Origin of the sequence: Occallatibacter sp. (genome assembly GCF_035317045.1) — a bacterium.
In the GTDB taxonomy this organism is placed as follows: domain Bacteria; phylum Acidobacteriota; class Terriglobia; order Terriglobales; family Acidobacteriaceae; genus Telmatobacter.
Genome location: NZ_DATHHT010000011.1, coordinates 461,370 through 518,665, shown reverse-complemented (window position 1 = coordinate 518,665; position 57,296 = coordinate 461,370). Strand labels below are relative to the sequence as shown.

The window sequence follows — 57,296 nt, the reverse complement described above, 5'->3', positions numbered from 1 at the left end:
AAAAACCGGCGTGGTAGAGGCGGACAACCATTAAAATGGCCGACTCAAGAAAGAACGAAAGAATCCGGGTTCTAGTTGCCGACGATCAACCGCACATCCTCGAGGCTGTGGAACTGCTGCTGGAGCCGCAGGGCATTCATGTGGACTGTGTGCGCTCGCCGCAACTGCTCCTTGAGGCGCTCGGCCAGGCGGACTACGATGTCCTGCTCATTGACCTCAACTACACCCGCGACACCACCTCCGGCAAGGAAGGCCTCGATCTGCTCGCTCGTCTGCAGGAGGTCGATCCGCGCATGCCGGTTATCGTCATGACGGCCTGGGGCAACATCGACCTCGCCGTCGAAAGCATCAAGCGCGGGGCCCGAGACTTCATCCAGAAACCCTGGGAAAACGAGCGCCTCATCTCGCTGATTCGCGTTCACGCTGAATTGCACCAGGCCCTTCGCCGTGCACGCCAGCTCGAACTTGAAAACCGGCTCCTGCGTGCTGAAGGCATGCCCGACTTCGTGGCCGGCGCGCCCTCCATGCAGCCCGTGCTCGAACTCATAGGCCAGGTGGGTCCATCTGACGCCAATGTCCTCATTACCGGTGAACATGGCACCGGCAAGGAGATCGTCTCCAAGCTCCTGCACGCCGCATCACCGCGATCCCGCATGGCCCTCGTCGCCGTTAATGCCGGCGGATTGCCGGAAGGCACATTTGAAAGCGAGATCTTCGGCCACGTCAAAGGCGCTTTCACCGACGCGCGTTCTGACCGCGTAGGGCGTTTCGAATTGGCCAACGGCGGCACCCTCTTTCTCGACGAAATCGCCAACGTCCCGCTGCGCCAGCAGGCCAAGCTCCTGCGTGTTCTCGAAACGGGCGAGCTTGAGCGGGTCGGCTCCTCCCAAACGCGGCGGGTCGATGTGCGCGTGTTGTCCGCTACCAACGCCAACCTGCCTGAAGAAGCCAAGGCGGGAAATTTTCGCGAAGACCTGCTCTTCCGCATCAATACGGTGGAGATCCATATCCCGGCCCTCCGCGAACGTCGCGAAGACATCCCGCTGCTTGCCGTGCACTTCCTCAATCGCAACCGCTCACGTTATCGGAAGCAGGTCACCGGCTTCTCACCCGCCGCAATGCAACAGATGATGCAATATCAATGGCCCGGCAACGTGCGCGAACTCGAACACACTGTGGAACGCGCCGTGTTGTTGTGTCGCGGTGAAGAAATTGAGCCGGCTAATCTCGCCATTGCTTCCGCAAAATCATCGGCAACCAATTTTGAGAACATGAGTATCGATGAAGTTGAGGCTTTGCTGATTCGCAAGGTCCTCCGCCGCTGCGACGGCAACATATCGCAGGCCTCTGAGGCTCTCGGTCTCAGCCGGGCAGCGCTCTACCGCCGCATCGAAAAATATGGCTTATGAACGGCACAGGCGGAAGCGCAAGCCCTCGGCACTCCGCCGGGCGTGGCTATTCTGTTTTTTGCTTGCATTGCCAACCTTCCTCTTCGCCGGCATCCTGCTCTGGCAACAGCATGTAACCACCGCTCCTGCTCTGCTGCTTCTGCTTTGCATCTTCATCTATCTCTTGCTCATTGCGGCCGCACTCATCGAAGGCCTCATGCGCCCGTTGCAGACTCTCTCCAACGTTGTCTCGTCCCTGCGGGAAGGGGATTACTCGTTTCGCGCCCGTGGCGCAAATTCACGAGACGCCCTCGGAGAGCTGGCTGGGGAAATCAACGCCCTCGCCGACCTTCTGCAGAAGCAGCGCGTGCGCTCGCTCGAAGCCACCGCCCTTCTTGCTCGCATTCTCGAAGTCATGCACGCGCCGCTCTTCGCCTTCGATCGCGAGGACCTCCTCCAACTAGTGAACAACGCCGGTGCGCAGCTTCTTGGCCGCCCTCTGGCGCGATGCTTCGGCCACAGCGCGCGAGAACTTGCGCTCGACAATCTTCTCGCCTCCGCCGACCAGACCGTTCACTCCTTCGGCACCAAGCCCTCCCGCTGGCTTCTTCGCAAGGCGCTCTTCCGCCAGGATGGCGCACCGCACACTCTTCTGTTGCTTGCCGATGTCAGCCAGCCTTTGCAGGAAGAAGAACAGATCGCGTGGAAACGCCTGATTCGTGTTCTCGGCCACGAGCTATCCAACTCGCTCGCGCCCATCAAGTCCATCGCCGGAAGCCTCCTGGCGCGTGCCGAGAGTATCGGCGGAGATGACGCCACAATTCGCGACTTCCGCCGCGGCCTGAGTGTAGTTGAGAGCCGCGCTGACGCCCTGCATCGTTTCGTGCAGTCCTATCGCCTGCTTGCACAATTACCGCCGCCGCATTTCAAGCCGGTGCAGACAGGCCCGCTACTCGAACGGGTTGCGCTCCTCGAGCAGCGCGTGCCCGTCCGCCTCGATCCTGGCCCGCCCGTCATGCTCAATGCCGATCCCGATCAGCTCGAACAGATGTTCATCAATCTGCTCACCAACGCGGTCGACGCCTCATTGGCAAACGGCGCCAAGCCGGTTCGCATCGGATGGCGCATCGCAGAATCGGATATCGTTGTCGGCATTGAAGACAGCGGCCTCGGCATCGCCAATACTGAGAATCTTTTTGTCCCGTTCTATACCACCAAACCCAAAGGCAGCGGTGTCGGGCTCGCGCTCGCGCAGCAAATCGCCCGCGCTCATGGCGGCGAAATCCGACTTGTAAATCGTGAGGATGGACCCGGGGCCCGGGCCATTATTCATCTGCCCCTCGGCTGATTGATTGCTTTATCCCGCGGCTGAAATGGATACCACCGTCGACTTGATCTCCGTCGCCACTACGCAATTGCGTCCCGCATTCTTGGCGCGATAGAGAGCCGCATCGGCAATCTGGATCATCTCTTCGTAATTCGTCGGATATCCAGCCGCAACACCGAAACTTGCCGTCACCGAATATGGATTGTCGCTCTCGCCAAGTCGCGTTGCTTCCACCGTGGCGCGCATATGTTCCGCCCTGGCACGCGCCGCCTCAAAGTCCGATCCCGGCAGAATCAGCAGAAATTCCTCGCCGCCATAGCGGCCTACCCAGTCGTAACTCCGTACCGCGCGCTGGAAGATCGCGCCTGTTTCGCGCAGCGTGAGGTCGCCCACCACATGGCCCATTGCATCATTGATGCGCTTGAAATAATCCAGGTCCACCAGAATGATGCTCAGCGGCGATCCATCGCGTTGCGAGCGATCTACTTCGCCACGCAACCTTTCGACGATGATGCGGTGATTCCACAAGCCTGTCAGCCCGTCGTGCTCCGCAAAATGCCGCATCTGCTCGCGGGTCCGCACCAACTCTGTCTTCTCGCGCTCCAGGTCCTGCGTGCGCCCTTTCACCGCGTCTTCAAGCTGCCGCTTCTGCCGCATCAGTTGGCCCACGCGTCGGCGCCATGCCCACACCGCCAGCACCAGGACCATAGTGCCCAATTCCCACTTGATGTACTTGTCCTGCCACCACAGCGGAAGGATCGTAAACGAGAACGAAGCAACCGGCGAGACAGCGCTGCCGGCCGCATTTACTGCCTCGACCTCAAAGCGATAGTAGCCTGGCTCAAGATGGCGATAGTGCAGCGTCATCTCTCGCGTGTCCTCCCATACGGAGTCCTGTTCCCCGATGAGACGGTAACGAATACCGATGTCCTGCGTATCCTTGAACGACAACAGCGCCATCGAAATCGTCAGTTGGTTGGAACTCCACTTTACTGAACCGCCATCCCCGACCGGCACGGCGCCCAGCATCACTTGCGAAATGGCGGGTGGCGGCGGCGATCCTGCCAGTGCATCCTGCGGCGCGATCAGGTGGCTCAACCCGCCCGATGTGCCGATCCATATGCTTCCGTCCCGATCCTCGGTCATCGCGAAGCTGTCGGTGTCGTTCCAGATCAACCCATCGTCCTGCGTAAAGCTCCGCCAGCGATGTCCATCGAACACCGTGACGCCAGCGTCTTCGCCCACCCACAACCACCCGCGATGATCCACCACTAGCGAGACAATCTCTTCCGACATGAGCGGTGGACGTCCAATATGGTCCGCCTGCACCACTTTGTATCCGTTCACATGCAGCCGCATCAGGTCCTGCGAGGGACCTGCCGCCCAGATATCGCCGCTCCAGTCCACAGCAATGAGGTCAGGCCTGGCTCCCGACGTGCCCGGATCGATCGCGTGCCAGCCTTTATCATCGTGCTTGAAAAGGCCCTGGTCCGAAGTCACCCAGAGGTTTCCCGACTGATCCTTGCTCATGTCTGTGAAGCGAAGCGTAGCCTTCGGGAACGCCCGATCGATCACCGGATGAGGGGTGCGGTCAGCTCCACTCGGATCCAGCTGAAACATCCCGCTCGCCGTGGCAATCCACATGCAATGCGGTCCATCCGAAATTAGGCGATACACCGCCGGCAGTGTCACTTGCTTGCCCACCAGTGACTTCTGATCAATTCTGGTCAGGCTCCCCGCCATGCTGCCCATCCAGATCGCTCCATCCGCGGTTACCTCGAGCGATCCCGCGCGCGCCACTTGTACTCCCGGTGAATGCCAGATCTTGGGAGCATTTCCGCCTGCCGGAATCCAGTCCAGTCCCGACTCCGTGCCGATCCACAGTCTTCCCTGGTGATCGCGTTCAATCGCCCACACCAGGTTGTCGCTTAATCCGTCGGCTTGTGTATATCCCTCCCATCGGTCTTCGCCTACCCAGCGCAAAAGCCCGTGGCCCACGACACCCATCCAGATCGAACCTTCGCGATCCACAAACAGTTCCTGCACTTCAAACGGCGACAGGCCGTTGTGGTCTGTGACCAGCCGCCAGTGGTCCTTCTCCCATAGCGCCAACTCAGATCCCTGGGCGGTCAGAATGCGGCCCTGCCCATCTTCAGCAAGCGTCGGATATGCCTCAGATGTTTGCTCTCCCGGCAGATCGCGCACGTAAGCGCGGCTGCCGTCGGGCAGCATCTCCACAACATGCTGATTGCTGCGCAGCCAGATGTGCCCGTTGCGCGCCACCATCATCGTCAGCCACTGCTCGTCCGGCAGTTCCAGCGTTGCGCGCATTTGCGTCGTTTGCCCGCCATTCAACCGGCAAAGATCCTTCTCGCAGCCGTACCACAACGAACCGTCGGGTCCGTAGAGCACGCTCCACACAAATCCGCCCTTGAGGTCCAGGGGTACGGCAACCCAGTTGTCGGTGCCGCGTCGTTTCAACAACACTGCGTGGCTGCTCGACGCCGTTACAACTTCGTCCGGTCGGTTCGACGTAAACGTTGTACCCGTCGGGTGCGTGAATTCGTTCAGAGGATAGGGAAGCTGGACCGAAGAGAATTTTCCGTCCTTGCGCTCAAAATAAACGCCTGCCGACGTTCCCACCCAGAGGGTTCCATCAGGGCCGATATACACGTTGTCGATGATGCGATCGGGAATTCCCTCGGCGGCGCCGTAGCGCTGAAACTGGCTGCCGTCATAACGGTAGAGCCCGTTCTGCGTTCCCATCCAAAGGTAGCCAATCCGGTCCTGCTGGATTGAGGTGATGTTGGGATTTCCAAGACCCTGGATATATTCGCGAAAACTGTACCGCTGAGCCGACGAAGTCGCACAAATCGAGCCGAGCGCCACGACCGCGACGATCGCGCGCAACAGCAAACTGCTCGATTTGGATCTCCGATTCATCAAGGTCGGTCTTTCTCGGCGCTTGGAATGGTGAAATCGGGGGAATTGCTTCAGCGAAGACCTGCAAACAATCAACCAAAGCCAAACTTCGATCTCGAATTCCGATCTCTGGCTCGTCAGTAACCCAAATATAGCCGTGGGCTATCTCTGCGAACATGCCACTTTGGTCTAAGTTGTTGTAAGACAAAGGTGCTGAAGTAACTTCTGGAGGTTACCAGCGCGCTGAGTCAAGAACGGACATAGCCATCAGCCCTAACAGAATGATTCTGCCCGCGATGTCATCAATCGCACACCAGCTCGGACTCGGGGAAGGCTCCCGAACCCGTGCCTTCGGTAACGTCCGCAGCCACTGGCTGGGCGGTGAAGAAGGCGTTCACCTGCTCTAAGACTTCCAATCCGGTCTTCGCCTGGTAGATCGCCTTGCGGAGCCGGCCGCCGCCCATCACTCCGTGCGTGAACCAGGTGGCAAACTGCTTCATCTTGCCTGCCGTCTCCCCCAGACGCGCGTCGCGCGGCAGCTCCTTCGTTGCTTCCGCCTCGGCCAGCAGCATTTCAAAGTAGGCCCGAATCATGTGGTGCCTGTCGGCAAATGTCGGCTGATCGTAGCGGCCCGTTGCCGTATATTGCGCAATTTGCCTGAAGATCCAGGGATTCGCCGCCGCCGAGCGGCCGATCATCACCGCGTCGCACCCTGTCTGGGCCACCATCGCTGCCGCATCCTCAGGTGTGCGGATATCGCCATTGCCGACGACGGGAATTCCCACCGCCTGTTTGATGGCAGCAATCCACTCCCACCGCGCCTGCCCGCTATATCCCTGCTCCCGTGTTCGCGCATGCAGCGCCACGGCATTCAGCCCTTCGGCCTCGGCCATCCGCGCCAGCTCCACGCACACAATCGCCGCATCGTTCCACCCCATGCGGAACTTCACCGTGAAGGGAATCGTCACCGACTTCCGCACCGCTTGAAAGATCTCGCCAATCTTCGGCAGATCGCGCAGCAAACCCGATCCGCCGTTGCACCCGACTACCCGTTTCGCCGGGCAACCAAGATTCAGATCGACCGTGTCGAACCCCGTGTCCTCAACGATCCGTGCGGCTTCCGCCAGCGTCGCCGCATTCGAGCCGAATAACTGCGCCCCGATCGGATGCTCATCGTCATAAAAAGTCAGATATCTCCGGCGTTTCGACTCTCTCATCCGGGAAAGCCCGTCTGCCGAAGTAAACTCCGTCATCAGCAGCCCGCACCCCGACTGCGCATTCGTGACTTCCGCCTCGATCTCCGAAGAACTCGGTGCCCCAGAGCCCGCCCTGAGTTTGTCGAAGGGGCTGGTTTCTGAGCCCTGGGTGGGATTTTCAGAAGGGTTTACCGACTCCGCAGGAGCAGAAAACAAGCTGGCATGCCGGATAAACCGCCGAAAAACGGTATCCGTAACCCCAGCCATTGGTGCCAAAACCGTCGCTGGAGAAACCAGAACCGGCCCAATCCGCATCTCCGCCGGCACACGAACGCCTTCGGGCATCGCATGCTCCCTTGGATTGTCCCAGTCCTTCTTAACCGTGAATCCCTTGCCAGCCATGTGGTTATTTCCTGTTCAACTCGGCAATTCCGCCACTTGATAGAAAAAAGGTTTGCCGCGAGAGTCAGGCTTCCAGCCTGCCGCCATCGCTTCCCGAATATGGCCCTCTACCTTCGCCGCTACGATCGTCGGCCTGGGAGGCAGCGTCCGGATCAAACCGATCTTTTGGGCTAGAACGGCAGGATACTCCAGATAAAGTTCCCGACGTGCAGCCTCTACAACTCTCACATGAATCGAAATGCCCTTCCACCCGTCCGAAGTGAACTCCTGCTGTTCACGGTGCAGGCGCCAAATCAGCGGGAAACCGTCGATCGTTACCGCAGCTTGAACCGATCGTTTGGCGCGTGGCATAACTGATCACTTTCAAAACGTAAGACAAGTCATTGCTACAAATGCACCTGACGCAACAGGGCCTCCGCCGTGGCGGAGGCCCGATCTCACAGCCGTCGCTCCAGGCCTACTTTGCCGGAGACGTCTCGGCAGCCTTGGCGTACTTGCGCCGGAACCGCTCGACACGTCCTGCCGTGTCCACCAGACGCTGTTTGCCGGTGAAAAACGGGTGGCAGTTCGAGCAGATTTCCACGTGAATGTCGCCCTTGTGGGTCGAACGGGTCTCAAAGTTGTTTCCGCAGGCGCACATCACGCGCACCGCAGCATAGTTGGGATGAATCTTTTCCTTGGGCATCGCTAAAGACAGACCTTTCCTGCAATCTTCCCTATCTATTGTATTGAGATTCAGCAGGTAGCGCAAACGATTCAAGCAGTGGCAGATGGCCTTTCCGGGGCGGTATCGAGGCTCGGTGCGCTCTTTACAGGACTTAGCAACGGCCAGCCCTTGCGCAGCACGTAGTCCAGCCAGGCCCCCGCGATCTGTGAAGTCAGCACCGCCGCCACCACCAATGTCGTGTAGAACTGTGAGCTGATAATCCCCGCGTCGAATGCCACGCTAGCCAGCACGATCCCCGGGCCTCCGCGAGCGTTGGTCGTAATTGCCAGGTTGATCAGGTCAAGTCCGCGGAACCCAGCAAATCGCCCCGCCAGCGAAACCGAAAGAATCTTGATGGCGCACGTGCCAAGTATGAATACCGCCATCATGCCCCACGAAACACCCCGGATCAGGTCGAGCTTCAATCCGACAATCGCAAAGTAGACAGGCACGAAGACCGCGAAGGATACCTTACCGATCGAGTCCAGGGCCTCCGCAAACAGCCGGCGCTTCTTGTGGACTACAGCAAACCCCGCCAGGAATGCCGCAAACACGAGGCTTACACCCAGTGCCCCGGCAAGCGCGCAATATGCGAGCAGGACAGCTACCGCATATCCAATGGGGCTGGATTTGGCCAGAATGTTGAATTCAGCCTTGTTAATGCGCTTCACAATACGCGGCACCACCGTGAGTCCGAGCCCGAAAAATGCAACGGTGAGTGCGAGATGTGTAAACATCCGCTTCGGATCAAGAGCTTGCTTTCCCGCCGCAGCTGTTGCTATCGCTAATGCCAGCCACAGAACAATGTCCTCAAGAACCGCAACGCCGAGCACCAATCTTGCGAATCGCGTGTGAAGGATCCTCAAATCGCTGAAGATTTTCGAGACCACCGGCACTGACGTGACGGCAACGCCCACGGCAAGAATGATGATGAGCGAAACCTTGTTCCCGTTTGGACCTTCCAGCGACGGTCGAATCAGTGCGGGTCCGAAGACCAGTCCGATGACGAACGGCAGCCCCGTACCGACAATCGTCAGCCACCCAACTTCGCGCCGCTCCTCGCGGGTGAACAACTGCTGCGTCTCGGCGCCACTCAGGAACATGAGCAGCAACAAACCCAGCCAGTAGATGAAGTCGAGCACATCACTTTTGTGCATCGCACTTCCCACAACTCCGGCAAAAAAAGGCAGCCTCCCCAGCAGCGCCGGCCCTAGCACAACCCCCGCCAGGATCTCGCCAATCACCTTCGGCTGGCGCAGTTTCACAAACAATGCGCCAAGCAATTGCGCGAGCCCTACTAGCAGGAGCAAAACAAAAAGTACTGAGGTGAGAGAAGAATTGGACACGTATCTATGTGCTCATGGGTTGTGATGCTCATTCTGGCCCATGATTTGCATCAGGTTCTGGGGCAATTCACTCTTCTGGATGCCTGCTCTACTGGGTCGAATACTGCAATCAGAGAAAAAGCACGTCGAGTCGGAACCGGGCGCCGTCCGCGACACAGGCCTCATCGCAAGCCCGCAAAAGGTGGGAGCACTATCTGCGGACTGGGTGCCCTAGGTCTCGCGTCTGAGACCTGGGGTTCTCACTTGAGGCAGGCGATTCTCAGGTCAGACAACCGACAACCCGGAACCGAAGACTGACAACTGGCAACTGGTCTTACCGCCCCTTCAACGCTTTCGCAATCCCCGCCTCCACGAGGGGCGCCATGATGTCATATCCGGCCGGCAGGGGATGCACCCCGTCGTGACTCAGATTCGCCGGCAATCCATCCCGGTCATCCTTCATTGCCGAGTGATAGTCGACGTACACATACTTGTGCTCAGCCGCATATTTCTGGATCCAGCCATTGATCTCGTCGATCTTTGGCGCAGGCGTCAGCCCAGGCTGCCAGGGATAGTCAAACGCCGGCAGAATCGAACACAACACAACCCGAATATGATTCCCATCGGCCATCTCCGCCATCGCCGCGATATTCGCTTCGGTCTCTTGCAACGTCATCGGCCCCGTGTTCCCTGCAATATCATTCGTCCCAGCCAGAATCACCACGACCTTCGGCTGCAGCGCGATCACGTCCTGGTGGAAACGCAGTACCATCTGCGGCGTCGTCTGCCCGCTGATACCGCGATTGACATAGGGCTTCGCGGCAAACGCGCCGCCCGGTGCATCAAAATGCCAACCCTCGGTGATCGAGTCGCCCATGAACACGGCGCGCTTTTCCCCTGCCGCCGGCGGCCCCAATTTAAAATCAGCCTCCTTGAAGCGCTCCAGCCACGGAAAGTCGGTGAGCAATTGCTGGTCATGCTTGCGCCAGTAATCGTTGTCAGGATGCTTCGGCGCAACCTGCGTCGGTGCCGGCGCCTTCGTCTCCGGAACATTCCCAGGCTCCTGCCCTGCAACACCAACCGAACAAATTCCTGAACCAACAGCAAGAAATCCAACAGCGACGCCAAACGAAATCCGATTCAAAGCGACACACCCTTCCAGATGAACTCAATTCACGAGAAATCCCATCTTAACGCTGCAAAACGGTCTCGGATACGCTTCCGGGTCCAGAGCGCATTTTCCACCAGCCGCACGCCTTTCCCACCGCAACGCGCACGCCCCGATTGCGCTAGGCTTGATAGAGCACATGAGCGAATGTCCCATCTGTAACGGCGTAGGTTTGGTCCGCGTTATTTCCGAAGGCGGCCTGTGGGTATCCCGCGCCTGCGAGTGCCAGGAGGCCGATCGCGAAGAGCGTCGCCTCGCCGCCGCGCGCATCCCCGAGCGCTACCGCCAATACACGCTTGACGGCTACGAAACTGCCTTTCGCGGGGCCGATCAATCGCTGAGCCGAGCGCATCTCACCGCGCGCAAATTCGTCGACGCCTACCCCGTCGACACCGCCGGCAAGGGCCTGCTCTTCACCGGCTCCATCGGCGTCGGCAAGACGCATCTCGCCGTCGGCGTGCTTCGTCGTCTCATTCAGGAGAAGGGTTGCAAAGGCCTCTTCTGCGACTACCGCGAGTTGCTCAAGAACATCCAGAACAGCTACAACTCCCAGGTCAATACCACCGAACTCGAGCTGCTCAAGCCCGTCTTCGCTGCTGAAGTGCTCGTGCTCGACGACCTCGGCGCGCAAAAGCCCAACGAGTGGGTATGGGACACAGTCGCCCTCATTCTCAACACCCGCTACAACGACAAGCAGACCACGATCATCACCACCAACTATCCCGATTTGGCTGCGGGAAGCGGTGCCAAGTCCGACGTTGAGCGCGCCGCCCGCGAGCAAACCCTCGGCGACCGCATCGGCGACCGCATGCGATCGCGCCTCGCCGAGATGTGCGTCAAAGTCGAGGTCACCGGCGAAGACTTCCGGCAGACCGTCAAGCGCGCCCGCTTCGGCTGATTAATTTCGCCAGCAGCAACGCAGACATCCTCACCCGGAAAATAACATGCCTGGCAAACTCGAAATGATCGTCGGACCGATGCGGAGCAACAAGACCGCCGAACTCCTGCGTCGCATCGAGATTCGCCGCCAATACGCCAAGCAGTGCGTGCTGCTGCTCAAGCCCAGTGCCGACACCAAGTCCGCTGTCGGGGTCATCGAGAGCCGTAACCCCAGCGGCTGCGGAAAAATGGAAGCCATCGAATTTCCCAACTCCGATCCCTGGTCCATTCTCCCCATCCTCGCGGAGACGGAGCAGAGCATTGGCAAGCGCGTCGAATGCATCGCCATCGACGAAGGCCAGTTCGTCGCCGATCTCTTCCTCTTTACCAAGCGCATGCTGCAGCAGGGCCATGACGTCATCGTCTCCGGCCTCGAGCTCGACTTTCGCGGCATGCCCTTTGGCGAAATGCTTCAGCTCTCCTGGCTCGTCCGCATCTACGCCGGTAACCTTACCGAGCTCGTCGCCTACTGCAGCTGCGGAGCCAAGGCACTCTATCCCCAGCGCCTCGTCGACGGCAAGGCCGCTGCATACGCAAGCCCCATCATCATGGCCGGCGACTTCTACGAGCCCCGCTGCGACGAACACTTCGTCCTCCCCGGCCGCCCCCACTAGCGCCGCGAGGATTGCTCTTCTCGATGTCTACGCAGGGATAGCGGTGTTCAGGCGATTGCAATTGCTCCTTATGTTTTTGGTAACGGGATGCCGTCTTCCAAGCGAGTCGATCGCAAGTTGAAGGGCCTTCTGGGACCACTTGGCGGGCCCCAGAAGGTCTGCCCTGAGCGTAGAGAAGCGTCGCGAGATTATTCATGGTCAGCGTCGAATCGATTTTTCCGTCGCTCGTCACAAATCGCGCCCTATTCCCAATTGCACCGTCCAACAAGCTGATATGATCGAAAACTTGGTCACATAAAGCTCGGAAAACAGTTACGTCTGGCAACGTCGCCACGGACGAACCTCGGCCGACGAGATACGTTAACGACCGGATCGCAACGATGGAGCCCGCTTTTCGCGGGGTTAACCATGAATATTAAAAGGCTCTTTGGTCGCTCAGAGCGCGTGGGAATGCGCCCCATCCCCTTTCTCGGCAGCTTTCTTATAGTCGGGCTGTTGTTTGCCTTGCAGCAGTGGCTGGGCATGCGAATCATGTGGCAAAAATCCGCCTATAACCTGTGGCCCGCAGTTGCAGGCTGGGAACTGCAGTATCTGCTCTGGGGCATATTCTGCTGGTCTCTTTGGCTCTGGCTGGGAGACAGTTTGCAGAAAGCGGGATGGCGATACATCCTGTTGCGCATCGTGCCCCTCAGCATCGTGATGAGCATCATAGTTGAAATGGCGCTGGCTGCATGCGGTTTCCCAATCAGTCGCGTTCCGATCAGTTTCTGGCAGAGAGTGGACTTCAGTCTTGCCGACGAATTCCTCGAGAATACGGCAGTGTTTTGGGGAGCCTTCATGGTGATCCGCGGCATCGGCTACTACCGGGAATCGCGGCAGAAGGAACGGGATATGTCGCAGCTTGCCGTCGAGCTGACAGAAGCTCGAATGCTGGCGCTTCGCATGCAGATCAATCCTCACTTTCTGTTCAACACCATGAACAGCATTTCCAGCCTGATGTACACCGATGTGCGCGCGGCGGACAGAATGCTGGAGCAACTCTGCAGTTTGCTTCGTGTCTCTCTGGAGCGAGGACCAAAACAATTGATCTGCCTCCAGGAGGAGATGGAGTTCATTGAGATGTATCTGTCGCTTCAGAACATCCGATCCGCAGGGCAGATCCGGCAGAACATCATCATCGATCCCCGCCTGTACGATGCCCTGGTTCCGACCATGATTCTTCAGCCACTCGTTGAGAATGCCTATGTTCACGGGCTTTCGCGGGTGAATGCGGGGCTCCTCGAGATAACCGCGAGGGAAGATGATGGACAACTCAGCATCTCCGTGCGAAACAGCGGGATCGGGTTGAAGCCCGTGAAAGGACCCGAGGCCCGCAGCACGGGGATAGGTCTCACCAACGTAAAAAATCGCCTACGGTTGCATTTTGGAGACAAAGGTCTTCTGGCAATTCACGCGATTGCGAACGACCTGGTTGAAGCTACGGTGAAGTTCCCGGTGATCTTTTCAACTTCGAATGAGGTCGCATTCCACCAAGACGAAAAGTCATTGTCAAGAAAAGCTGGATGACGCACGGCACCTGTAACAGCGGACGGATCCCGCATCGGGACGCTTTGAACGCCAGTATCTCCACACAATAGGAATATCTGCGGGCCTGATGGACTGGCTGCGGATTGCCATCTTCCTATCACCCGAGGCTGCCTTATCACAACGGGCGCGCCTCGCAAATTTTGCCTTAGAACACTTGATTGGGCGGCCTCACGGGCAATATCCATGCATCCAGATCATTACTCCGAGTCGTCATTCTTCTCACTGAGGCGGGACACCTTCCACGATGAATATGCGGCTCTTTGCTGCGCTTTGCCTGATCGGCCTGATTGCCGCATAAGCCGGCGAGTCGTACCATTCACGTGCCTTCTGCACACTGTCGAATTCGATCACCACCACCCTGTCCTTTGGCGCATCGCCCTCCAGAGCCTGAATCTTGCTGGTGCTAACGACGTAGCGGTGGTTGAAAGGCGCCAGCGTTTCCACTATCTTCTTGCCGTAATCCTGCAAGGCAGCGGGATCTGTTATCTCGGCTTCGGCGATCACGTAGCCAGGTAGCGTCTTCACCTGCTGCCCTCGGATCGCGATTCCGCCTGTAACGCCAATCGAGACACCGAGCATCATCGCAAACACCAGCTTCAGTTTCGTTTTCATGGCTGACAACCCTTCATTCCGCTAGTCGGCATCTTCCTTCTGCTGCTCCGGCACGTTCTCAGGCGTAGTCAGCGGCTTGATGATGTCGTCCAGATACGCCGGCGTTCCGTCCACGCGCTCCAGGGCGGGGTACCGCTCTCCCTCGTGATAATCAATCTGCGCCGTCGAAACAAACGAATCCGCCTGCACCATCACCTTGATAGCCTTCGAAGGATCCTTCGCCACGCGAATCGCCTCGCGCAGCGCATCGCCCGAGTAGACCTTGTCGTTCACCGCCATGATCTTTTCGCCCGGCGCCAGCCCGGCCTTGTCCGCAGGCCCATTCCACAGCACATCGGCAATCGTCCCGTCCGCGCCGATCCGCAGTCCGATCGAGTACCAGCAATCCACGCCTCCGCCACGCCGTCCCTCGGCCGCCGCCATCATCCGTTCTGACTTCGTCGGCTTGTCCTTGAACACAAGCTTGTATCCACCCTGCTCCAGCCCAGCCGCATCCACATGCGGATTGATCTTGTCCACGCGATCGTGCAGAAAAGTCGCCCAGTCATACGGCACAACCTGGTTCAAATCCTGCACCAGCTCATCGAACGTGTAGGTCACAATCAGCGGCCCTGTATTCCCGCCGTTGCCTAGGAAAATCTTCACGAAATCATTCAGCGACTTCTTGTTCTCTGTCATCTTGCGGATCAGCGTGTCCGCATCCAGCCACAGCATCTCGCCTTCGAAGTAGTAGTCCTGTCCGCGCCGCTCATTCGACCACGCCTGATTGCCGCCGCGCAGAATGCTTGCGCCGACCGCCGTGTCCACCGTCGGCCGCCATTCGCGTCCGCGCGTGTAATCCAACTCCGCCGCCGTCGCCGCCAGCACATCCTTGTACTCCTGCGCATTCTTCAGGCCCGATCGCGCCGCCAGCACATTCCCCCAATATTCCGTCATGCCCTCGTACACCCACAGCAGCGCGCCCTGCATCGGCGTCGCAAAATCCGGCTGATACAGTCCCGCCGGCCGCCGGTACTTCCCGTTCCACGAGTGCGTGAATTCATGCGACAGCAAATCTGACTCCGGCAGTTGATGCACGTCGTCGGCAAATCCCTTCTCGCCCACCCCGTTGTCCGACGACTGCCCATGTTCCAGTCCCATGCCGCCCGCAATATCCGACAGTGTCAGCAGAAAATGATACTCGTTGTAATGGTGAGAACCATAAAGCGCATCGGCCTCCCGCACCAGGTTGGCCGCTTCAGCCAGCACCGCAGGACGCATGTTTGCATCCTCTGGCGCATCCGCCGCGACATCCAAATAGTGCAGCGGCTTGATTGTCGGCGCGAGCGGATACTCATGGAAATACAGCCCAGTCAAAATCGGCGAGTCCTCCAGTTGCTCCACAGTTGTGGCCGCAAACTTCGTCGTGCTTCCCGCCTCCGGCACCGGATAAGCTCCACCGCTCACCGCCTTCAGCGCCGTTCCAATCCCCCAACCCGCAGGCACCTTCACCGACGGCTGAATTGCAATATCCTTTACCGGCACGTGCGCCGGGTACAGCATGAGCGCCTCCCACTCCAGTGCCGCCATCCGCTGCGAAACGCGGCGTGTCACGATCGCGTCAACGTGCGCATGCACTGTCGCTACGCCGCTTGGCACTGTCAGGTGATACTCAAAGAGATTTACGTCGTCGCGCCGCCACTCCAGCGTTTTCCCGTTCGCCGTAAACACCACACCAACTAACGAAGACGCCGGTCCCGAAGGCATGTGATGCCCTGGAATCCACTCCGGTGAAATCAGAGTCAGCGGTCCCGCCGACACTGGAAAATCAATCTCCGCATGAAACAGTTTGCGCGGCGCATCCGAGAGATCAGCGGTGATCTCGATCGGCGCCTTTTGCGCACGCGCAAGTGGAATTGCCAGGGAAAACATTAAAAGGGCAGGGAAGTAATGGGCACAGCGCTTTAACGTGAGCATCCGGGCGAAGCCTCCTGAGGAATTCAGCTTAACGCATTGCGGAGTGTAATCCTTAATCCGCTTGCTGCACCCATCCGGCGGCTCCAACAGTTACTCTCTCATATTCAGCAAATCTTTGATCCGCCCCACAAGCGTCGGCGGGCTCTTGTCGTGTGCAAGCATCATCCGTCCTTCCATGGGGAACCACACCTCTTCGCCCGAAGAGCTCGCGTTGAACAATCCCAAACGGTGTTTCTCCGCAAGGCGCGCCACGGTCATGTAGGCCGCTTCCTCCTCTGACCACGCAAACGAAACGTAAATAAAATCGGCGCCAATGGCGTAATCAGAACTCGATGCTTCACCCTCGGCGGTCCGCTCTTTGGCAAAGGTCCCATTCATCGGAGGAAAAATTTCAACCATATCCTCAAACCACGCACGCAGGTTGGCCGAACTGAGAGCCGGATCGTCGTAGCTGTGGTCTTCGCCCCACTTCGTCTGCCCTGCATACCAGTCCAGGAACTCAGCGTGGCTCGCTGGAACGGCGTCGGGCTCGAAGACCATCAGGTCGTAGCTCATACTGTGATGCTATCCCGTTAGCGAAATTTGCGCCCGCCCGAAAACCAAAATTCTCGCTTTGCGTGCGCTCTTACCGGCCTCTCCCATCGTTCCCTGATTGTGCCTTTATGTCCAGCGTGTTAAAAGCTAAGGAACAGGGTACATGGCGGAACCGTCTTTCCGGGCTGGAGCAGTTCATTCGCAGCGACCGGAGCATTCTGCCATTTTCAAAAAAGCCTGATTCTCGCGTCAAGGACATCTCAAGAACCATGAGCGCCGGGCCCATGACAGAAGTGGAAACCCTTTACGGCGACTACCCCATCGACCACGCATTCGACGAGATGCGTGATTCGACCGGAGATGTTCGCCTCCACTACCGTGCCCTGGCTGAAACGCTTGCGCGCCTGCCGCAGGAGGAATTGCAGCGCCGCAAGCAATCGGCTGAGCTATCCTTCCTCACCCAGGGAATCACATTTACCGTCTACGGCCGCGACGAAGGCACCGAGAAAATCTTTCCCTACGACCTGCTTCCCCGCCTGGTAACAGCGCAGGAGTGGGATCGCATCGAGCGCGGTCTCACCCAGCGCATCACTGCCCTGAATCTCTTCCTCCGCGATGTCTACTCCGAAGCCAAAATCCTTAACGACCGCGTGATCCCGCGCGAACTGGTGTACAGCTGCAAGCATTACCGCCGCCAGATGCGCGGCCTTCAGGTTCCACGCGATGTCTACATCTCCGTCGTCGGCTCTGACCTGCTTCGGCTGAATACTGGTGAATTCGTAGTCCTCGAAGACAATCTCCGCGTGCCATCCGGCGTAAGCTACATGCTCACCAATCGCCGCGTCATGAAGCGCACGTTCCCCGAGCTTTTCCACAGCTACGGCGTACGCCCCATTGAGCACTATCCGCAGCTCCTTCTCGCTACTCTGCGCTCGCTTGCGCCGGAGGGGCGCCCCGAGCCCAACATCGTCCTGCTCACCCCCGGCGTCTTTAACTCCGCATATTTCGAGCACACGTACCTCGCGCGCCAGATGGGCATCGACCTCGTTGAGGGCCGCGACCTCGTTACCCACGACAACATCGTCTACATGCGCACAACCGACGGTCTCAAGCGCGTCGACGTCATCTACCGCCGCGTTGACGACGACTTCAGCGATCCGCTTATCTTTCGCGGCGATTCGATTCTTGGCTGCACAGGGCTGTTCAACGCTTATCGTGCCGGCAACGTCACCGTAACCAACGCGTTCGGTACTGGCCTCGCCGACGACAAGGCACTCTACGCCTACGTCCCGCGCATCATCCGCTATTACCTCGACGAAGATCCCATCCTCAATAACGTCGAAACCTATCTGCTCACCGAAGACAAGCACCGCGAGCACGTTCTTGGCAATCTCGACAAGCTCGTGGTCAAGGCGGTCGGCGAAAGTGGCGGTTACGGCATGCTGATCGGGCCGCATTCCACGGCGCGCCAGCGCGAGGAATTTGCCGAACGCATCAAGGCCAATCCGCGCAACTACGTCGCGCAGCCAACGCTCGATTTTTCCCGCGCGCCCTGTCTCATCGGCGACCGTCTCGAGCCGCGCCACGTCGACCTGCGGCCTTACATTCTCTTTGGTGACAAGATCAACATCGTCCCCGGAGGACTCACCCGCGTGGCTCTCGAAAAAGGTTCACTCGTCGTCAACTCCTCGCAAGGCGGGGGCAGCAAGGACACATGGGTTCTGGAGTAACAGCGAGTCACAGACTTCCGGAGAGTACCAAAATGCTTTCGCGCGTAGCCGACAGCCTCTATTGGATGAGCCGCTACCTCGAGCGTGCCGAAAACACCGTGCGCCAGCTCGACGTTGCCATGAGCCTCATGCTCGACTCAGGGGGCGCCAGCGCCGAATCCCACTGGCAGCGACTCGTCTCCTCCCTCGGGAATCCTTCCGGCCTCGAATGGAGTGGCGACCCCGGTTCCAATGCTGAATCGCTTGTCTTCGACAAGCATCATCCGGCATCCGTCACCTCTTGCATCGATGCCGCGCGCGAAAATGCCCGCCAGATCCGTGAAGAAATCTCCACCGAGCAATGGCAGCGCCTCAACCGCCTCTACCACCTCATGCACTCCCCGCACACCGAAACCCAGTTTCGTTCCAACATCAACGACGTGCTCTCTTCGCTCATCGACGCCATCCATCTCTTCAAAGGCGTCAGTGACACTACCATGATCCATGGCCAGGGTTGGCACTTTATCCGCCTCGGGCGCTACCTCGAGCGCGCCTACGCCATCGCAACGCTCCTTCAGGTCTACCAGCCCCTGCTTTCGAGTCCGCCCGAACGCGAACACTCCGGCTACCAGTATCTTGAGCAAGTGGGCCTCCTCCGCTGTTGTACTGCATTCGAAGCTTACTGCCAGGTTTATACCGCGGACCTCACGCCTGATCGCATCCTCGAATTTCTTCTGCTCAACCGCGACTTCCCTCACGCCATCCGCTACTCCGTCGATGGTGTACGCCAGGCCATCCAGTCCATTCAGCACACCGGCGGACGTCGTCCTCCTGACGAACTCAGCGCCGATATCGGCCGGCTGCACGCCATGCTCAGTTTCACTTCGATCAGCGAAATCCTGAACGGCGATGCCGCCGCATTCCTCCACACCATTCGACAGCAGTGCATGCGCATCCACGAACTCGTGTACCGCTACTACATTCAGTACTCCATCCAATCTGCGCTGGCCATCTAGCTGAGGATCCAATAGACGTGAATTGCTACTCCATCCGGCACCTTACCCGTTACCGATACTCGCAACCCGTGAGCGAAAGCATCATGGAAACGCGCATGCACCCGCGCTCCGACTCAAACCAGCACTGCCTCACCTTTTCGCTCTCCGTCAGTCCGCGCTGCCGCGTCTTCACCTACCGCGACCACTTCGGCAACAATGTCCACCACTTCGATATTCCCGGCGAGCACAATCAGCTGGTCATCGTGGCCGAATCCGTTGTCGAACAGCAGCCGATGCCTGAGGTCCCCGGTTTCTTGTCACCCGATGCATGGCAGGCGCTCGACGCCATGATCGAAGCAGGAGACTACTGGGAGATGCTGTTGCCCAGCGAATTTGTCGTCGAGACTCCGGCGCTCACCATGCTGGCGACGCAGATGGGTGTCACGCGTCGTGACGATCCTTTGATGCTCGTGCAGGAACTCAACCAACGTCTCTTCAATCACTTCGAGTACGTTCCTCGCTCAACACGCGTCGACTCCCCGATCGACGAAGCCATCCTCAGCGGACGTGGCGTGTGCCAGGACTTTGCTCACACGATGATTGCGCTGCTTCGCCTCGTCCGCATTCCAGCCCGGTACGTCTCCGGCTACCTCTATCGCAGCCGCGAAGACAATGATCGCTCTACCCCAGACGCAACACACGCCTGGGTCGACGTTCTCATGCCCCACCTCGGCTGGGTCGGCTTCGATCCCACCAACAATCTCGTCGCCCACCACCGCCACATCCGCACCGCTGTTGGCCGCGACTATGCTGACGTACCCCCCACCCACGGCATTTTCCGCGGCAAATCTTCGAGTGAACTCTATGTTGCGGTCCACGTCGAAGCCAGCGAGGCACCCCCCGCCCTTGATCGCAAAATGCCCATTCCGGAGGATTGGTCGGTGCTGGTCGAACGCGCCCAACAGCCCCCCGAACGCCCGCAACCCCTGATTGATCTGCAACAAATGCAGCAGCAGCAATGACACGAACCACGAAGCTTTTGACACGAACGGCGAAATTTGACATGAACGGCCTGATATTTGACATGAACCGCGAATTTTAGGGGACGAATCGAGCGGTTATAGTGACGAAACGGTATTCTCGACGCCGGCCGCGACCTCGCATGAGGATTTTTCTATTGAATCTTTATCGGGTGAGCACATAGATTTAAGGTATTCCCTACGCCCGGTGTTCGATGCCGGCGATATTCAAACGTTCCATTGTGGCATTTCTGAATTGTTCGGGAAACAAATTTACCCCAACAAGAGTGAAGATCTTACGAATCACTCAGCCACGGCGCGAACGGCTTCGAACCTTTCGTGCAGATAACAAATAAGGTCGCTACCCACGACCAACGCAGCAAGTATTCTTTTGGAGGAACCAGCCGTGAAAAAATCCCTTCTGGGATGGATACTTCTATGTGTCCTTTCCACCGCATCACTCTCCTTTGGCCAGCTCGCAACAACCTCACTCCGCGGCACAATCAAGGACCCCTCGGGAGCCCTCGTACCCGGAGCCAAAATCACCATCATCGACAAAGCAACCGGCAAATCGATCTCCACGATCGGAGACAGCTCCGGCTCCTACAACTTCCCACAGATCGAACCAGCCAAATACGATATCAGTGTCACCGCAAACGGCTTTGCCACCCAGATGAAGTCTGCTGAGTTGCTAGTGAACCAGCCCGCTACCATTGACTTCGATCTCTCGGTTCAAGCCAGTTCCATCACGGTCGACGTCTCCTCAGTCGCGCAGACGTTGAATACTTCTGACGCCTCTCTAGGTAGCTCCGCCGATACCGCGGAAATCCAGGCCCTGCCCAGTGAAACGCGCAATGTGCCCGACCTGCTTTCGTTGCAGCCTGGCGTCTTCTACATGCCGTCTCCCGGATACGGAATGGGTGACAGCCGTAGCGGTGCTGTCAACGGCGGCCGCTCTGACCAGGGCAACGTCACCCTCGACGGTGTGGATGATAACGACCAGGTTGGCGGCCTTGCCTTCACGGGCGTGCTCCGCCAGACCCAGGACTCGATCGAGGAATTTCGCGTGACCACCGGTGATGCGAATGCAGATGCCGGCCGCTCTTCCGGCGCGCAGATTTCCATGGTCACGAAATCCGGTACCAACAAGTTTCATGGTGCCGCTTACGAGTACAACCGTCCCACGATCACGGTTGCCAACGACTGGTTCAACAAGCAGCAGGAAGCCGCCCTCGGTAACCCCAACATTCCCGGCAAGCTCATCCGAAACATCTTTGGCGGCGACTTCGGCGGACCCATCAAGAAAGACAAACTATTCTTCTTCGGCAACTTCGAGGCCTCGCGTCTTTCTGAGAATCAGCAGGTAACCACCACCTCGCCGACCGCGAGCTATCAGCAGGGAACGATCATCTACGTTAACGATCCAGCGGGCGATACAGCGAGCATCAACGCGAGTCAGGTTATTTCGCTCGACAGTGGTTGCCAGGTCTGCAACACCACCGCATATCCTGCCCCGCCAGGACCCAATCCGAATGTCCTGAAATATCTGAACGCGATGCCTGCGGCCAACGGAACCTCTTTGGGCGATGGATTCAATACCGGCTCGTTTTCGTTCTCGTCGCCGGCGCCGGTCCACTTGAACACCAGCATCGCTCGCCTCGACTATATTCCGTCTGACAAGCACCGCATCTTTGTGCGCGGCAACCTGCAGGACGATACCACCGCTCTCCCGGAACACTTTCCCGGTCAGCCGCCGGCGCAGACTTTGGTTGATGACAGCAAGGGCATCACCGCCGGAGAAACCTGGACCATCAACTCGCGGATGATTAATGACATCCGGTTCGGTTACATCCGTCAGGGATTCTCCCTCAGCGGAATCGGATCCGGCGACTACGTTAACTTCCGCTTCATCAATTCGCCCACGGCGGAGACGCGCTCTTCCATCACCAGTGTGCCGGTCAACAACGTGATCGATAACTTTACGTTCACAAAGGGAAACCATACTATCCAACTCGGCGGCAACTGGCGACTGGTCCATCAAAACCACACCTCGGACGCGAACTCATTTAACAGCGCTACCTCGAATCCATTTTGGGTGGGAGGCAGCGCTCCCGATCCGTGCCTCCTCGACAACTCCTGCAACACAACCGGTGCTGAAGTGGACTCTTCGTTCACGAACTCCTATGAGATCGCATTCGCTAATCTCGTAGGTACCATTCCGCAAATCACCGACGTGTTCAACTACAAGCTCACCAGCCCGACGGCGGGTACGGCTCTTGCAGATGGTGTACCCCTTGAACGCCACTTTGTCACCAACGAGCTGGAGTGGTACGCACAGGACGCATGGCGCCTGAAACCGAATCTCACGCTCACCTTCGGCGTGCGGCACACCATCCTGCAGACACCCTACGAAGCGAATGGTCAGGAGGTCACGCCCACGATCGACACTCACACCTGGTTCATGCAGCGCGAGTCGGCGGCTCAAAAAGGCCAGATTTATGAACCCGATCTCTCCTTTTCACCTGCCGGGAAGTTCTACAACAAGCCCGGCTATTGGCCTAAACAGAAGTCGAACTTTGCACCTCGGCTGGCGGTCGCCTGGTCGCCCAATGGCAAGACCTCGATCCGCGCGGGCGCTGGCATCTACTACGATCACTTCGGCCAGTCGCTCGTGAACACCTTCGATCAGAATGGCTCCTTCGGCATGAGTTCTTCGATTTCTAACCCGGCCGGCGTTTATCAGATCGAAGGGCAGTGCACTACGGGCTGCAAGCACCCTGGAGCGCCGCGCTTTGTCGACAACAGGACGTTCCCCGATATCAGTACCGGGGCTGCTGCCGCATCGACCGTTTCGTTCCCTTACCTCTATCCGCAGAACAACTTTTCCATTCAATGGGGCATCGACAGCAAGATCAAGACCCCTTACTCCGAGACCTTCGATTTATCCGTTCAGCATGAACTGCCTCATGGATGGGCGGTAGAGGGTGCCTATGTAGGCCGCCTGGGGCATCACTTGCTTCAGCAGCTCGATCTGGCGGAGCCAGTGGACTATGTTGATCCACAGGGGGGCGGCGATTACTTTGCCGCCGGCACAGCGCTTTCAAAGGCTGTGGATGCCGCTGGAGGTGATCCCTCGGCGAGCGTTCAGCCCATCCAGTTCTTTGAGGATGTCTTCCCCTTTATGGCTGGTCTGGACGGCCCTGGAGAGAGCGCAACCCAGGCAATCTACACCAATGAGTGGGCGCCTTATCGGGCACAGCTTGGCGCAACTACGGCATTGGCTGACATCGACTTCTTCTGCGCTTACGGCTGTCCCGATGGTTGGCAGTCCCACTTCTGGCAGGATCAGTTCGCGTCGCTGTTTGCGTTGTCCACGGTCGGCAATAGCTATTACAGCGCTGGTCAATTCATCCTGCGGCATCCAACCAGCCACGGCCTAACCGTGGATTTCAGCTACACCCTGTCTCACTCCATTGATATGGGCTCCGACACTGAACGCAGCAATGAGTTTGGCGGCTTCACTACAAACTCTGGTTCCTTCAGCGAACTTACAAACACCTGGAAGCCCAAGCAATCCCGCGGTGCCTCGGACTTTGACACACGTCACCTGATCACGACGGACTGGGTCTATCAGCTTCCCATCGGTCGCAATCAGGCGTGGGGCGGTCACACCAACAACCTGGTCAACGCGCTGATTGGCGGATGGCAATTCTCGGGGATCGAACGGTGGTCAAGCGGTCTGCCGTTCTCGCTCGCCGATCCCGGCTGGTCCACCAACTGGCAGATCGAGAGCTTCGGCGTGGCTACCGGGCCGGTCAAAATGCATCGTCACTTTGACCAGAACGGGAATCCGCAGTTCTTCGCCAATCAAGCTGCAATCAATAGCGGCGTCGCCTGCGGCGGATGCAACAACGGGAACATGCGCCTCTCTTATCCCGGGGAGGCCGGCCAACGCAACTCCTTCCGCGGCGATGGCCTCTTCAACCTCGATTCCGGACTCAGCAAGAGCTGGGCCATCCGCGAACTTGGAACCCTCAAGTTTGCCTGGGAGGTCTACAACGCCACCAATACGGTGCGCTTCGATCCGGCCTTCATCGGCTCCGGCCTTACCGGCGGCAACCTCGGTGTAGCCAGTGCCGAACTCAGCGTCCCACGCCGCATGCAGTTCAGCTTGCGGTACGACTTCTAACCAACTCAACAACAGAACGCCGGAGGAGCCCTCGCTCCTCCGGCGTTTTTCTTTTCTATCTCCGCTCTTGCGAACCGGCTGTCTACTTGCTCGCCGTCGCTTCTTCAGCCCCCATCGCCTTCAATCGATTCTGCGCAAGCTGCCAGCTCGACGTCGGAATCATCATCGTCTCCTTCGGCTTGTCCAGCTTGCGATAATCCGAGACCGCTGTATTGCGTTCGCCGTACTGCTCCGCAATGCGCCCGAATCCATACCAGTAATCGTCATCCGGCTCGTCCAGATTCAGATTGTCCATGGCGCGCAGCAAAAGATCATGCGCTTCCTTCGTCTTGCCCGTCTCGGCGTAGACGCAAGCCATGGTATGCAGAATAGCTGGATTGTCGCGATCCATCTGGGTCGCCTTTGTGGCCGTTGCTACATCCGCCTCGCCTACCTTGCCGGTGTACAGCCCGAACCACGCCATCGAATTCAGCATGCCGGCATCCGCCTTGCCTTGGTCGATCAGCTTCTGGATCCATCCGCGTGCCGCTGCATAATTTCCTCGGCTTGCTTCAATCCGCACCTTTGCCTGAATCGCATCGGCATCGCCATCCAGCAGCTTCAGACGCGCATCCGCCTGTGCCAGCGCCTCATCATAGCGTTTCAGACCGATCAATCCCTCCACTTCCGTCATGAAGGCGAGTCGTGATTCCGGCACTTCCTTCAACAGGTCCGACCCGACCTCCTCGAGCTTCGCAGACTCGTCGAGTTGCGAATAGCCCATAGCCAACGCAAGCTCGATGTTCGTCTTCTCGCGATCCGTCGCCGCACGCTTGCGCGCGTCTTCCAGCAGCGCCACACCCTGCGCGGCTGTTGGTTTCGTGCCCACCATCAGTGCCGCTGCCGCCAGCGTCATCTTGTGTGCGTCCGCCGCCTCGCCCTTGATCCAGAACCGCGGGAATACCGGGCCTCCCAACGTGTCATCCCCGCCGCCCAGGTGCTGATCTTCGCGAATCCAGTCCAGCAACACCTTGGCGCCGTTCAGGTCCCCGGCCTTGATTCGATCCAGCATCTCCCGCGCAATGGAGTTCGGCTTGTCCGCGGTATCCAGCACCTTGTACTGCCCGCCCTCTTTGACAACGAAGAACGTGATGGTCGGTCCGCCCGGAATCTGTACTTTTTCCCGGTACCCGGTCGCGTCGTCTCCGTCCCCCTTGGGATCGAATGCCTGCAACAGGATGTCGATCGTCACATCGAGAGAGTTGTCCTGCCGCGCCAACTGGCTATTCAGTTTTTTGCCCGCGGCCCACTCCTTCTTCCGCTCCTCGGGATCTTCGGCTCGGAACACCACAACAGCATTGCGGCTGAGGAGCGCTTCCATCGTGGCCTGCGTTCCGTTCGGATCCATCGTCAGCAGAAAAGCCCGCTTCACCAGGTCCGTTGGCGTATTAGCAAACTGCAAATCCTCGTGCCGCTTCGCGCCACGCAACATGCTTGCCATCCCCATCGTCTGCGCCGCATTGTCACCGGCTGCGCCCGCCGCAAGAAAATCCGCGGCCAGCGCATAGTTACGCGTGTTCATCAGCATCTCGCCGGCGGTGCGCGCCGTGTCCTTGAAAGCCGAATCGGAATTCGAGAGCTTGTTGATCTCCGCCAACCCGTCTTTGCTTCCCTGCAGCACCGCGCGGCTTGCCGCAATCAATGCCACCGGTTGGGGATTGAGCGCCTGTGCCGCCTTGATAGCTCCGGCTGCATCGCCGCTATAGAAAAGCGCATACGGAAGATTGTTCGGAATCTCTAATTCCGCAAGTTTGTCTTGCCCAAGTTTCTCGTACTCCGCCACGGCCTGCTTCAGGTTGGCCTGCCCACTGTACCGCCGGCCGACGGCGTCATACTCAAGCAGAATTGCCAGGTTCCCCTGCGCCGTGTGATCGTCCGGATCAAGCTTCTCCGAAGCTCGGTAGGCCTCCGCCGCACCTTCCCAATCCGTACCCGGCCGGAGATCACGGCCTACCAGGTCATGCTTCAGAATGTCCGCCAGCGTCCGCTCCGCCAGTGCCGAATTCGGATCAAGCTTCACGGCTTCGCGCGCTTCTGCCCGCGCTGCTTCTCCCATGCCTGCCCGCAGCAGCACACGCGCCACCTGCAAATGATGCACCGCGTCATTTGGATTCGCGGCAATCAGCCCTCGGTAGCTGACCAGCGCTTCCTTTACCTTGCCCTCGTGCAGAAGCGCCTCTCCCTCCGGTTCAAAACTCACCATGATTGCCGGTCCCGCAAGCATCTCCGCAACCTTGTTGCGTACCGCGGTTGCCTCGGCAACCGAGTAGCGCCGCTTGCCGGAATCGAAAGCAAGGTCCGCTTCCACCGCGCCGTCGTTGGCCTTTGAAAACTTCTCCGTCAGGACCGCCGGTCCCATCGCGATCGTGTCGTCCTTCGGCAACTCCTTTGGCACAAACCCCGCCGGCGGCACAATCTTGTATTTCCACTCCGCGGTGAAAGGTTGATCCAGTTCCCAGTCCGCAGTGCGCGGCTTCTTCGGCTTATCCGCATCATCCTTCTTCTTCGCGTCCGCATCGTCCTTGCGTCTTAATTCTTCAGGCAATTGCTGAAACAGCGTGTCCACGCGAATCGCCGCGATGGCGTTATCCAGGTCGGTGAATCCGCGCTTGGCTTTTTCGCACGCAAGCGTGAGTTCGAATTGCTTCGACAGGTCGCCCGGATCCGTGCGTTCCACACTGGTGAGCTTGTCGGCGATATATTGAGCCTTCACGTACCCCGTTAGCCCGTCGCGCGTCTCTTTGTCCGGTTTGTCCGCATAGAAAGAGCGGTAGTGCGACTCGAATACACCCGACGGCAGAGTTTTTTCGATCACAGTTGCCGGCCCGTTTTCTCCCAGTCGAATCTCTCTCAGCTCCAGCAGCACATTGTCTCGCGATGCCGACTCAGGCGTAAGCGTCAGCGTGGTGCTCTCCGGCCGCGCAATCAGCGCATGTCTACCCTGGTCGTTGATCGGCAACTGTCCCAGCCGCGCATATTGATCCGTCGCATCGATCCACAATCCCGGTTTACCCGGCACGTACACAATCGCGTGATCGAACAACCCCATCCCCGGCAACTCCGCCGGCACATCCAGGCGCGATCCCGCATTCAGCAGTGCAACATATGCCGGAATCCCCGCCGCACGAAGCATCGCCACCAGCAACGTCGCCTTGTCTTTGCAATCGCCGTATTTCAGAGCCAGCGTCTCCGACGGATTGTGCGGGACAATCGCCGCCTCGCCAAATTCAATTCCCGTATAGCGGACCTCGCGGTCTACGTAATCCAGGATCACGGCTTCCTTGTCGCTTACCGACGATTTTCCGGCGATCAATCCCGCGACGATCGCTCGCACCGCATCCCCATCCGCTTTGCTGTCCACAATCTTCGAATATTCCGTTGCCAGCGTCTGCCATGAAGCGGCTGTCGAGTAGTCAATCTCGGGGAAAAGATACGCATCGGGCGGCAGATTCGCATCGCGCGCTTCGATCCCCTCCAACTCCCCAATCTCGTAGGTGATCGTCGCGCGTCCATTTGTTTCCACGCGCTCCGGTGTCAGTTCCGGCAGCAGGCGCGTTTCAACCCGCAAGGGCAATGACAGTGGTGCCTCGAAAACCGCGGTGCTGTGTCCCACCGGCGTCCGTTCATGTCCGAAAAAGGCTCGGCCAACCCGCCCCGGCGCAAAGAACGGCTCCGTCTCGCGCTCCAGGTACTCTTCCTCCACCACCACTCCGGGTGCAATCGCCGGCAGCGGAGCCCGCAGTCTCTTTCCGTTGCTGTAGGTTTTGTAATCGCCTCCGCGCGCCGGCTCTTCGGTAATGGCCTTCGGATCGAGATCATGCTCTGAATAATCGGGCTCGATCACGCGCGCACGAATGACCGGCCGCACCTCATGCCATGGGTCCCAACCCACCGACAAAGTGTCCCACCCCTCGGCGCCCTTGGCGGTTAGCACCTTATAGATGTAGTGCCCCACATGCGTCAGCCTGCCCGCTTCGTCAAAACTGAATTGCTCATCGTCGTCGAAAAGCACTACATTCGCGCCGTCGGGAGCGGCCATCGACGAAGCGGCCTGGTACAAATCCCTGGCAGGAACAGAGAAGTGCGGCGCGCTCCACGGCGCGGCAGCCTGCTGCGCACCTGCTTCAACCGCGGCTACTCCAGGAAACACAAGAAGAAAGTAAGGTACAAAACGGCGCAAGGCAGGAAGGTGCACAGCACTCCTCGTTGAACAGGGATTGTGATCACGGTAAACCCGGTTCGCGGCAAGTGCAAGACCGACGCTGATGGCTTCACACCGACGGTTACCTTCCACAGTAATCTGTTAGGCCCACCGCCGTGCTTCCGCCGCAATCTCGCGCAATTCCGGCAGCACGCGCCCCAGCGGCACCGCCGCCGCATGCCGCTCTCCAAGCGCAAAATACAGGTCTCTGTAAAGCGCGTAGAGCCGCTCGTAGACACCCACAGAGCGCCGATCCGGCTCAACCGTTCGCAGCGGCAGACACACCGCTGCCTGCGCCTCGTCAATCGTCCTGTAGATGCCCGCGGCCAGCAGCGCCATAATCCCCGACCCGAGGCTCGTCGGAATTCCTGCCGGCACCAGCACCGGCTTGTTCAACACATTCGCATATATCTGGTTCAGCACTTCGTTCTTCTGCGGAATCCCGCCGGCATTGATCACGCGCTCCACGCGTACCCCGTGCTCCGCCATGCGCTCGAGGATGATCCGCGTATGAAACGCCGTTCCCTCAATCGCTGCGAACAGCTCATCCTGCGCAGTGCTCACCATATTCCAGCCCAGCGTCACACCGCCAAGTTCCGGGTTCACCAGCACCGTTCGATCGCCATTGTCCCAGCTCAGTCGCAGCAGCCCCGTCTGTCCGGCGCTAAACGACTCCAGTCCCTTTGACAGTTCGAACACGCGCGTCCCCGCCCGCTGTGCGATTGCTTCAAAAATGTCACCCGTCGCCGACAGGCCGGCCTCGATTCCCGTATACGCAGGATGCACACTTCCCGGAACAACTCCGCACACGCCCGGAACCAGGTGCGTCTCGTGCGCCATCGCAATAATGCACGTCGAGGTGCCCACCACATTCACCACGTCGCCTTCGCGGATGTGCGAGCCGATCGCATCCCAATGCGCATCAAAGGCGCCCACCGGAATCGGAATCCCCACGCGCAGTCCAAGCTTCTCTGCCCATTCCGCCGAAAGATGTCCGGCAACCTTGTCGCTGGTCAGATACTCCCCGCCCATCTTCGCGCGCACACCGGCCAGCAGCGGATCCACCGACACTAGAAAACCCTCCGGCGGCAAACCACCCCACTTTGGATTCCACATCCACTTGTGGCCCATCGCGCACACGCTGCGTTTTAGCCCGCGCATGCTCTTCACGCCGCATAGCGTGGCGGCCACCATATCACAATGTTCCAGCGCCGTCACAAATGACTCCCGCTTGCCCGGATTGTGCCGAAGCCAGTGAAGCAGCTTCGCAAATCCCCACTCGTGCGAATACACGCCGCCGCACCACTCGATCGCTTCGAGCCCCGTCGCGTGCGCCTTCATCGTGATCTCTTCTGCCTCGGCGTGCGCGCGATGATCGCACCACAGGTAGTACTCATCCAGCGGCTCAAACCCCTCGCCTACGGGAATCACGCTCGATCCCGTCGTATCCAACGCAAGAGCCTCTACAGAGCCACCGCTGATTCCGGTGGCGGCCAGCACGTCCTTCATCGCAACCGCCAGCGCGGTCATCTGGTCGGCATGCGATTGCGTCGCAAAATCCGGATCTTCGCGCCGCCGATGCAGCGGATAGGAAGCCGACGCGGTTCCCACCGGCCCCATCTGGCTGTCCACCAACGTCACACGCACACTCAACGTGCCGAAATCCACACCGGCTACAACGGCCATTCCCAGCTCCCGCGGTAAACGATTTCCAACTTCGGCACCAGACTACACCACCGCAGCAAGCTGGCGAAGCAGTCCGATGCAAAGCTGTCATCTCGCCGCGAGAGGACTATTTCTTCGCTGTGTGCTCCTCCCTCGCGCCTTGCGGCGATACACTCACCGGGGCCGCGCCCTTCAATCCCTGAGGCGTCCCTTCCTGGTTCTTCACCAGGATCGAAATGCGGCGGTTCGACGGATCGAACGGATTTGCCTTCACGCGCAATAGCTGATCCGCATAGCCCCGCACCTGTGTAACCTGATCACTGCGCACACCATCCTGCTGCAGCAACCGGCGCGCCGCATTCGCCCGGTCCGCCGACAACTCCCAGTTGCTGTAGCTCGTGTCATCGGAGTACTGCGCCGCATCGGTGTGTCCCTCGATCAGCAGCGAATTCGGCAGCGTCTTCAGCTCCGCCGCCAGCAACTCCAGCAGCTCCTGCCCGCTATCGCTCAGCCGCGCACTGCCACTCTGGTAGAACGTCCCGTTCTTGTCCTCGAGTAACTCGATGCGCAATCCCTCCGGCGTGATGGTGATCTCAATCTGCTTTGAAAGTTTCTGCAGGTCTGCCTTCGCCTTGATCTCCTGCTCCAGCTTCTCCTTCAGCTTCTGCATGTCATCCGCGCCGGCCACCTTCACCGTCTCGCCGGTGCCCGTCACGGTGGTGCCCATCAACGTCGCGGTACCTTTGGGGTCGTTGAAATATCCGGCCACCGCCTTCTTCACCTTGTCGCTTGAATTCATCAGCCATAGCACGATAAACAGCGACATCATCGCCGTCACAAAATCCGCGTACGCCACCTTCCACGCGCCGCCATGATGCCCGCCATGTCCATTCGCGCGCTTGATGACGATAATCGGTTGCGTCTTTGCCGCCACGTCCGGGCCTCCCTAAGCAGCTTTGGCCGGCGGCGCTGCGGCACCGCCCTGGCTCTTGCAGAACTTCTCCATCTCGTCAAACGTGGGCCGCACCCGCGCTGGAATCGCGCGCCTTCCCAGTTCAATCGCAATCATGGGAGCCGACCCCTTCAGAAACGCCAGCAGCAGTACCCGCAGTACGTGCAGATAATCGTTGTGCTCGTCCGCTGTCTTGGCCATGTTTGCGCTCAGCGGACCCGCTACGCCGTAGCACAGAAGAATGCCGAGAAACGTACCCACGAGCGCGGCTGCAACCTTTTCGCCAATCTCTTCCGGAGGTCCTCCCAGAGAGCCCATCGTGATCACGACGCCTAGCACCGCAGCCACAATTCCCAGCCCCGGCAGCGCATCCGCCATCGTCGTCAAGGCCGCAACCGGCTGCGTGGCTTCGTGGTGATGCACCTCCATGTCCAGTTCCATCATCTGGTCCATGTCGAAAGGATCAACGCCGCCGGTAATCGCCATACGCAGCGTGTCGCATACAAAGTTCCGCACATGATGGTCGGCGAGAAAATCCGGAAAAGCCTTGAAGACCGCGCTCTCCTTTGGCTTTTCAACATCGTTCTCCACGCTCAGCAGACCCTCCTTGCGCACCTTGTTCAGAAACATGTACATCATCTTCAGAAGATTCAGATAGCGCGCCTTGCCGAACTTCGATCCGCCCAGAACTCCTTTCAACCCCGCCAGGATTCCCTTCAGAATGTGCAGCGGATTGGCCACCAGCAACGTTCCGATCGAGGCACCGGCAATGATCAGCAATTCGGCCGGTTGCACCAGCACGGCCATGTGTCCCTTCTCCATCAGGAACCCGCCGATGACCGCGCCAAAGACCACAACGATGCCTATGATGGCAAACATGCTCTTCTCCCCTGCGCCGCAGTAATGTGATTGCCTCCTGCACGCACGCTCTCAAGCATTGCTGCCTGCGCTCGTTCGAGCAGCCCGGCCAGCGGTTCGCCGCGTTCAGCCTGGGCCGCGCCGATGCTCACGGTCAGAGAGACCCGGTCGCCCCACCATCGGAAATCCGTCGTGCGCGCCAGCCCCGCCAGATTCTGCGCGTGCCCCGCAAGCATGGGTCCGCTCCGTTCGTGCGACAACACAAGGAACTCATCGTCGCCCCAGCGGCCGATCTCTTCCGCAGGCTTCAGTCCATTTGCCAGCGTACGCTCCATCTTTTCCAGCATCGCCTCGCAAGCCCGCGTACCGTGCGTTCGCCGCAATCCGCGCGCCTGGTCAACCGTCACCCACAGCACACCCAGAGGGATATCGCTCCGCAGAAAATCCTCGTGCATAATCGCCAGGCGGTCTTCCACTTCCGTCTGGCTCTCGCCGACACTTGAATCCTCGCCCCGTTCCCCGTACGGCAGGGCGTCCATGCTCTCTGCTGGATGAAACACTACCCCTGCCCCGATTCGCGCGCCCATGCCGTCGCGCAATTCGAGCACACGCGCCACCACCGGAACCTCGTGCCCGACCTTGTGCCGCAACTGCACCAGCGCTCCGCGCCCCGGCGCCTTCTCCGCACCCATCTGCCTGATCCAGTCTTGCGCGCCTCCCACCACAATCAGGTCCAGACACTCGCGCACGCACCGTCCCACAATCTCTGCGCATGTGAAGCCGGATATTGTCTCGGCGGGGCGGTTCCACAACGCAACACGGCCATCCTGATCCGCCAGGGCAACGCCCTCCGTCAGACTGTCCAGCGCAGATTCCAGCAACTCCGTGCGGTCCACGGTTCAAGGTCCTTCCATCCCGTTCATCGGCGAAAAACTCTGCGTCTTGATTCAGCTCTGGCTGCGAAACCACCGAGCGCGCAGGCAAACATCATCTTGAGTGGCTCCTGAGTGCAGAGAAGGGGCAGTCGAAGGATCTGCCGTGAAAAGGCAGACATCTGCACGAACGAGGATGCCCCTTCCAAGCTCCGCTTGGGTGGGCAAGCACCAGCAGCGATAGATCACCGTCCCCTAGGGACGGTGATCTATCATCCATCGAATCAAAATTGAAAAAAAGAGAAGGGAACTACCTTGCCGTCGCCCCGGCACCGTTGTTCGCAGCACTCGCGCCACTCAACGGCAACCGCACCACAAACCGCGTATCGCCGGGCTGCGATTCCACATCGATCCTTCCGCCGAATTTCTGGGTCACGATTCTGTGAACAATCTCGAGGCCTAGCCCCGTCCCAGAGCCCTGCGGCTTGGTCGTAAAAAATGCCTCGAAAATCCGAGGCAGCACATCCGTTGGAATTCCAGGCCCATGATCCGTAATGCTCACCACCAGCCACCCCGGATCCACCCCATTGCCATTCGCCGGCTCCGTCCACGTCGCAATCTCGATCTGGTTCTGCATCGGCGAAGCATCCGCGGCATTGTCGATCAGGTTCGTCCATACCTGGCTCAACGCCGAACCGCGCGTCTGGATCACCGATGGGGACGCTTCAAACTTCTTCTTCACCGCGATCTGCTTGATGCGTAGCTTGTGCCCCAGCATCGTAATCGTGCTCTGCAGGCTGTCGTGCACATCCAGTTCTTTCACCGGCGATCGATCGTCATAGGCAAACTTCTTTACCGCCATCGCCAGTTCCGAAACCCGCGAAATGCTCTCCTCGATGGCGCACACCAGCGAGACACTCGATACCAGCGCCTCCAGCCAATTCAGCGCATCCGAGAAGCTGTTTGCGTCGAAGTACTCGCGCGCGCACTTCAACTCTTCCTGCTCGAATCCAATCTCCACCAGCGAGGGCGCAATCGTGAATGCGTTTTCAACCCCCGCATCCTGCAGCCACTCCGCCAGCGCCTCTTCCGCATCCGCCTGTTCCAATGAACTCAATGCCGGCGCGTGGCAGCTCTTCATCGCATGCTTCAGCAGGTTGTGCATGCACTGCATTTGGTCCGGCGTCTTTGGCTTGCTTGCCGAGCGCAGACTCAGGTCCTGCAGCTTCATCAGGTTCTCGCGCAGTTGCGATGCAGCGCGCTTCGCCGCCGATCCGGGATTATGCAACTCATGCATCAGCCCCGCCGCCAGCGTTCCCAGCGACACCAGCTTCTCCCTATGCAACGCCTCCGCCTGGTACGCAGAAAGCCGTGTCGACATGTCGGCCAGCACCACCTGCCGCACGCCGGGGCAGCAAGCCATCAATGACCAGAACTGCTCTCCTGTGAATCGCACCAGCTGCGAATCCTGAACCGCAGTCACCAGAAATGCCGAGTGCGTCTTACCCATCAAAAACGGCGTCTCACCGAAAGCCTCTCCGGCCTGTGCCGTTCCCACGTTGGTGTACGAACCATCTGCTTCGATACGATCGGCGCGGCACTCGCCTTCCAGTAGCAGCCAGTAGTACAGTTCCGGTTTGCCTGGGTCCGTCAGCGTCGCCCCCGCCTTCGCCCTCACGCGATCCACGGTGCCGATGTTCTCCAGCGCTTCCGCCGGTACGTCCGCAAAAGGCCGCGTATGCCCCAGCATCTCCGCTAGTTCCTTGAGAGGAACCCGCTCAATGCTAATCATCTGTATGCCCGCACTCATTTTCCCGTTTCTGTCCCCATTTAGAACCCCGCCAGATACTGGTGGGCAAACTGCACCGCGATCGATCCCTCTCCCACCGCCGACGCCACGCGCTTCACCGACCCGTGCCGCACATCCCCTGCGACAAATACTCCCGGAACACTGGTCTCCAGCAGGAAAGGCTCGCGCTGCTCCTGCCAGCCATTCCGCGCCTTCCCGTCCTGCCGCAAATCCGGCCCCGCAAGTACAAACCCCTTTTCGTCACGCAAGATGCTCTCCGGAAGCCATCCCACTCCCGGCTGCGCGCCAATAAACACAAATAACGAAGAGGCTTGTACGCAATATTCGCCTTTCGGACCTAGCAAACGCAAGGCCTCCAGCCTTTCTTCGCCTTCCGCGGCCATTACCTGTGTTTGCGTTTCCACCACAATATTGGATGTGCGCTCAATCTCATCGATTAAGTATTTCGACATGGTCGCCGAAAGGCCCTTCCCGCGCACCAGCATCGTGACCTTGCGGGCATATTTGGCAAAGAACAATGCCGCCTGCCCCGCCGAATTCGCGCCCCCCACGACAAATACTTCTTCGTCTTTACACGAAGCCGCCTCCACCAGCGCCGCACCATAATAGATACCGCGTCCTGTCAGCCGGTCGGAGCCCGGAATCGCCAGCTTCCGCCACTGCACACCAGGGGCGAGCAGGACAACGTGCGATGAAACCTCGCGCCCGTCTCCCAACCGCACAAACCGGTATTGTCCGTCGATGCGCAGCCCCACCGCGCGTTGCGTCACAAACTCCGCTCCAAACCGCGAGGCCTGCGTATGCGCCCGCCGCCCCAGGTCCGATCCAGTGATGCCGGCGGGAAACCCAAGGTAGTTCTCGATCTTCGAGCTCGAACCCGCCTGTCCGCCCGGCGCCTCCGGTTCTATCACCAGCGTCTTCAATCCTTCGCTCGCCCCATACACTGCCGCGGCAAGCCCTGCAGGTCCAGCGCCCACCACCAACATGTCATAGAACTCCTGCGTCGCCTGGGTGCTCAGCCCCACTTTGCCAGCCAGGGCATCCGGAGTGGCCTCCGGCAGCACGCTTCCATCCGCAAACAGGACCACCGGAAGCTGTTCGGGAGTGAGGTGCCGCTCTTCGATCAGCTTTCGCGCGTCTTCGCTGGATGCTGCATCCAGCCAGCGATAGGGCACATGGTTCCGCGACAGAAAGTCCCGGACGTTGTAGTCATTGAGTGCCCAGCGGTTGCCAATCACCCGCAGCCCTTCAAACGGAGGACGGTATCCCGCCTTCCAGTCGTCCAACAGATCCGTCAAGACCGGGTAGAGCTTTTCCTCGGGTGGATCCCACGGTTTCGTCAGGTAGTAGTGAATCCGCGCCGTATTGATCGCCCGGATCGCAGCTTCCGTGTCCGCATAAGCCGTCAGCAACACCCGCTTCGCATGCGGATAGAGCTCCTTTGCCCGTTCCAGGAACTCCACCCCCGTCATCCCCGGCATGCGCTGGTCGCTCAACAGTAGCGAAACCGGCTCCTGGCGTGTCTTCAGGATCTGCAGAGTATCCAGGGCAGCCTGTCCGCTGGCCGCACGCATCACCCGGTATTCCGCACCATATTGACGGCGCAAGTCCTGCACGACCGCTTCCAGAACGCTTACATCGTCATCTACCGCCAGTAAATTCGGCCTCGCCATAACCCTTCCAGTTTACGATCTTTTCGCAGGGCTGCAACCGCTTCCATTCCAATCAAATCCACCGTTTTTGCTGGCCGCCACAAATAGCCAATCCGTGGTTCTATACCACTACGGTAACCCTCTCTTGTGCCAAATCGGTAAACAGGATGTTCCGGAAAGCTCAAAGGATTCTCAGTGACGGCTCGGTCATTTGGGCTGTAAGCTATTTTTCAGGGTATTACCTAGGTGCAGGTACCTCTGAGCAGTGAGGGTGACGAAAGGCATGTGTATGATTTCCACTACACCAATCAGAGGAATTCCGGTGAGCTCTTAGCTTTTTAGGCGGTTGCCGATAGTTGTCTTAGGCGGCTTTTACGCCACTGATGGAATAGCAGCATCCGGCCCGTGAGAGATGTGAAGCCGGTTTCGGCCAAATGTAACAGTTTTTTCACAGGCGAAGAGGCGCAAAACATGAACAAGGTCATTCTTGCAGATTCACAGGCTATTTTCCGTGCTGGGACCGCCAAGGTTCTGGCCATGGACGAGGACCTGCGCATCATTGCCCAATGTACCGACCTGGACCGGATGATGCATGCCATCACAACCTTCCCGGGTTCCATCGTGGTCTTCGCAGCATCATTGCGGCCCGACATGGCCCGCTTGAAAACGCTGCTTGAAGCCTCCAACAGCCGTGGCATCGTCATCGCCGAAAACACGGAGGCAGCCAGCAGCTACCTGCAGCAGGGCTTCCGTGGCGTCGTTTTCCGCAACGTTACCGGCCAGGCGCTTGTCGAGTGCGTCCGCCGCGTCGCTGCCGGAGACACCTGGGCTCCGCCGCAGCTCCAGATTCCTGACTCGCCCGAAGAGGATATGGTTGGCACTCGCGTGCGCGACCGCCTCACGCCGAAAGAGATGCGCATTGTCGCGCTCATCGTCCAGGGATGCAAGAACCGCGAAATCGCGTTGCGTCTCAAGACCACCGAGCAGGTCATCAAGAATTACCTCCGCTCCATCTACGACAAAACCGGCGTCAGCGATCGTCTCGAGCTAGCGCTCTTCACGATCCATCACCGCGTCCTCGCCCAGGCCGCCGCCGAAGTCGGCAGCAAGCTCGAAGCCGAGATGCAGCAGGCCCCGGCCATCTCCACCAACTCACCAGCACTGGCCCAGTCGTAGAGAACTCAATTTCGATCCAACTCCAAGGCCGCTCAGCGGCCTTCAAGTTTCTGATTGATTCGGGCTCGTTTCACAATTTGCATCAGGGTAAAGGTGTCATCCCGAGCGTAGTCGAGGGACCTGCAGTTCCTTTTCACCGCTTGTCGATCAGCTGCCACAACCGCATACCCCCATCCGAGTGCCATCCTGAACGGAGCGGCTTGGAATTCCGCGAACGAGCAGCGTTCGTGGGTAAGCGAAGTGAAGGACCTGCTTTTGTCTTCGAACGTAGTCTGTCTCTGCGAACTCGTGCACCAACAAAAATCCCTCAGGCTCAAATTTCCTGAGGGACTCTCTTCAACCAAACAAACTATCGTTACAGCTTCTCCGCCACGCTCTTCGCCTGCGTAAACAGCAGCAGATAATCCGGACCGCCCGCCTTCGAATCCGTTCCGCTCATATTGAATCCGCCAAACGGATGCGCACCCACCATCGCGCCCGTGCACTTGCGATTCAAATACAAATTGCCTACGTGATATTCGCGCCGCGCTGTCTCCAGTGCTTCGCGTGATCCGGAATAGATCGCGCCCGTCAGGCCATATTCGGTGTTGTTCGCGACTTTCAATCCTTCATCGAAGTTCGCAACCTTGATCACCGCGAGTACCGGCCCGAAGATCTCTTCCTGCGAAATCACCGCGTCCGGAGCGATATCCGCAATCACTGTGGGCTCGATGAAGAACCCGCCCTCAACGTTCTCGACGGCCTTGCCGCCGGAAACGAGACGGCCCTCTTTCTTGCCTGTCTCAATGTAGCCAAGAATCGAATCCATCGCCGACTTGTTTACAACCGGCCCCATGTTGGGATTGGTCGCCGGATCGCCCACCGTCAGCTTCGCAACCTTCTCGCGCAACCGCTCCACAAAAATGTCGTAGACCGGCTCTTCAACGATCGCACGCGAACACGCGGAGCACTTTTGTCCGCTAAATCCGAACGCAGCAGCGACAACACCATCCACCGCCGCATCGAGATCTGCATCCGCGCAAACCAGAATCGAATCTTTTCCGCCCATCTCCAGAACCGTTCGCTTGATCCAGATCTGGCCCTTCTGGTGCTTCGCTGCGCGCTCGTGAATCTCCAGCCCCACGTCGCGCGAGCCCGTAAAGGCGATGAAGCGCGTCCTGGGGTGCTCCACAATTGCATTGCCGAAACTCGCGCCCGACCCGGGACAGAAATTCACCACGCCGCCCGGCATTCCCGCCTCTTCCAGCACTTCAACAAACTTCGCGGCAATGGTTGGCGAATCGCTCGACGGCTTCAGGATCACTGTGTTTCCTGTAACGATCGATGCCACCGTCATGCCCGCCATGATCGCAAACGGAAAATTCCATGGCGGAATCACGGCGCCCACGCCCAGGGGAATGTACATGAGTTGATTGAATTCGCCCGGCATCTGGATCGGGGTCTCCGCCTTCGACAGCCGCAGCGCCTCGCGCGCGTAGAACTCGAGGAAGTCGATGGTCTCGCCCACATCCGCGTCGGCTTCGGCCCAGTTCTTGCCCACTTCATAGGTGAGCCACGCGCAGAACTCAAAGTGCCGCTCGCGAATAATTTTCGCCGCATTCAGCAGCAGCGACGCACGTGTCTCTACTGAAGTCCGGCTCCAAATCTCGAATGCATCGAGCGCGGCTCGCATCGCCTTCTCAGCGTGTTCAGCACCGGCCTTCTGATGAACGCCCACCACCTGCGCCGGACGCGCCGGATTGTAGGACTTGATCTTGTCATCAGTCTTCAGGCGGTGTCCGCCAATAATCAAGTCGTATTCATGGCCCAGGCGGCCGGCCACCAGGTCCAGCGCAGCCTGCATCTTGCGGGCGTTGTCGGGGTTCTTGAAGTCGGTAAACGGCTCATTGCGGAACTCGCCCTGGGGCGAGCCCGGCTGAATTTCGGTCGGAAGTGTCACAGTTGCCATAGCGAGTAGATTGTATTCCCTTGAGCGGATTTTTCGTTCCACATGATTGGAGGCGAAAAGCCTGCTCAAAGTGACTTTTTCTTCACCTCGCTGGAGAACTGCGGTCTTCTCCCGGTCACACCGCCGCACCACACACCTTTGGAGAAACAAAGAAGTTATGCCCCGACTCTACCTTCGGGGATCAATGCTCTGCGTCCACTATCCTCTTTCCCTTGAGCCTCGCTTCGATTTCAACAATTCGGTTACATTCGCGAAACTAACCCATACTCTCAGGGTTGCTACTTAGGTACCCGTGCGGCGGTTCAATCCGAGTCGGAAACCAACAACAGGGGTACACGAGCATTCGGCGATGACAAATGCTGTCAAGTCAGAGCGGCGCTTCGCACGAATCCAGTGAGGGATAATGAAACCCCGATTCGATCTGTGTATTCTGCGCCCGCTCTCTCGTCGTACTCCGCTCTCGGGCTTACCTCCAAACGTTTCTATCAGTTCCATCACTCCGCCGGCGCCGCGATTCTTCGAGTTCCGCCGCTCAACCGCCAGATTGGCCCTCATCGGGCTTGGTTTGGCTGGTGTACGTGCAGTTGCGCAGCAGCCCTCCCTCATTCCCAATTGGCCCGCCGACGAGCCCGGCACCACGGCCAGCCAATACTCTCCCAATGCGCAATACGGCCAGCCACAGTACCAGCAGCCGCCTGCCTATGGCCAGCAGCAGCCGGGCTATCCCCAGCAGCAGAGCTACAACGATCCCACCCAGGGCTTTGCCCAGCCCTATCAGCCGGCACAGGCCCTCAGTCCCGACCGCCTCGAGCAGATGGTCGCCCCCGTCGCTCTTTACCCCGATAATCTCGTCTCCATGGTCCTCGCGGCCTCTACCTATCCGGCGCAGGTGGCCGCCGCCGACCAGTGGTTGCACATGCAGGGAGGCGCACCGCCTGAGCAGATCGCCGCCGGTGCCAACGCCCAGACCACGTGGGATCCCAGTATCAAGGCGCTTACCGCTTTTCCCCAGGTCATCGGCCAGATGGCGCAGAACCTCCAGTGGACCACTGACCTCGGAAACGCCTACTACAACCAGCCGCAGGACGTGATGCAGACCATCCAGGTGATGCGCGACCGCGCCCAGGCAGCCGGCAATCTCCAGAGCACTCCGCAGCAGGAAGTTATCCAGGATCAGGGCAACATCGAAATCGCACCGCCCACACCGCAGGTCGTCTACGTGCCCCAGTACAATCCATGGGAATCGTACGGCCAGCCGGTCGATCCTTATCCCGGCTTCAATGCGCTCGGCGCCATCGGCTCCTTCATCGGCAACGCACTTCTCCAGTTTGGTCCCGGCATCGCCATGAACGCCTTCTCTGCAACCCCCTTTGGTTGGCTCGGGTGGGGACTTGACTGGCTCTCTCACGCAATCTTCTTTGGCGGCGACCTCTGGAACACGCATAGTGGCTCGGTGCGCGACTGGGGCTTTGCCCACGGCGGGGGCCGCTATTGGGGCGCACACGGCGAACTGGCCGGCTACCGCGGTCGCGGTGGCTGGGGTGGCCGCGGTGGTTGGGAACACAATACCTTCCGCTCCGGCCTCGATCGCGGCAACTTCCCCCATGCAACCAGCCCTACGCCCCGCGCCTTCAACGGCGGCCAGCGCGCATACGGTAACCAGGGCAACTTCGGCAACCGCGGCGGTGAATACGGCCGCGGTTTCCAAGGCAACGGCAACACCTACGGCCGTGGCAACGGCTACCAGTCCTCCGGCAACACATTCGGTCAACGCTACGGTCAAAACGGAAGCACCTACGGTCGCAGCAACGGCTACGGCCAAAATGGAAGCGCCTACGGGCGCAACAACAGCTACGGCCAGTCTGGTAACGCTTACGGCGAAGGCAATCGCATTCCCCAGGCTACCGGACGGCCGCAGCAATACGGCAGCGCCAGGGAGTACGCGCAGGGAGGCTACGGCGGAGCCCGCCAGTCCAATGGATATGCATCCGGCGGCCGCGAGTCCTACGGCTCATCCGGCCTCTACAGCCATCCGCTCCAGAATTACGGCATGCGTCCCGGCTTCGGAGGCAGCAACACACAGGCCTATCGTTCGCCCAGCTACAGCGCTGGCTCCGGAAACCGCTCCTATGGCTATAACGGCGGATACGCAGGCAGTTCACGCGCCTACGGCGGTTCCAGCAACTTTGGAGGTTCCAACATCGCGCGCACCCCATCCGGCGGCGGTTTCCACCCCTTCGGTGGAGGCCACGGCTCCAGTGCCTACAGCTACGGCGGTAGCGGCGGAGGCTACAAAGCCCCCAAAGCGCCGAGCTATGGCGGTGGAGGCCACTCTTTCTTTGGCGGCGGAGGCGGCGGGTATAAGGCTCCCAAAGCACCCCACTTCAGCGGCGGCGGACACTTCGGTGGCGGCGGCAGCCACTTCGGCGGCGGAGGCCACTCCAGTGGAGGCCATTCCGGAGGCGGTCACTCCGGCGGCGGCCACAGCAGCAAGCACCACTAAACCGCCTCACTTCATCTCTCGCAGACACAGAATGGCCACCTCAAAAGGTGGCCATTCTGCTTTCGTCGCAATTCTCGAGAGAGATTATTCCTCGTCTCCCATCTCCAACTCATCCTCATGGCTGCGATTCAACTCCCGCGTATCCAGATCGATCAACGCCAGGTGTTGCTTCTTCAACTCCACGTTCAGCGCCTTCACGTCCGACGCCTTCACTTTTTTCCATTGCTCAATCAGCCCATCGAGCGGCTTTTCCGCGATCCCGGTCGCCTCGTTCTGCGCTGCTGTCGGAGCCGCATCCGCAGCTTCAATCGAGTGCTCCAGCCGCGCCAGTTGCGTGCGTACCGTCGCTAGCGTCGCCGGTCCCGCAGGCCCGCGTCCGAATCCGCGCCCGCCATGCTCAGGCCCCGCGATCGCATCGAGCTTCGAGTCAATCGTCGGGCCAGCCTGACCCACAGCCGGCTGACCTTTGCGCGCCTTCAGCTGTTCACGCAGCACGCTGATCTCATGCATCGCAGCGGTTGCCTTCATCAGGTCGTCGTACATCCGCTTCGCGACGGTGAATTGCTGTTCGAGATCCGCCATCGGCGTTTTTATCCGCGGATCCATCTCTATTTTCAGCAACTCGGTCTGCGTCTTGCTATTCGCGGTCAACTTCACCGTGTACTCACCGGGCATCACCCACGGTGCGGTAGAAACCTGCGGCGTATCGTGTGGTGTTGCCATCATGTCGTCGGGCCCCGTCGACAGCCCCGGCACCTGCGGATATTGCATGTCCCACAGGAACCGATGCTGTCCAGGCGCAGCCGACAGCGCGCGCGGCTTCCGCTCCCATACTGGCGGATCGGGATACCGCGGGTCCGTCGCCGGCACTGGATCATTCGAGTTGAATTTTGCAATCGTCTGTCCTTTGTCGTCCGCAATCTCTAGCGTCACCACTCCCGACGCACTCGCGCCGAGGTAGTAGTCAATCACCGCTCCATTGGGCGGATTTTTGGTTGACGGAAAATCCGCGGGCCACGGCGTCGGCGGATTCATATCGTTTCGAATGCGCATCGCTGTCCGCGGCGCGTACAAATGCGCATCTTCGCTCGCTGTTGCCGCTGCAATCTGTCGCAGAGGCGTCACGTCATCGAGAATCACGTAGCCGCGCCCATGCGTAGCGGCGATCAGGTCATCGCCTTTCATTTCAAGATCGCGCACCGAACTCGCCGGCATATTCAGCCGCAATGACTGCCAGTGATCGCCATCGTCGAACGACACATACACCTGCGTCTCCGATCCCGCATACAGCAATCCCTTGCGCTTCGGATCTTCGCGAATTGCACTCGTCGCCGCTCCCTCCGGAATGCCGTTCACAATCTCCGTCCAGTTCTTGCCGCCATCGTGCGTGCGGAACAAATGCGGCCGCATATCGTCCAGCCGCATCGTATTCACCGCCGCATACGCCGTCTGCGCGTCGAAGTGTCCGGCATCCATGTTGAACACCTTCCAGAACGGTTTCATTGCCGGCGGCGTCACATTCGTCCAGTGCGCGCCCGCATCTCCGGTCGTCCAGATCAGCCCATCATCGGTTCCCGCCCATAGCCGATTGCCATCCAACGGCGACAACCCCAGCGCATAAATCACACCCCGCCGAGTCACCTTCGCCGCCGGCGCGTCCTTGTAGTTGTCCAACACCGCTGGAAGTTCCCATGTCTCGCGCGACAAATCCGGACTCACTTCCTTCCAGTTCTTCCCGCCGTCCTCCGTCAACCACAGCGTGTTGGTCGCAAAGTACAGCTTGTGTGGATCGACGGGCGAAAACATCAGCGGCTCCGTCCGCAGCGCGCGATAACTCCGCAGCGGCTTCGGCTCAACATCCTGGATCTGCCCCGTCCTTCTGTCGTACCGCGACACTTTGCCGCCATACACAATATCCGGATCCAGCGGATCGGGCGCGGCATATCCGTACTCCTCGATTCCCACCGGATGCCAGTCGTGAAACGTGATGCGCCCGTCATTGCTCCTGGTGGGCACGCACGCCGATCCCGAATCCTGCTGCCCGCCGCACACGCGATAGGGAAACGCATTGTCTGTCGTCGCGTGATACATCTGCGCAGTCCCCTGGTTGTACCACTCGGCCCAGCTCTCGCCGCCGTTCTGCGAAATCACCACGCCCTGGTCGCTCGCGAGCGCAACGATTTTTGTGTTGTTCGGATTCACCCAGACGTTTTGATAATCGTCTCCGCCTGGCGACCCACGGAATGCCTTCCACGTCTTGCCCGCATCGGTCGACTTCCAACTCACGATGCTTGCCACGTACACCGTGTCGGGATCTTTGGGATCGACCAACGGCACCGGCACATCCCCGCCGCCAATGCGCTCCTCCGGGCGTGTGTCGTCTTCCGGCGCATGCACCCAGTGATCGCCGCCATCGTCTGAACGAAAGAGCCCAACCGCACCCTTCACTGGCCCGATCTCCGCATAAATTTTCTTCGGATTGCTCGGCGAAATCGTCATCTGCAGTTGCAGAATTTCATCTGGCAGTCCGTTGCCGGTCAGCTTCTTCCACGTGTCGCCGCCATCGGTGGAGCGATAGAGCCCGCCTTCTCCGCCGCCAAATGAGCCGTTTTCCCACGGAGCTTCCTGGCGCTGCCACATCCCCGCAAACACAATCTGCGGATTCGTGGGATCGATCTGCACCTCCGACGCGCCTGTCTTGTTGCTCACAAACAGAACGCGCTTGAACGTCTTGCCGCCGTCATCGGTCCGATAGAGGCCGCGCTCTTCATTCGGTCCAAACGGATGCCCTTCGACCGCGACAAACACGCGATTCGCATCCCTGGGATCAATCGCGACCTGCCCGATCTGCTGTCCGTCGCGCAGCCCTTCGAGATGCGTCCACGTCTTGCCGGCATCGGTTGATTTGTACACGCCGTCGCCCGTCGAAAGATCCGGCCGCTGCAATCCCTCGCCGCTGCCCGCGTAGATCGTGTTGGGGTCGCTTAGTGAGACCGCGATCGAACCGATCGATCCGCTCGACTCCTTGTCCCACACGCTGTGCCACGTCGCGCCTGCATCCGTGGTCTTCCACACGCCGCCATTCACCGCGCCCAGGTAGAACGTTGCCGGCTCGCTCGGCACTCCCGCCAGTGCACGCGTTCGGCCCGCTCGCATCGGCCCGATCTCCCGCCATTTCATGTCTGAGAAAAGCTTCTCGTCCACCTGCGCCTCAACACAGGCGCCAATCAAGACCATCGATGCGGCAACCAACAACACACGGCTCAAAAATTTCATGCTTCTCCTTAGCGTCAAGACCGTTAGCAGAGTAGGGAACCGAAGCGCCAGGCGAGCTTGGAAAGGGGAAGGTGCGGCGCAGAGTCCTCCGCTAGATGTTATCGAATGGAATTGACCCCGTTCGTTTTTTTCGCATCGTCACGTTGTGACGCTATTACGCACTCTGGATGAACGGACGAAGCTGGGTGCTCCATGTCCCGATTTTGGGAAATGGGAAGCCACCAATCCAAGGTGCCAGGTCTTCTTGAACTTCTCTCTTTGCGCATGAGTGCGTGGAAATGCCACCGCTCCTCGTCCCGGAGAGACGAAGTGAGAATGGCCCATGGCAGCCCGGAGCGAAGGCGAAGGGGCAGCCCTGGGAAACCGGTCATTGAAAATAATGCGGCCCCGGAGGGGCGGCGCGGTCGCTATATCGAATTCGCAATGTCCGGGCTAGAAATAAAAATCTCGCAAGGATCCACTCTGCCCATTGCAGAGCGCGAACAATTGCAAACCGAGACTCGTTGGCGTGATGTAGGTTTCGTTACTCGTCCTCAGAGCTGAGGCAGTGGCGCCTCTTCTCTCGATTAGTTGCAATCCACACAGAGCTTCGAGGTCGCGCTCGATCTGCGTGCCTCGCGATCCTACAGTGGCAACCAGTTCCTCGAGATTGCATGCCAACGGTTTCGCGCAGACTTCCCCTGAATCCGAAAGGACCTTGGTTGCTCGCGTACATACAACTGTGAAGATGCGGATAAGAATAGAAGTGAGCTGGCTGAACAATTCAACAAACTCCAGATTCGTCGTTTCTCTTCCATCCGGCGACATGGAGGTAACCAACAGGCCAGCCCAGAAACCATGCAGCCAATCCTCCTCCGTCCCGGATCCGACTTCAAGAATGCGCACTGCAACAAGCGGATTGACACGTGCTGTGTTACTCGGGAGGCCGTGCCCCAGCAGACTCTCTGCCTTCAATGCAATTGACACAGCGTTCAGAACCTTAGGACTGCTTGCCCTGGTGCGAACCCACTCTCCGATTTCTTCAGCTCCTTCGGAACAGATTCGACCTAAGAACGCGAAGGCTTCGACCATCCGCACGAGGCTTAGCATGTCCCCCGGCTTCGTCTGGTCGATCAACGACTCAAGCAGGGTCTCCCATCGGCGTGACTCCGGATCATCTTTCGACCAAAGGAACGTGAGTCCCACACCATCCGTTCCACACCGCACAACTTTCGCCTGCGTGGTGATCCGGCGCGCCCGGTCTAATTCCAGCGATCCGTCCCGTTGCAGGGTGAGCGCGAGAACTGTGTCGGACTGCCAGCGTTCCTGTGTCAAAAGATACAGGCCCGTCGAACTGATATCCCTGACCAGGTCCTGTGTCAGCTCCGAACCGTTCCATCGATATGCCGCAAACTGTTCCACAAGCCGCCGCTCTGCTCTGTCCGACTCCGGCGCCAGAAACTTCTCCAGCCACCCAAAGGATGCGGCGATCTTCTCGGAATCGGGCTTTAGAACCTTCTCAAGCCAGCTAACGGGTCCGGCCATTCATCCTCCACTTCAGTTTTTGGCATGGAAATTCAATGTGATTTTATCCATTTCGCAACGGGCTCGAAATACTCGATCATGCAGGCTGAACTCCGAAGTACCGCGAGCTGTCCGTCCCGAAGACCGGTCTCCTCAATACTTTGGATTGTTAGGGAGCGTTGTTGCAGATCATCGGGACTCAGGCATCGTGAGCACTCTGGTCACGCAAGCCGGAATTAGTTCATCATCGAGATAAACCGCGGCAACTGATCCCGACGATTCGCAGAACCTATCCAAACTCGTCCGTGCCTCATGTCTGGCTTTTGACCACTGCGAATCCGCAAATCCCCATTTCTGTGTCAACCCCCTCCAATCCCGGATTCGCCACCAAAACCAACAAAACAAAAGAAATAGAAAATTCCGCCAATTTGCAGATAATTTCCACTCCGCGGCGCACAATCAAGTTGTCCCGGTTGGATCAGGGAGATCGATGCCCCTGCACGAAGTCGCCTTCACAGTCTCACAGTTCGAACGTCCACTAAGCCCTTAATCGGCGCCAAAATGTGTCAAAATCGACCAGAATACGCCCCCAGTTTTGACCTTATGTATTTTTCTATCAATCACATAACCCACGCAGCTCTTCGAATCGAAAACAAAGGTGTGCGAAACTGTGAACTGGGAAATCCCACGGCTTTAAGTCCTTTGCTGAGAATTATCTGCGGCTAAGTCGAATCGACAGAATAATTTGGCGGCAGGCAATCGCTGTAACGGCAAGAATATACTTGACTCATCAGGTAATCTCCTGTACTGTTTAGTCATGGACACGCCCAAGACACTCACCGAGGCAATTCGATTCTTCGAGAATCAAGATAACTGCATTAGTTTCTTGGTTGAGCAGCGCTGGCCGGACGGCAAGGTCAAGTGCCCTACTTGTGGCCGGGATGACGTTTCTCACGTTCCTGCGCGTCGGGTTTGGCAGTGCAAGACTCGCCATCCCAAGTCGCAGTTTTCTATCAAGATTGGCACGATCATGGAAGACTCTGCATTGCCTGTAGACAAGTGGCTGATCGTCATGTGGATGCTGGCGAACTGCAAGAACGGTGTCTCCAGTTATGAGATTCAAAAGGCTGTCGGCGTCACCCAAAAGTCGGCATGGCATATGCTTCATCGTTGCCGTTTGGCTCTGCGTGATGAGCGGACTCACAAGTTTGGTTTCGGTGGACCCGTTGAAGGCGACGAAGTTTACATTGGACCGAACCCGCAAAAGATGCACAAGGATCGCAAGGCTCGTATACAGGCCCGCGATGGACTCAAGGCTGGCTTTGTCGGCAAGACTGCCGTGCAAGGGATCCTTGACCGTCACTATCGTCAGGTTCGCGTGCAAGTGCTCCCGAACCTCAAGCGTGAGACGTTGCAAGGGATGATCCTCGACAATGTGACGCCGTTCGCCAAGGTCTACACAGATGAGCATGGCGGATACACCGGACTCGAAAAGCAATTCGTTCACGAGGTCATCAATCATTCGCACGAGTACGTTCGCGGGCAGGTTCATACGCAAGGGATTGAGAACTTCTGGTCCCTCTTGAAGCGGACGTTGCGCGGTACTTACGTTGCCGTGGAACCGTTTCATTTGCACGCTTACCTTGATGAGCAAGTATTTCGTTTTAACAACCGCGCTACTCGCGATAACCCGTTAACCGATGCTGACCGTTTCACGCTTGCGGTTATGCAAATCGTAGGGAAGAAACTTACCTATGCAGAGCTAACGGGGAAGGAGGCGAAAGAACCGGAAGCTAACTAAGCGCGAGGCTCAGCGTCAGAACCGAGGGAAGCGGAAGGTTTAGACTTTCGCTTTCTCCCCCTGCGATTGGGATTGGCTTCAGACTGTTTCTTATACTCCGCTTCGCGGCGAAGTATTTCTATTTTAGGCACTGAGATAATACGGGAAACCAGTGCTGAAAAGTTATCGAATTCATTTTCCCTACTTTGTCCCATCGGGGGATCCTCCGGCAGCACTTACTCCTTGCAGATAAGCGCACACATAATTGAAGAATGCGTTGCTCTTCAAAAGAACTGGCCAACTCTTGTTCGCTTTGTCCTTATTGTTCTTTGCGTAATTCAAAATGTGACTAAGTAAATGTTGGATAATTTGCTGTCCATTTACCTTGAGTTCTTCAGGAATCTTGATGGGATCCATCTTCTTAAAATCAACGAGGTCTTTATATAGAATCCCGCAGAGAAATAGTGAACATTGCGGCAACACCTGATGAATTATGTCCTTGTACCCATCAGTCAGAGACTTCCCTAAAACACCCTCGTAGGCTGCAATCGAGTCGTCCGAAGCCTGTAGTTTTCTGCGCATAGATGAGAATCTGCGCACAAAATCATCTACTACAGCCTTGATTTCCCAAGCGATAATGACTTTCTCTGCCGTCATGTCGGGTGAGAAAATTCGTTCGTAGTGACCGCCATCGGTCACTGACGCGAAGATCCGAGCTGGATTTTTCTTCGCCACCTCTGGCTGTCCGTAAAACGTTGCTGTATACGCTTGAGCACCTTCCTTGAGAGTGATAACTCTACCTTCAAGAGTTCGGCCTATGCGGGTTTCAATTGCCGCCTTTTCTTCGGGGGTTGAATTCTTTAGCTCCCCCTCTCTCCGCTCCAAGTACCACCCCAATGCAGCAAGCGCATAGTCCAATTGAACGACGCGCTGATCGTTAGACCGAAGGAATGAACTGCCCATGGGGTTTTGATTATTCTGATTCACAGCAACGTTGTTTGCGAAGTCCTTATCCCCGCTAGAAGTGATAACTCTCGCCGGAACGAACACATCGTTTTTTAAGGCTGCGTTAGACATTGCCCGATGTAAGGCTCGTATAGTCTGTCCACCATTCACAACTTGCGCCTTTTCCAATGTCAAAACTTGCAAAAAAGAATCAAAAGTCGCATTCGCACATAGGAAGGTAACCCCATTGTTGAAGTGTAGAAAGTTTGCGGAATCCGAGCCAATGCATGTTGCTTCAATAGCTTTATTCGTGGACGTTTCACCCTGCCCAACGCGAATGTTTCGCTGTAGAAGCCCTTCTCCATGCTGCTGATAAAGACCTGCTAAAACTTTCCCTTCGACGTGGAACAGGTAGCAGTCCGCAACACCTGACCGCACCGTGTACGGGGGACGCGGTGCATTGAGGCGAATTGGTTCTTTTACCGAAGGAAGATTCTGTTGATAAAACATCTCCTGAAGACTATGCAGGGGCTGCTCATCCCACTCTATGATGCTCGCAGAAGGACCAGCTAATTCGTTAATTAGCGAATCCAATTTCGTTTTGGAATCGATCTCTAATCCTCCTCCGCTGCTTATGAAATGGACCCGATATCCCTTGGCGACATTCTGATATATCTCCTCAACACGAGCCTTTAATTCGGCGTTGGCAATCTCTTGATGCTTTCGATTTAGGATCAACCTCAACCCGGAAATTGTCTTATCAACGTCTCCACCTGGGAATCCATTAGAAGGGCTTTCAGGGTTTTTGAACTGATAGAAGTGGACCAAATCTGCGTCATCAATCCAAATTGCATCAATCCCCAAATCTCCCGACCCGTCGCAAAAGATTCCGTCTATCTCTTCTTCGGTTAGATTATTTAGGCGCATGAAATACCAATAGATCAGCCAGTCCCCTCGCTTAGCGAGAGTATATTTTGTCGCTATTTCAGAACATTCTGCCTCTAACTGCTCTTTGAATAGAGCCAACAGAGGACTCGTATTTGGTACGGCGGACGTTCCCATTCTCGGATCCTTCAGGCGACGATTAAGTGGCCTACTTTGAGGTGCGCTAATCATACGCGACCCCCTTTTGAGAGGTCGCGTGCTCCCGCTCCAGCGGGCCGGATTGCCCGAGTGACCCGCACTGGCAGCATACCAGATTTGATGAGTCTGGTATATTTATGCCGCTGTAACCTGATGAAAAAGAAGTATTTCCAGATGCAGGTATACGAGGGTACCCCGGTCTCCCGCAGTTCTTCCTCAACCAAACATCGCCGTCAGATCCGAAATGTACAGCGTCTCGTCCGCAAATCCGAACGTGCCTTCGTCAACCACCTCGCGCGCCGCATGCAGAAACGCCGTCAGCGCTGCCCGGCTGAACCCCGACCCGATGCTGATGCGACGCACGCCTAACTCGGCGAGATCCTTCACCGTCAACCGGGGAGTTCCCTTCATCCCCATCAGCACATTCACCGGCTTCGTCACCGACGAGCACACCGTCCGAATGTCCTCCGGCAGCGTCAGCCCCGGCGCATATAGAACCGCGGCCCCGGCTTTCTCAAAGGCCTGCAGCCGCCGGATCGTGTCATCCAGATCAGGCCGCCCGTGCAGATAGTTCTCCGCCCGCGCCACCAGCATGAAAGGAAATGGCAATGCCTTCGCGGTCTCCGACGCCGCAGCAATCCGCTCCACCGCATGATCGAAGTCATAAATCGGATTCGCCGCATCACCCGTCGCGTCCTCAATCGAGCCGCCCACGAGTCCAACCTCCGCCGCCAGCCGGATCGTCTCTGCCGCATCTGCAGGCGCATGTCCATACCCGTTCTCAAGATCCGCGGCAACCGGCAAATTCGTCGCCTCTACAATGCTCTTCGCATTCGCGAGCGCCTCGGCCCGGCTCACCGCTGCCGTGCCGTCCTTGCGTCCCAGCGAAAACGCAAGCCCGGCGCTTGTTGTCGACAGCGCTTCGTACTTCAAACTGGTCAGGATGCGCGCTGATCCCGCGTCCCACGGGTTGCCAATCACGAATGTCTGCTTGCGTTCGTGCAGAGTCTGAAAGATGGCGGCCTTTTCAAATTGCGTTTTCATGAATCACCTCGATGCGAGAATTGAGTTGAGCATCCCCAGCGACGATGCCAGCGACGATCATAGTACGGCTGATCCAACGCCTGCCTGCACCTTTGTTCCTCCTGAAGATCATTTGTTTCGCGGCAATCGGGAACCCAGCCACTTGGATGAACGTCTATGTTGAAAGGGAGAACATATTGCGTTGCAGATTGGAATGGATTTGAGCACAAGTACGATCATGATCTCTCCGCGAACGCGGATGCGGGCCGCGTTCGCGCTGGCGATCGTTGCGGACCTTTTTCAGGTTGCCGTGTTTCCCATGTTCATCGAGGGCGCCGCTTCCCCCGCGGATGACCTCCTCGATCTCGGTATGGCGGGGGCGATGAGCTTCCTGCTCGGCTGGCATTGGGAATTTCTGCCATCATTTTTCGGCAAGCTCATTCCCGGGGTCGATTTCGTCCCCCTCTGGACGATGGCGGTTGCCAACGTGTATCGCAAGTCGAAGCGCTTCGAGGTCAAGCCCGAAGGACCTGTCATCGAGGGCGAACCCGTGGGCAAAAACGGTCAGAGAAACTGAATTGTGCACCGAACCGATGGCGTCAGCGCCGATGATAGAACGGCAGCACAATCAACAGCGCGATGCAGATTGCCGCAAACAGTGCGATCGCGATCAGGCCGTAAGCCACTTTGAGGTTTGGTCCCGACGGCTCTTCATCCGTTGGATCCGGTTGCTGCTCCGGCCCGTGCGCTTCACTCATACTTCAGCGCCTCTACCGGATCCATTTGTGCCGCGCGTGTAGCGGGCACCGTGCCGAACACCACGCCCACCACTGTCGCCGCGGCCAGTGCAATCACTACCGACCACATCGAAATTGGCAGGGAGTAATCGGAGAACAAGCGAATCGATAACGGAACGGCGAGTCCCACAAAGCACCCGACCAGCCCGCCGGCCAGCGAAATGATCACCGCCTCGGCCAGAAACTGTAGCTTGATCTCGCGATACGTTGCGCCCAGTGCCTTGCGAATTCCAATCTCCCGAATGCGGGCCCGCACGTTGGCCAGCATGATGTTCATAATGCCCACGCCGCCTACCGCGAGCGTCACCGCCGCTACCAGCACCAGCACCGCCGTCAGCGCAAGCGCAATACGGTTGGCCATCGAAAGCAGCTCGCGCAGATCGAATGTTTTGTAAACCGAATTCGGTTTGTGCCGCGATTGAATCACACGCTGAATTTCGCGCGTCGCGTCCGGAACTTCGTCCATGCTGCGAATCGTGAAGTAGAGCTGCTTCACGTTGTCGGTTCCGGTAATATATCGCGCAACCGAGAAAGGAATCAGGACGGTTTCGTCGGCTATCTCCGTCTCGCCAAACGTATCCACGCTCTCCTTGAAGATGCCGACGATCGTGAACGGGATTCCCTGAATGGAAAACTCCTTACCGATCGCCGCATCCTCACTGCCAAACATGTCGTGTGCAAACGGCACCGTGACCACTGCGCACATCAGGTGCGCCGTCTCATCCTGATCGTCGAAGAAACGCCCGGAGAGCACAATGAGGTTGCGCACGTCCCTGTATTGCGGGCTTACCCCCAGAACCAGCGTGTCCTTCACCACCCCGCTGCCAAAGCTGATGTGGTCATGCGACTCCAGCACTGGCGACGACGCCACCACGCTCGGCACCTGCGTCAGCACTGTCTTCTCGTCGTCCCGCGTCAGGAAGTCGTTGTACTGCACCTTCTCAACTCCGACAGCGCCGCCGCCCGAGTACTCGACCTCGACTTCGTTAGTGCCGATCTTCTGGATCTCATTCAGAATGAACTGCCGCCCCGTCAGGCCGATGGTCACAACCAGGATCACCGACGCCGTCCCGATCACCATGCCCAGCGCCGTCAGCGCAAAGCGCAACTTGCTGGCGCGAAAGCTGTCGATGGCGAGCTTCAGGATCTCGCTCATCAGCATGGTGCGGCGCGCGCTCAGCAAAGTCTGCTGAAACGCTGCGCGCCGAGCTTGTTCAACAACTGGATTCATTCTTGCCTACAGGGATAGGATGCGCCAAAAAGCGGGTGGCTTCAGCACAATCGTTGGACGCGCGGGGTGGCAAAGCTGATGCGCTATCTTTCACCAACTAGAGATTCTTTACGGGTGATCGTACTTCTCCAGCCACTTCAGTTCCTCGCGCAGCTTGATGTAGCCATGCCATGGGTTCTTGCCGAGCCCGTGGCCCTCGCCCGGAAACACGAGGAACGCGTGCGGAATCCCCAGCGAATCAAGCGCCCGTTCCATCGTTTCGCCCTCCAGGAAACTGACGCGAACATCCGCGCCGCCCTGCACCAGGTGCACAGGCGTTTTCACTTTGTCGAAGAGAAACAGTGCCGCCTCTTCCTGGTAGAGGGTTGGGTTCTCCCACGGCCGCCCGCCCAGGTACCATGCGTCGTCCCACGTCTCGTCGTCGTTTCCCCAGTTCGCCGCGTGCTCCACCGCGCCTGCGCCCGTTACGGCAGACTTGAACCGCGTGGTCTGCGTAATCAGCCAGTTGGTCATGTAGCCCCCATAGCTGTACCCGCCGATCGCGAGATGATCCGGATCCGCATAGCCGTCCTTCACCAGAGCGTCCACGCCGGTCAGAATATCCCGTCCCGGCTTCGACACTAGATGCGGCTCGATCTGCAGCATGAACTCGTCACCATAACCAGACGACCCGCGGTAGTTCGGCCGAAATACGAGCCATCCGTTGTCCGCCGCAAAAGTTGCACAGTCATACCAGTCCGCGCCAAACCGGTTGCCATCCGCATCCGCCGGTCCACCGTGGATCAGCGTGAACATGCGCAGGTGTTTCGCGCCCTTCTTGCCCGGCGGAAAAATCAGCATGCCCTCCACCGTCTGACCGTCATCGGACTTCCAAGTGTAGGGCTCCCATTCAGGCTGCGCCCTTTCGGCAAATACCGGATTGAAGTCTGAGAGCTTCTTCAGCTTGTCAGGGTGCAGCGGATCGGCGACAAGATAAACCTGCGTCGGATCGTTTACGGTCGAGTGCCTCACGAGAAGCGCATCGGCCGCATGCGCCGGTTCGAGCCCGGCATAGCTTCCCGCGATTCCCGGCAGCTTGGTCGCCTTCTCTCCCTCGACCAGATAAACCTGCGTCTCCGTGCCCGTCAGCCCAAGAGCAAGTTCGCGTCCATCTGACAGCAGCGTGTATTGGTCAAGCGACCCGTCGAACGATGCGCCAAGCCGCTCGGTTTTGCCTGAAGCCGGATCGAGCCGGTAAAGCCGCCCCTGCACATCGCGATATTTCCCCTCCAGCGAACCTGCTGCGGCATTCACGGCAAAATGAATCCAGTGCCCGTCCGATGACCAGCGAAGATTAGACTCAACGGCCTGGTTGTGTGTCACCTGTCGCGTGCTGCCACCCGCCACTCCGACCAGAAAAATCTCGTAGTCCGCAGGATTCTCAATCCGCTTGTGGATTGGTTCGGTGAGGAAGGCAACCTCCTTGCCATCTGGCGAAGGCGCAATCTCGCTGATCGCCAGATCGACCTTCGCAACTGCCTTTGCACCTTGTGCGAGTTTCGAGGAAGGTTCCGCGCTGGCTTTCGCTGCCTTGGGAACTTCTGTAGCAAGAGGCACCGCAACCGCCCGCGCCAGAGCTGGAGCTACATCGACCTTCAGCAAAACGTCGCCGCGATACTGCTCGCGCCAACGCACAACATCCTTCCACTCGTCTTTCCTATCGTCTTCCTGGACGTGCGTTAGCGGAGACGTAGCCGAGAAATAAATGGCCGTGCTGTCGGGGGCCCATGCAAATGCGTGCACATCGAGCTTTTCGGCGTAGAGCGGTAATGCCTCGCCACCTGATGCGGGAATCAACCATATCCGGCTCGATTTCGCATTGTCGCCATCCGCGTCGCCATCTTCAGAACCGGCTGGAGCTCGGTCCGACACAAACGCGATCCACTTTCCGTCGGGACTCCAACGCGGCCGCTCGTCCGTGCCGGAATGCGTAAGCGGTTTTAAGCCACCCTGCGCGGTCCACAGCCAGAGATCATGGCGATAAACGCTGGCCTTCCAGTCCGGCGTTTCCGTGGCAATGACGGCGGCTGACGCGTCGGGCGAAAGGCTGGTTGCAGTAACCTCGGTCGTGTTCAGGTACTCATCGAGCGTTATCGTGCTCCTGGGACCTTGAGCTGCGGCGATCAAAGGAAAGAGGGAAAGTGAGGCGGTGAGAGTGCGCCGGAAAAAGAGGTGCATATCAGCACTATACCGGTCTGACCGCACGGGTTAGCATGGCTCTGGATCGGTGTCTGCGAGATGGAACGATGAGAATCGACGCACATCAGCACTTCTGGAAATACAGCGCCGCAGCATACGACTGGATCAATGGCGATATGGCGGCGTTGCAATGTGACTTCCTTCCCGCGGACCTACAGCCGCTGCTTGCCGCGAGCGGGTTTGAGGGCTCCATTGCCGTGCAGGCCTGCCAGACGATCGAGGAGACGCAGTGGTTGCTCTCGCTCGCTGAGAAGAGCGAATCGATCAGGGGTGTTGTGGGTTGGGTGGATCTCTGCTCTCCCGACCTTCCGACACAGTTGGAAACGCTTGCGAATCATCCACGGCTAGTCGGTGTTCGTCACGTGGTGCAGGCGGAGCCCGACGATGAATTCATGCTGCGCAGAGATTTTCAGCGCGGCATCGCTCGTCTCGCCGACTACGGTCTCACCTACGATCTGCTTCTCTATCCGCGCCATCTGCCTGTCGCCGTGAAGCTGGTGCAGCAGTTTCCGCAGCAGCGCTTTGTGCTCGATCACATCGCCAAACCGGGAATCGCTGATGGCCTGGTGGAACCCTGGGGCAGCGACATTCGAGAACTGGCACAACATGAAAACGTCTGCTGCAAGCTGTCGGGCATGGTGACTGAAGCGCGCTGGAAGCGCTGGAAACCTGAAGACTTTCGGCCCTATCTCGACGTGGTCTTCGAAGCCTTCGGCGCGCAGCGACTGATGGTCGGCTCGGACTGGCCGGTGTGCACTTTATCCGCAACCTATGCCGAGACTATTGACATCGTGAACGACTACATCCGGCAACTCGACCTTACCCAGCAGGATCAGATCCTGGGCGGTAATTGCGCTTTGTTTTACGGACTGAAATGAGTGGGCGGCGCTTCGCGTCAGCCCCAACCACCACCTTCATTCCAAAGTGCCGTCGGTGTTAAATTGGCTCTAGTGCGAAAGTGGCGGAATTGGCAGACGCACCAGACTTAGGATCTGGCGGGGAAACCCATGAGGGTTCGAGTCCCTCCTTTCGCACCATGAACGATCCGCCAACCGGTGGAGAGAGGCAGCGAGTTATTCAAACAGGCTTCCCTTACAATCGGCGCGACAACATCCTCTTTCCCGCGATACTTGCGATCTTCACTCTGACTACCCGG

The 57,296-nt window shown here is 58.4% G+C and carries 38 protein-coding genes and 1 tRNA gene; 15 read left to right on the top strand and 24 right to left on the bottom strand.

Features of this window, described 5'->3' with window-relative positions; genetic code table 11:
• Positions 1–35: 35 nt before the first annotated feature.
• Together VK574_RS05270 and VK574_RS05265 are read left to right on the top strand one after the other, a co-directional pair.
• Positions 36–1,409, top strand: a complete 1,374-nt coding sequence (locus VK574_RS05270) for a sigma-54-dependent transcriptional regulator (protein ID WP_472798760.1) — start codon at positions 36–38, stop codon at positions 1,407–1,409.
• On the top strand, positions 1,399–2,736 hold the full coding sequence (locus VK574_RS05265; RefSeq protein ID WP_472798759.1) for a sensor histidine kinase: 1,338 nt from the start codon (positions 1,399–1,401) through the stop codon (positions 2,734–2,736). The genes VK574_RS05270 and VK574_RS05265 overlap by 11 nt, the downstream gene beginning before the upstream one ends.
• Positions 2,737–2,745: 9 nt before the next feature.
• Here the strand turns inward: VK574_RS05265 and VK574_RS05260 are convergent, their stop codons facing one another.
• From VK574_RS05260 to VK574_RS05235, 6 genes are all read right to left on the bottom strand, one after another.
• Complete coding sequence (locus tag VK574_RS05260) at positions 2,746–5,658, bottom strand: ligand-binding sensor domain-containing diguanylate cyclase (protein ID WP_472798758.1); 2,913 nt, start codon at positions 5,656–5,658, stop codon at positions 2,746–2,748.
• Between the two features lie 281 nt (positions 5,659–5,939).
• The gene (locus VK574_RS05255; protein WP_472798757.1) at positions 5,940–7,235 is read right to left on the bottom strand and encodes a tRNA dihydrouridine synthase; all 1,296 of its coding nucleotides are present in this window, start codon (positions 7,233–7,235) and stop codon (positions 5,940–5,942) included.
• Positions 7,236–7,250: 15 nt separating this feature from the next.
• A complete protein-coding gene (locus tag VK574_RS05250) occupies positions 7,251–7,586 on the bottom strand; it encodes a hypothetical protein (RefSeq protein WP_472798756.1) in 336 nt (111 codons plus the stop codon).
• Positions 7,587–7,692: 106 nt separating this feature from the next.
• Entirely contained in the window at positions 7,693–7,920 is a 228-nt protein-coding gene (gene rpmE / locus VK574_RS05245) for a 50S ribosomal protein L31 (protein ID WP_472798755.1), read from the bottom strand.
• 71 nt (positions 7,921–7,991) lie between these two features.
• A complete protein-coding gene (locus VK574_RS05240; protein WP_472798754.1) occupies positions 7,992–9,287 on the bottom strand; it encodes a cation:proton antiporter in 1,296 nt (431 codons plus the stop codon).
• A gap of 313 nt (positions 9,288–9,600) precedes the next feature.
• Positions 9,601–10,410 (bottom strand): SGNH/GDSL hydrolase family protein, encoded by an 810-nt coding sequence (locus tag VK574_RS05235; RefSeq protein ID WP_472798753.1) that lies wholly within the window; start codon positions 10,408–10,410, stop codon positions 9,601–9,603.
• A 163-nt stretch (positions 10,411–10,573) separates the two neighbouring features.
• Here VK574_RS05235 and VK574_RS05230 point away from each other — a divergent pair, with 163 nt between their 5' ends.
• The 3 genes from VK574_RS05230 to VK574_RS05220 all read left to right on the top strand — a co-directional run bounded on the left by VK574_RS05230 (position 10,574) and on the right by VK574_RS05220 (position 13,553).
• On the top strand, positions 10,574–11,332 hold the full coding sequence (locus tag VK574_RS05230) for an ATP-binding protein (protein WP_472798752.1): 759 nt from the start codon (positions 10,574–10,576) through the stop codon (positions 11,330–11,332).
• A gap of 46 nt (positions 11,333–11,378) precedes the next feature.
• Positions 11,379–11,987 (top strand): thymidine kinase, encoded by a 609-nt coding sequence (locus VK574_RS05225; RefSeq protein WP_472798751.1) that lies wholly within the window; start codon positions 11,379–11,381, stop codon positions 11,985–11,987.
• 450 nt (positions 11,988–12,437) lie between these two features.
• Positions 12,438–13,553, top strand: a complete 1,116-nt coding sequence (locus VK574_RS05220) for a sensor histidine kinase (RefSeq protein ID WP_472798750.1) — start codon at positions 12,438–12,440, stop codon at positions 13,551–13,553.
• 240 nt (positions 13,554–13,793) lie between these two features.
• Here the strand turns inward: VK574_RS05220 and VK574_RS05215 are convergent, their stop codons facing one another.
• The 3 genes from VK574_RS05215 to VK574_RS05205 form a co-directional block, all read right to left on the bottom strand.
• The gene (locus VK574_RS05215; RefSeq protein WP_472798749.1) at positions 13,794–14,186 is read right to left on the bottom strand and encodes a DUF1330 domain-containing protein; all 393 of its coding nucleotides are present in this window, start codon (positions 14,184–14,186) and stop codon (positions 13,794–13,796) included.
• Positions 14,187–14,207: 21 nt separating this feature from the next.
• Positions 14,208–16,142 carry a M61 family metallopeptidase gene (locus tag VK574_RS05210; RefSeq protein ID WP_472798748.1) on the bottom strand — a complete coding sequence of 645 codons (1,935 nt, stop codon included), beginning with the start codon at positions 16,140–16,142 and terminating at the stop codon, positions 14,208–14,210.
• A gap of 90 nt (positions 16,143–16,232) precedes the next feature.
• Positions 16,233–16,697, bottom strand: coding sequence for a hypothetical protein (locus VK574_RS05205; RefSeq protein WP_472798747.1), 465 nt, complete (start codon positions 16,695–16,697; stop codon positions 16,233–16,235).
• A 263-nt stretch (positions 16,698–16,960) separates the two neighbouring features.
• On the opposite strand from VK574_RS05205, the gene VK574_RS05200 reads away from it, so the two are divergent.
• From VK574_RS05200 to VK574_RS05185, 4 genes are all read left to right on the top strand, one after another.
• Positions 16,961–18,406, top strand: coding sequence for a circularly permuted type 2 ATP-grasp protein (locus tag VK574_RS05200; protein WP_472798746.1), 1,446 nt, complete (start codon positions 16,961–16,963; stop codon positions 18,404–18,406).
• 32 nt (positions 18,407–18,438) lie between these two features.
• Positions 18,439–19,401, top strand: a complete 963-nt coding sequence (locus VK574_RS05195) for an alpha-E domain-containing protein (protein WP_472798745.1) — start codon at positions 18,439–18,441, stop codon at positions 19,399–19,401.
• Between the two features lie 17 nt (positions 19,402–19,418).
• A complete protein-coding gene (locus tag VK574_RS05190) occupies positions 19,419–20,402 on the top strand; it encodes a transglutaminase family protein (RefSeq protein WP_472798744.1) in 984 nt (327 codons plus the stop codon).
• A 403-nt stretch (positions 20,403–20,805) separates the two neighbouring features.
• Positions 20,806–24,588, top strand: a complete 3,783-nt coding sequence (locus VK574_RS05185) for a TonB-dependent receptor (protein ID WP_472798743.1) — start codon at positions 20,806–20,808, stop codon at positions 24,586–24,588.
• An 82-nt stretch (positions 24,589–24,670) separates the two neighbouring features.
• On the opposite strand, the gene VK574_RS05180 is transcribed toward VK574_RS05185, so the two are convergent.
• The 7 genes from VK574_RS05180 to VK574_RS05150 form a co-directional block, all read right to left on the bottom strand.
• Positions 24,671–28,822: a DUF3857 domain-containing protein gene (locus tag VK574_RS05180; protein ID WP_472798742.1), complete on the bottom strand. Its 4,152-nt coding sequence runs from the start codon at positions 28,820–28,822 to the stop codon at positions 24,671–24,673.
• 108 nt (positions 28,823–28,930) lie between these two features.
• A complete protein-coding gene (locus VK574_RS05175; RefSeq protein WP_472798741.1) occupies positions 28,931–30,514 on the bottom strand; it encodes a ribulokinase in 1,584 nt (527 codons plus the stop codon).
• Positions 30,515–30,620: 106 nt separating this feature from the next.
• On the bottom strand, positions 30,621–31,427 hold the full coding sequence (locus VK574_RS05170; protein ID WP_472798740.1) for a flagellar motor protein MotB: 807 nt from the start codon (positions 31,425–31,427) through the stop codon (positions 30,621–30,623).
• 12 nt (positions 31,428–31,439) lie between these two features.
• Complete coding sequence (gene motA, locus VK574_RS05165; RefSeq protein WP_472798739.1) at positions 31,440–32,324, bottom strand: flagellar motor stator protein MotA; 885 nt, start codon at positions 32,322–32,324, stop codon at positions 31,440–31,442.
• Entirely contained in the window at positions 32,309–33,199 is an 891-nt protein-coding gene (locus VK574_RS05160; RefSeq protein ID WP_472798738.1) for a GGDEF domain-containing protein, read from the bottom strand. Before VK574_RS05160 ends, motA begins: the two co-directional genes overlap by 16 nt.
• Positions 33,200–33,485: 286 nt before the next feature.
• Positions 33,486–34,985: an ATP-binding protein gene (locus VK574_RS05155; protein ID WP_472798737.1), complete on the bottom strand. Its 1,500-nt coding sequence runs from the start codon at positions 34,983–34,985 to the stop codon at positions 33,486–33,488.
• A 20-nt stretch (positions 34,986–35,005) separates the two neighbouring features.
• On the bottom strand, positions 35,006–36,658 hold the full coding sequence (locus VK574_RS05150) for an FAD-dependent oxidoreductase (RefSeq protein ID WP_472798736.1): 1,653 nt from the start codon (positions 36,656–36,658) through the stop codon (positions 35,006–35,008).
• A gap of 450 nt (positions 36,659–37,108) precedes the next feature.
• On the opposite strand from VK574_RS05150, the gene VK574_RS05145 reads away from it, so the two are divergent.
• Positions 37,109–37,813 carry a response regulator transcription factor gene (locus VK574_RS05145; RefSeq protein ID WP_472798735.1) on the top strand — a complete coding sequence of 235 codons (705 nt, stop codon included), beginning with the start codon at positions 37,109–37,111 and terminating at the stop codon, positions 37,811–37,813.
• Positions 37,814–38,168: 355 nt separating this feature from the next.
• Here the strand turns inward: VK574_RS05145 and pruA are convergent, their stop codons facing one another.
• Entirely contained in the window at positions 38,169–39,761 is a 1,593-nt protein-coding gene (pruA, locus tag VK574_RS05140) for an L-glutamate gamma-semialdehyde dehydrogenase (RefSeq protein WP_472798734.1), read from the bottom strand.
• Positions 39,762–40,164: 403 nt separating this feature from the next.
• Here pruA and VK574_RS05135 point away from each other — a divergent pair, with 403 nt between their 5' ends.
• Entirely contained in the window at positions 40,165–42,264 is a 2,100-nt protein-coding gene (locus VK574_RS05135; protein WP_472798733.1) for a DUF3300 domain-containing protein, read from the top strand.
• A gap of 84 nt (positions 42,265–42,348) precedes the next feature.
• On the opposite strand, the gene VK574_RS05130 is transcribed toward VK574_RS05135, so the two are convergent.
• A complete protein-coding gene (locus tag VK574_RS05130; RefSeq protein WP_472798732.1) occupies positions 42,349–45,540 on the bottom strand; it encodes a WD40/YVTN/BNR-like repeat-containing protein in 3,192 nt (1,063 codons plus the stop codon).
• Positions 45,541–45,972: 432 nt separating this feature from the next.
• Entirely contained in the window at positions 45,973–47,064 is a 1,092-nt protein-coding gene (locus tag VK574_RS05125) for a PilZ domain-containing protein (RefSeq protein WP_472798731.1), read from the bottom strand.
• A 796-nt stretch (positions 47,065–47,860) separates the two neighbouring features.
• Between VK574_RS05125 and VK574_RS05120 the strand changes: the two genes are divergently transcribed.
• On the top strand, positions 47,861–48,844 hold the full coding sequence (locus VK574_RS05120; protein ID WP_472798730.1) for an IS1595 family transposase: 984 nt from the start codon (positions 47,861–47,863) through the stop codon (positions 48,842–48,844).
• 180 nt (positions 48,845–49,024) lie between these two features.
• Here the strand turns inward: VK574_RS05120 and VK574_RS05115 are convergent, their stop codons facing one another.
• Both VK574_RS05115 and VK574_RS05110 read right to left on the bottom strand, forming a co-directional pair.
• A complete protein-coding gene (locus VK574_RS05115) occupies positions 49,025–50,830 on the bottom strand; it encodes an AIPR family protein (protein WP_472798729.1) in 1,806 nt (601 codons plus the stop codon).
• A 237-nt stretch (positions 50,831–51,067) separates the two neighbouring features.
• Positions 51,068–51,895 carry an isocitrate lyase/PEP mutase family protein gene (locus tag VK574_RS05110; RefSeq protein WP_472798728.1) on the bottom strand — a complete coding sequence of 276 codons (828 nt, stop codon included), beginning with the start codon at positions 51,893–51,895 and terminating at the stop codon, positions 51,068–51,070.
• A 193-nt stretch (positions 51,896–52,088) separates the two neighbouring features.
• Between VK574_RS05110 and VK574_RS05105 the strand changes: the two genes are divergently transcribed.
• Entirely contained in the window at positions 52,089–52,451 is a 363-nt protein-coding gene (locus VK574_RS05105; RefSeq protein WP_472798727.1) for a hypothetical protein, read from the top strand.
• 22 nt (positions 52,452–52,473) lie between these two features.
• Here VK574_RS05105 and VK574_RS05100 read toward each other — a convergent pair whose 3' ends face one another.
• The 3 genes from VK574_RS05100 to VK574_RS05090 all read right to left on the bottom strand — a co-directional run bounded on the left by VK574_RS05100 (position 52,474) and on the right by VK574_RS05090 (position 56,119).
• Positions 52,474–52,632, bottom strand: a complete 159-nt coding sequence (locus tag VK574_RS05100; protein ID WP_472798726.1) for a hypothetical protein — start codon at positions 52,630–52,632, stop codon at positions 52,474–52,476.
• Positions 52,625–53,902, bottom strand: coding sequence for an ABC transporter permease (locus VK574_RS05095; RefSeq protein WP_472798725.1), 1,278 nt, complete (start codon positions 53,900–53,902; stop codon positions 52,625–52,627). Before VK574_RS05095 ends, VK574_RS05100 begins: the two co-directional genes overlap by 8 nt.
• Positions 53,903–54,010: 108 nt before the next feature.
• Positions 54,011–56,119: a prolyl oligopeptidase family serine peptidase gene (locus VK574_RS05090; RefSeq protein WP_472798724.1), complete on the bottom strand. Its 2,109-nt coding sequence runs from the start codon at positions 56,117–56,119 to the stop codon at positions 54,011–54,013.
• A 68-nt stretch (positions 56,120–56,187) separates the two neighbouring features.
• Between VK574_RS05090 and VK574_RS05085 the strand changes: the two genes are divergently transcribed.
• Both VK574_RS05085 and VK574_RS05080 read left to right on the top strand, forming a co-directional pair.
• A complete protein-coding gene (locus VK574_RS05085) occupies positions 56,188–57,018 on the top strand; it encodes an amidohydrolase family protein (protein ID WP_472798723.1) in 831 nt (276 codons plus the stop codon).
• A gap of 74 nt (positions 57,019–57,092) precedes the next feature.
• A tRNA-Leu gene (locus tag VK574_RS05080) sits at positions 57,093–57,177 on the top strand.
• The last annotated feature ends 119 nt before the right edge of the window (positions 57,178–57,296 follow it).

Coding starts and splice junctions, on each gene's coding strand:
- VK574_RS05270 (WP_472798760.1), top strand. CDS start 36: ATGGCCGACTCAAGAAAGAACGAAAGAATCCGGGTTCTAGTTGCCGAC.
- VK574_RS05265 (WP_472798759.1), top strand. CDS start 1,399: ATGGCTTATGAACGGCACAGGCGGAAGCGCAAGCCCTCGGCACTCCGC.
- VK574_RS05260 (WP_472798758.1), bottom strand. CDS start 5,658: ATGAATCGGAGATCCAAATCGAGCAGTTTGCTGTTGCGCGCGATCGTC.
- VK574_RS05255 (WP_472798757.1), bottom strand. CDS start 7,235: ATGGCTGGCAAGGGATTCACGGTTAAGAAGGACTGGGACAATCCAAGG.
- VK574_RS05250 (WP_472798756.1), bottom strand. CDS start 7,586: ATGCCACGCGCCAAACGATCGGTTCAAGCTGCGGTAACGATCGACGGT.
- rpmE (WP_472798755.1), bottom strand. CDS start 7,920: ATGCCCAAGGAAAAGATTCATCCCAACTATGCTGCGGTGCGCGTGATG.
- VK574_RS05230 (WP_472798752.1), top strand. CDS start 10,574: ATGAGCGAATGTCCCATCTGTAACGGCGTAGGTTTGGTCCGCGTTATT.
- VK574_RS05225 (WP_472798751.1), top strand. CDS start 11,379: ATGCCTGGCAAACTCGAAATGATCGTCGGACCGATGCGGAGCAACAAG.
- VK574_RS05220 (WP_472798750.1), top strand. CDS start 12,438: ATGCGCCCCATCCCCTTTCTCGGCAGCTTTCTTATAGTCGGGCTGTTG.
- VK574_RS05215 (WP_472798749.1), bottom strand. CDS start 14,186: ATGAAAACGAAACTGAAGCTGGTGTTTGCGATGATGCTCGGTGTCTCG.
- VK574_RS05210 (WP_472798748.1), bottom strand. CDS start 16,142: ATGCTCACGTTAAAGCGCTGTGCCCATTACTTCCCTGCCCTTTTAATG.
- VK574_RS05205 (WP_472798747.1), bottom strand. CDS start 16,697: ATGAGCTACGACCTGATGGTCTTCGAGCCCGACGCCGTTCCAGCGAGC.
- VK574_RS05200 (WP_472798746.1), top strand. CDS start 16,961: ATGACAGAAGTGGAAACCCTTTACGGCGACTACCCCATCGACCACGCA.
- VK574_RS05195 (WP_472798745.1), top strand. CDS start 18,439: ATGCTTTCGCGCGTAGCCGACAGCCTCTATTGGATGAGCCGCTACCTC.
- VK574_RS05175 (WP_472798741.1), bottom strand. CDS start 30,514: ATGGCCGTTGTAGCCGGTGTGGATTTCGGCACGTTGAGTGTGCGTGTG.
- motA (WP_472798739.1), bottom strand. CDS start 32,324: ATGTTTGCCATCATAGGCATCGTTGTGGTCTTTGGCGCGGTCATCGGC.
- VK574_RS05155 (WP_472798737.1), bottom strand. CDS start 34,985: ATGAGTGCGGGCATACAGATGATTAGCATTGAGCGGGTTCCTCTCAAG.
- VK574_RS05150 (WP_472798736.1), bottom strand. CDS start 36,658: ATGGCGAGGCCGAATTTACTGGCGGTAGATGACGATGTAAGCGTTCTG.
- VK574_RS05145 (WP_472798735.1), top strand. CDS start 37,109: ATGAACAAGGTCATTCTTGCAGATTCACAGGCTATTTTCCGTGCTGGG.
- pruA (WP_472798734.1), bottom strand. CDS start 39,761: ATGGCAACTGTGACACTTCCGACCGAAATTCAGCCGGGCTCGCCCCAG.
- VK574_RS05135 (WP_472798733.1), top strand. CDS start 40,165: ATGAAACCCCGATTCGATCTGTGTATTCTGCGCCCGCTCTCTCGTCGT.
- VK574_RS05130 (WP_472798732.1), bottom strand. CDS start 45,540: ATGAAATTTTTGAGCCGTGTGTTGTTGGTTGCCGCATCGATGGTCTTG.
- VK574_RS05125 (WP_472798731.1), bottom strand. CDS start 47,064: ATGGCCGGACCCGTTAGCTGGCTTGAGAAGGTTCTAAAGCCCGATTCC.
- VK574_RS05120 (WP_472798730.1), top strand. CDS start 47,861: ATGGACACGCCCAAGACACTCACCGAGGCAATTCGATTCTTCGAGAAT.
- VK574_RS05115 (WP_472798729.1), bottom strand. CDS start 50,830: ATGGGAACGTCCGCCGTACCAAATACGAGTCCTCTGTTGGCTCTATTC.
- VK574_RS05110 (WP_472798728.1), bottom strand. CDS start 51,895: ATGAAAACGCAATTTGAAAAGGCCGCCATCTTTCAGACTCTGCACGAA.
- VK574_RS05105 (WP_472798727.1), top strand. CDS start 52,089: ATGGATTTGAGCACAAGTACGATCATGATCTCTCCGCGAACGCGGATG.
- VK574_RS05100 (WP_472798726.1), bottom strand. CDS start 52,632: ATGAGTGAAGCGCACGGGCCGGAGCAGCAACCGGATCCAACGGATGAA.
- VK574_RS05095 (WP_472798725.1), bottom strand. CDS start 53,902: ATGAATCCAGTTGTTGAACAAGCTCGGCGCGCAGCGTTTCAGCAGACT.
- VK574_RS05090 (WP_472798724.1), bottom strand. CDS start 56,119: ATGCACCTCTTTTTCCGGCGCACTCTCACCGCCTCACTTTCCCTCTTT.
- VK574_RS05085 (WP_472798723.1), top strand. CDS start 56,188: ATGAGAATCGACGCACATCAGCACTTCTGGAAATACAGCGCCGCAGCA.